The following is a 56,819-nucleotide window of genomic DNA, read 5'->3' as shown; positions in this document are numbered from 1 at the left end:
CGCCAACAGCAGCGAGGCCGACGGCGCCACCGTGTACGCGGCACCTGCCCGCAGACCACCGCCGGGCAGCAGGGATGCGAGACTCGGCAGCGTGGGCAGCACCGCGGCGCCGAGCCGGCGGCCCTGCACCCGCTCGAGTTGCGCGCGCAGGAGCGAGATCTCCTGCGCTGTCGCAGCACCTGCCGACATGATCGCCCCCACTTCCTCATCCTAGAACGCATGTTCTATCTGGTCAATGTAGGAACGACGATAGACACCTCCTCCGACATCCGAAATCTCGCTATCCGTGGGCTATGTTCGACAGTCGGGCGCTCTTCGCGGCATCCCGCTACACGCTGCCGCCCCGCACGTACCACCCCGCATTCGCCCGCACGCACCGCCCGCACGAGAACACCTGACCTCGCGAGATCAGGACGATTCGCCCCCCGATCCACCTGATCTCGCGAAAACACCTGATTCCGCGCGACTGAGATGAGGACGCGACAGTTACGACCACGCGACAGATACGACCACGCGACAGATACGACCACGCGACAGATATGACCACGCGACAGATGTGCGGAGCGGGGATGCCACAAGCTCAGCGACACCGCGACACCGTGACCTCAGCGACCTCAGCGCAGAGCTCGACGCGCGCCCCTCAGCGCGCGGCGCGGGCCGCGGCATCCCCCGCCCGCAGGCCTTCCTCGAAGGCGGCCACCGCGTTCAGGCCCGAGGTGTTCCGCGCGCCGCCGACGACCGTGTGCGGAATGCCGCGGGCCGAGAGCTCCGCGGCGAGCGCGGAGCGCGGCGTCTGCCCCGCCGCAACGATGACCGTGTCGGCTTCAACCAGCTCTTCGACGCCGTCCACCGCGATGCGCACGCCACCGGCTTCCACCGCCCGATACTCGACCCCCGTGAGCGTGCGCACCCCGCGCCGCCGGATCGCCTGCACAGCCGCCCACCGCGTCGTCAGCCCCATGCCGGCGCCGATCGGCCCGTGCCGACGCATGATCGTGACCTGGCGGCGCGGCGGCGGCAGCATCCCGTCCCGCAGACCATGCTCGACCAAGAACGACGAAGCATCCTCACCCTCCACGAGCAGGTGTGCGAGGTCCACGGCGATCCCGCCCGCGCCGATCACCACGACCCGCTCCCCCACGCGCGACAGGTCGGCGAAGGCCTGCGCATAATCGAGCGCCCGCTCGACGCCCGGCAGCTCGACCCGGCGCGGCACGACGCCGGTGGCCACGATCACATGGTCGAACCCCACGACGTCCTCCGGCCCCGCCGCACACCCCGTGCGCACCCCGACGCCCGTCTCGTCGAGCACGTGCGTGAACGATCGGGCGAGGGCGGCGAAATCCCCCTTGCCGGGAACGGCACCCGCCAGCAGGAACTGACCGCCGATCTCGGCAGCCTCTTCGAACAGCGTCACCTGCGCACCGGCGAACGTGGCGGCGCGAGCCGCTTCCATGCCCGCGGGGCCCGCACCGACGACCGCGACGCGACGTGCAGAGGGGCGGGATGCCGCCACCAACGGAAACTCCAGCTCCCGCCCCGCCCGCGGGTTGACCGTGCACGAAACGGGCTCGGTGCCCAGCGACCGGTCGATGCAGGCCTCGTTGCACCCGATGCACAGCGTCACGGCCGCCTCACGGCCGGCGAACGATGCCGCGACGATGTGCGGATCGGCCAGGAACGGCCGCGCCATCGACACGATGTCGGCCTCACCCGCCGTGAGCACCTGCTCGGCCTGCGCGAGCGTGTTGATGCGGTTCGAGGCGATGACGGGCACCGGCGCCGAAGCCAACGCCGCCCGGATCCGCCCCGCAACCGGCGTGAACGCCCCATGCGGCACCATCGACTGCACGGTAGGCACTCGGGCCTCGTGCCAGCCGATGCCCACGTCGATAGCATCGGCACCGGCCCGCACGAGAGCGACCGCCAGCGCGTCGACCTCGTCGGGCGTCGACGACCCCTCGACCAGGTCGGCGCCCGACATGCGCACGATCACCGGCGCATCGCCGACCGCGTCGCGCACGGCGCGGGTCACCGCGACCGGAAAAGCCCGACGCCGCGCGGCATCCCCTCCCCACGCGTCATCGCGCAGGTTCGTCACCGGCGACGCGAACTGGTTGAGAAGGTAGCCCTCCGACGCCATGATCTCGACGCCGTCGAACCCCAGCTCGCGCGCCACGACGGCAGCCCGCGCGAAGTCATCGATCGTCGCGGCGATCCCCCCTTCGTCGAGCGCCGCAGGAGTCGCATCCGAGAACCGGCTGTACACGGCCGACGGCGCCACCGGCGTGAGCCCGAACGCCGCGGGGGACGCGTAGCGCCCCGCATGGAACAGCTGCAGCGCGATGCGTCCGCCGGCGCTGTGCACGGCATCCACCACCGTCCGCCAGGGAGCAGCATGCGCCGGCTCGGTGATGATCCCGTAGCCCGCACCACCGGCGCCCACCCGGCTGACCGCGGCGCCGCCCGTGACGATGAGGGCGGCCCCGCCGGCCGCGCGCTCCGCATAGAACGCGGCGAGCGCGTCGGGGTCGCCGGTCTCACGGTTCAGGTGCATCGACCCCATCACGATGCGGTGCGGCAGCGTCAACGTGCCGATGCGCACCGGCCTGCGCACCGACGGATAGCGCGGCGCCTCCGCCCGCGACGTGGACGGAAGAGGGGTGGATGCCACGGCCCGGTCAGTCCCGCACGGGACGCGGCGGCAGCCCGAGCGGCTCCGTCGTGTCGTGCCAGTACGGGGGCGCGGCCACCGTCATCCCGCCGTCCACGACGATCGTGTGGCCGGTGATGTAGCCGGCGCGATCGGAGAGGAGGAAGTCGATCGCGTTCGCCATGTCTTCGACGGTTCCGGGCCGGCCCAGCGGGATAGCGTCGATGACCTTCTGCATCGGCGCCATTCCCGGCATCGAATAGAAGTAGTCGAGCGAGTCGGAGTCGATCAGGCCTCCGTTCACACCGTTCACCGTGATGCCGTACCCGGCGAACTCGACGGCCATGAACCGGATGAACGACTCGACTGCTGCCTTGTACGAGCCCAGCGCCGCATAGGTTGCGAACGCCCGCATGCTGCCGTAGCTGGAGACGGCGACGATTCGGCCGCCGCGATCCATGAGCTTGACGGCCTCCTGCGCGCCGAGCACGAACGGCCGCACGTTCATCGCGTACGAGCGGTCGAGATGGTGCGTCTTCAGGTCGGCGACCCGCTTGAACGCCGCGGCGGCCGCGTTGTTGACGAAGAAGTCGAGCCGGCCGTACTTCTCGGCCGTCGCGTCGAAGAGGCGCACGATGTCTTCGGGGCTCTCCATGTCGGCCTGCACGGCGATGCCGTCGCCGCCGCGACGCCGCGCCTCGGTCACGACCTGCTCGGCGAGATCGGCGTTCGTGCGGTAGTTGACCACCACCGACGCTCCCTTGCCCGCCAGGTCGAGGGCGAGGGTACGGCCGATGCCGCGCGACGACCCGGTGATCAGCGCGATGCGCCCCTCGTACTCCCCCGCATCTTCGGTCTCGGGCGTGCTCATGCGTTCTCCTTCTGCGCCGCGCGCGTGAACACGTCACGGGCGACCACCGTCTTCTGGATCTCGTTGGTGCCCTCCTCGAAGCGCTGGGCCCGGGCGTCGCGGTACACCCGCTCGATCGGCGACGTCTTCCAGTACCCGATGCCCCCGTGCACCTGCAGCGCCTTGTCGGTCACCCGCGTGAGCATGTCGACCGCGGTCATCTTAGCCATCGACGACAGGGCGGGCGCGTCATCCGCCCCCTCCTCCCACCGTCGCGCCGCGTGCAGGGTGAGCTGCTTGGCGGCCTGGATGTCGGCCTCGTTCTCGGCGATCATGAACGCGACGGCCTGCCGCGACGCGATGGGCTTGCCGAAGGTCACTCGGCCGGTGGCGTAGTCGACGGCAAGCTCCTGCGCCCGCTCGGCCAGGCCCACGCAGCTCATCGCCACCGAGATGCGGCTCGGAGTGAGGAATCCGCCCAGGGCGATGGCGAGCCCGTCGCCCTCTTCTCCCAGGCGCTGCGCGACCGGCACCGGGGTGTCGGTGAAGGTCAGGCTCGCATGGTCGGTGCCGTGCACCCCCATGGTCTGCGAGGTGTCTTCGACCTCGACGCCCGGCGCGTGCCGGTCGACGAGCAGCGCCACGGTGCCCTCCTTGCCGGAGGTGCCTTCGAGCCGCGCGAACAGCAGCCAGTAGTCGCAGTTCACACCGAACGTGATGAGATGCTTGCGGCCGTTCAGCAGATAGGTGTCGCCCTCGCGCCGCACGGTGCTGGTGATGTCGGCGCCGGTGCCGTTGCCCGGCTCGGTGAGGGTGAAAGCGACGAGCAGCTCGCCGGCGATCATCGGCTTCACGAACTTCTCGCGCTGCGCCTCGGTCACGTGCGGGTTGATAGCACGCCAGGTGCCGTTGAGAACGTGCACCAGCATCCGGATCGAGGCGTGCGAGCGTGAGAAGACCTCCATGAGGCCCATCCACTGGCTGAACGCCAGCCCGCGCCCACCGAGGTCGCGGGGCGCCGCCATACTCAGGTAGCCGCGCTGCTTCAGCTCGTCGAACAGCTCACGCGGTACAGTCCCGGTCTCTTCGATCCGCTCCGCCCACTCCTCGCCGGGGTCCTGCACCCACCGGGTGACCTCGTCGAGGACGGCGTCGTATTCAGGCTGTTCTATTCGGCTTCCACGTCCGTCGGTCGTGACCGGGATGCTGGTCATCGAGGGGGCCCTCCTTGTCGGTGTCTGTCAGGGTCTTCAAGCGCTGGGGCTTGAGAGTCGCCGCCTGCTCGCGCAGCAGGAACTTCTGTACCTTGCCGACGGCATTGCGGGGCAGCTCGTCGACGACCTCGAGACGCTCGGGCCAGTAGCTCTTGGAGACCCTGTTCTCATCGAGGTACTGCTGCATCCGGGTGAACGAGAGCCGGTGCCCGGCGGCGAGCACGACGAACGCGCACGCCCGCTCGCCCAGCCGCTCGTCGGGCATCGCCACGATCGCAACATCGTCGACGGCTTCGTGCCGGTAGAGAAGCTGCTCGATCTCCGAGACCGGCACCTTCTCACCGCCGCGGTTGATGACGTCGCGCACACGGCCGGTGATGCGCAGATACCCGTCGTCGTCGATACGGGCGAGGTCGCCCGTGCGGTACCAACCGTCGGCGGCGAACGCCTCGGCGCTCAGATCGGGCCGGTCGAGGTAACCGCGGAACACGGTCGGCCCCGACAGTTCGAAGTTGCCCTCGGCACCGGGCGAGACCGGGCGCCCCTCGTCGTCGACGATCCGCAGCTGCACATCGCGAAGCGCCCGGCCGTCGGTGCCCCAGGCCTTGCCGGCCGGGTCGCCCGGCGTCGACAGCGCGGCAAGCCCCGTCTCGGTGGTGCCGAATGCTCCGCATACCGCGGCGCCCAGCACCCGAGTCGCACGCTCGGCGAGCGCTCGTGGCACCGCCGCGCCGGTGGCGACGAAGATCCGCAGCGCGCGAGGCCGGGGCGCTCCCGCCTCCACCTCGCGAACCAGATCGGTGAGGAACGGCGTGGCGGCCTGCACGAAGGTGCCCTCCCACTCCTCGAGCACTTCGAGTGCGCGGCGTCCGTTCCAGGCCCGCTGCACGATGGCCGGGACTCCGAGCGCCCACGCCAGCCACATACCGTAGAGGAACCCGGTCTGGTGGGCGAGCGGCGACGGGATGTACACGCTGTCGGTCGAGTTCAGCGGCAGCTGCTCGATCTCCATCCACGCCGCTCGGCTCAGGCTCGCATGCGTGTGCAGCACTCCCTTCGGCTCGCCGGAGGTGCCCGAGGTGAACAGCAGCTGTGCGTCGTCGTCCGGCCGCGGCGTGCGCGCGTCGAGCACCGCGCGGTCGGCCTTCGCCCAGGCCGAGGCCCGATGCCACGCGTACCAGCGCACGTCGGGGTTCTCGCACGGCGGCAGCACATGCGCGACCCCGGGGGTCAGATGCATCACCAGCACATCGGTGACGGAGAGGTCGGATGCCGCGGGCCCGGCGAGGATGTCGGCCAGCTCGTGATCGTGCTGCCGTCCGCGGAAGTTGTCGGCGACCACGACGAGCTTCGCCCGCGAGCGCTTCAGCGCGAAGGCGACCTCGCGCTCGCGGAAGATCGGCATGATCGGGCAGATCACCGCCCCGATGCGCGCCGCCGCGGCGGCGATCACGACGAAACCCGCGCAGTTCGGCAGCTGAACGGCGACCCGGTCGCCCGGCTCAACGCCGAGCTCGAGGAAGAGCGCGGCGGCCTTGTCGACGGACTGGTCGAGCTCCGACCAGGTCATCCGTCCGGTGCGGTCGGGCGCGGCATCCACCAGTGCCAGCCCGTACGGACGCTCTTGTGCCCACCGCCGGATCCATTCGGCACCGGTCACCTGCGCGGCCTGGTCCGCCGTGCCCGCGGGCGGACGCCGCCGCGCCGTCGGGCGGGCCGGCCCCTTCTCGATCTGCATGTCGGCGTGCAGCTCGGTCATCGCGTCGAGGAACTGCGGGTACGAGATGCGATAGGCATTCGGAAAGGTGAGCGTCGAGCGCCCGGAGGCGGCCGAGGCCGCCACCGCCAGCGACATGAGCACCCGGTGGTCGTTGAAGGACGACAGGTGCTCCCCCCGCAGACGCGACACGCCGCGCACACGCAGGTCGGTGCCGTCGAAGTCGACGTCGCCGCCCATGGCGTTCAGCTGCAGCATCGAGGTGACCCGGTCCGACTCCTTCAGCCGCACGTGCTCGACGTCGTGGAAGACGCTCTCGCCGTCGGCGACGGCCGCCATCGCCGACAGGATCGGCAGCATGTCGGGCACCAGGCGGCAGTCCACCTCCACCGGCTGCAGCCGCAGGCCGTCATGCTGCACGCGGACGCCGCCGGCCGCGGCATCCACCACCATCGGCAGCCCCATCTCGCGGGCGATCCGCAGGAATTCCGCCTCGGGGTGGTCGACCACCACCGGGTCGATGCTGTCGAGACCGGTCAGCAGCACGTCGGCCGGACGCAGCGCCGCCACCGCCAGACCGAACGCCGCCGAGCCGATGTCGGGCGGCAGCGTCAGGTCGACAGGGTGCGGCGACTGGTCGGGCGCGATGTCGAATCGCCGCCCGTCGGGAGACACCGTCACGTCGAGTCCGAACGTCGTCATCATGCGCACGGTCAGGTCCACGTAGCTGCGCTCGTTGAACGGCCCGTCGACGATCACGGTGGTGTGCGCACGCGCGAACGGCGCGACCAGCAGCAGCGCCGAGATCCACTGCGACAGGGTGCCGGCGATGTGCACGACGCCGCCCGCCGGGCGGCCGTGCCGAATGCGCAGCGGGGGGCAATCGGTGGGGGATGCGGCATCCACCCCCATCTCGCTCAGCGCGCGCAGCAGCGGACCGATCGGACGGCGCTGAAAGTACTTCTGCCCCGTGAGCACGACGTCACGGTCAGCGAGGGCTGCCAGCCCCGTCATGAAGTAGAGCGTCGAGCCGGAGCTGCCCACGCTCACCCGCTCGCGGCGCGGCCGGTATCGCCCGCCGTGGACCACGAAGGTGTCGCCGTCGACCTCGACGTCCACGCCCAGCGCCCGCAGCACCCCGACCGTGTACTGCACGTGCCGGGCGTCGCTGAGCCCGCTGATCCGGCTCGTGCCGGGAGCCAGCGACGCCAGGATCAGAGCGCGATGCGCGTGGTATTTGGAATTCGGAACCTGCACGGCACCGTGCACGCGCGCCGTGCTTCCGACCACTGTCAGATGCATCCCTGCCTCCCTCCGGCCGTGAGCGACCTGGGGGTGGCAACTCACGTCATCGATCCGCCACGTGCGACCCTACTCCCGAGACGGGCCGGCCGCAGGTCGGCGGCAGCCTCACGCGGCGAGCGCCAGATACGGCTCCCAGCGCGGGTCTGCACGGTCGGCGCCGCGGATCGCCCATGAGGGTCCGTGCGGCGGCCGGGGCGCGAAGCGCAGCCGCCACGACATCTCCTGCGGTGTGCGGTCGCCCTTGACGTTGTTGCAGCGCTGACAGCACGCGACGAGGTTCTCCCAGCTGTCGGCCCCACCGCGCGAGCGCGGCTGCACGTGGTCGATCGTCGCCGCGTGCCCGCCGCAGTACGCACAGCGGAAGGCGTCACGGCGCAGCACGCCGCGCCGGGTGACCGGCACGTGGCCGGGGTGGGGCAGGTGCACGTAGCGGGTCAGGATGATCACCGCGGGTCTGTCGAACGCGCCGCCGGCGGCGAGCACGGGGCTCTCCTCGACGCGCTCGATGATCGTGGCCTTGTCGTTCATCACCAGGACCAGGGCCCGGCGAAACGACACGACAGCCAGCGGTTCGTATCCTGCGTTCAGCACCAGTGTGCGCATCCGTCATCCTCACGATCGGTCCGAAACGGCTTTCCGGACGGTCGGTTGCAAAGACGCGTCGCCCCTGTGCAGGGATGAAAAAAGCGCCGTCTACAGACGGCGCCCGTGCGCCGCACACAGGGTGCGGCATCCGTTCTCATGATGCCGGAGAACGAAGAGCCCGAGCGCATCCATGGTGCGGATGCGGGGTGTGCTCACGTCCATCGGCGTCCCTTTCACGTGGATCTCGGCGTCTGCGAACAGGGTAGTCCCGACACAGCGCCGCCGGACCCGTTTGGATCCGGCGGCGTGTCGATGAGGGGTGGGATGCCTCAGCTGGCGTTCGCCTTGAGCCAGGCCAGGGGGTCGACCTTGGTGCCGTTGATGGCCACCTCGAAGTGGAGGTGATTGGCCGTCGAGCGCCCCGTGCTGCCCACGAGGCCGATGACCTGACCGACCTTGACCTTCTGTCCGGCGACGACCTGACGGCTGCCGTAGCGCATGTGACCGTAGAGCGTGTTGACCTTCTTGCCGCCGATCACCGAGTCGATCGAGATCGCGACGCCGTAACCGTAGTAGCCCTCGCTGGAGACCTTCACGGTTCCGGACGCTGCCGCGAAGATCGGGGTGCCGCCCGCGGTGAGCAGGTCGACGCCCTGGTGTTCGCCGCCGCGCGCCATGAAGCCGTCGCCGATGTGGTCGATCTTGGCCAGCGGCCAGCGGACGTCGCCGCTGCCCGGGCCGGTGACGCTCAGATCGACGCTCTGCGAGGTGTACGAGGCGGTGCGGGCTGCTTCTTTGGCACGGGCGGCGGCGGCTTCGGCCGCCTGCTTCTTCTCGATCTCAGCCTCGGTCGTGGCCGAATAGCTGCTGCGATCGAGCTCGGAGGCCCCGTGCTCATGCTCGGAGGCCACCACGAGCGACTGGGCGTCGGCGTTGGCGAGCTGCTGCACCGTACGGGTCTCGGGCGTGGACTGAGCGGCCGCGAATGCGGGGATGGCGACCGAGCCGACGAGCGCGGCGATCACGCCGACGACCGCGACGCGACGACCGGGCGATCGGCGATTCTTCACCGCCGCGGCGCGACGAGTCGCGCGATTGTCTGGTGCTGCAGGGGCGGCGACGCGCAGGCTGCGTCGTGAGCGCGCGACCGCCGTGGTCTTCTCGTGCTGATTCTCGTCCGCTGACGAGTCGTGCTGCTGGGCCAAGAACTGTCCTCCGTGCCTCTGCACACGGTCGGGACCGCAGGCAGGCTCGTCTGGGTGGGCACGTCTGTCGGGACTTCCGTGCAATGTGACCGCCGAGACGACGAGCCGGTGAGGCTGATCTCTGCGGACATCCGTCGACCGGCTTCTTGCCGACGGACCGTTCGAGGCTATCGGAAGATAACGAATAAGTCACGCACGACGACTGGCAAGGTGCCCACAATCACGCGGCGTCGTCGACGAGGAAGATGTGCGACGCCACCTCGACGGGCAGTTCGAGCCCGTCGTCGTTGCCGTCCATCTGTACGAGGACGTAGCCCTCGCTGTACTGGTACTCCCCCGTGGCGCCAGGCACCACACCGGCCTCACGCAGCTGGTCGAGCAGCTCGGGGTCGACCTGCGCCGGCTCGGCAAGGCGCCGCACGGTGCCGCGCAGCGGACCGCCGTCGGCATCCAGCTTGCGCACAAGACCCACCACACCCTGCTCGAACTCGATCGATGGCACGCCGCCGATCTGGTCGAGTCCGGGGATCGGGTTGCCGTATGGCGATTCCGTCGGATGACCGAGAAGGTCGACGAGGCGTCGCTCGACCTGCTCGCTCATCACGTGCTCCCAGCGGCAGGCCTCTTCGTGCACGTACGCCCAGTCGAGGCCGATCACGTCCGACAGCAGGCGCTCGGCAAGGCGGTGCTTGCGCATCACGTCGACGGCCTTCGAACGGCCGGAGTCGGTCAGCTCGAGATGACGGTCATCGGCGACGACCACGAGGCCGTCGCGCTCCATACGCCCCACGGTCTGCGACACAGTCGGGCCGGAGTGCCCCAGGCGCTCGGAGATGCGCGCACGCAGCGGCACGATGTTCTCTTCCTCGAGCTCGAGGATCGTACGCAGATACATCTCCGTGGTGTCGATGAGGTCTACCATCGTCTCCCCTCCGCGTGGACGTCGAAACACCAGCCTACCGGGCAGGCGAGTGCCGTCGCGCTGCGTCACACGGCCGGGGAGCGCACACCCGCCGCCGTAGACTCGGTGCATGGCCCACGTCTCTCTTCCCGCTGAACTCCTGCCCACCGACGGCCGCTTCGGATGCGGTCCTTCGAAGGTGCGGCCTGAGCAGGTGCTGGCGCTCGCCGGCCCGGGCGCGACGATTCTGGGCACCTCGCACCGCCAGGCGCCGGTGAAGAACCTCGTGGGCAGTGTGCGCGAGGGGCTCGCCGAGCTGTTCCGCCTGCCCGACGGGTACGAGATCATCCTCGCCAACGGCGGGTCGACCGCCTTCTGGGACGCCGCCGCGTTCGGCCTCATCGAGCGCCGCGCGCAGAACCTGCAGTTCGGTGAGTTCGGCGGCAAGTTCGCGAAGGCGGCCGCCGCCCCCTGGCTCGAGGCGCCCGACGTGCGCAAGGCCGAGCCGGGCACCCGCGCCGCGTTCGAGCCGATTGCGGGTGTCGACGTGTACGGCGGCCCGCACAACGAGACCTCGACCGGTGTGGCCGCTCCCATCGAGCGCGTGCACGGCGACGAGGGCGCACTGACGGTCATCGACGCGACGAGCGCGGCCGGCGGCATCGACTTCGACGTGACCCAGACCGATGTGTACTACTTCGCGCCGCAGAAGAACTTCGCGTCGGACGGCGGCCTGTGGTTCGCGGCCGTCTCCCCCGCTGCGATCGAGCGCATCGAGCGGATCGCGGCGTCCGACCGGTACATCCCCGCGTTCCTCGATCTGAAGACCGCCGTCGATCAGTCGCGATTGAACCAGACCCTGAACACTCCCGCCGTCTCGACGCTGCTGCTGATGGACGAGCAGGTGCGCTGGATCAACGGCAACGGCGGGCTCGCCTGGGCCGGCGCCCGCACCAAGGAGTCGTCCGACATCCTGTACACGTGGGCCGAGGCGACGTCGTACACGACGCCGTTCGCCACCGATCCGGCCGACCGCTCCCCCGTGGTCGTCACGATCGACTTCGACGACACGGTCGACGCCGCTGCGGTCGCGTCCTCGTTGCGCGCCAACGGTGTGGTCGACACCGAGCCGTATCGCAAGCTGGGCCGCAACCAGCTGCGCATCGCCACGTTCGTGGCCATCGAGCCCGACGATGTGCGCAAGCTGACGCAGTGCATCGACTACACGGTGGAGCACCTGGCGCAGTAGCGCCGGGGCTTCCCGCCCTCGTCGGTTCCCCGGCCCGCCGGGCTGCGCCGCCCCGTCGGGCTCTCCGGCCCGTTGGGCTGCGCGACAGCGTGGCGTCGGCGCGCTCACACCCCTTCGCCCACGCCGAATTCATATGAATTTGTCCTGTGCACATCAACCCGCCGCCAGTTCGATGTGCATGGGACGGATTCATATGATTCCGCCGGAATGGGCGAGAGGTCAGTCCTCGTCGGACTCGCGCGCGTCGTCGGTGGGTTCCTCGGACTCCTCGGAGTCGTCGAGCTCGTCGTCTGCGTCATCGTCGGACTCGTCGAACTCATCATCTTCGTCATCGTCGAGCTCGTCGTCGGCCGACTCGTCGAGCTCATCGATGTCGACGCCGTCCACGTCGCCCGCGTGCAGAATCGGCGAGCCGTCCTCGTCGAAGTCGGCCGCGTCGAGGTCGTCGACATCGTCGAGGTCGTCCTCGTCGTCGAGGTCTTGGTCGTCGAGATCGTCCTGGTCGAGCTCGTCGTCATCGCCCTCGTCGTCGACATCGTGGTCGGATGCCTCGTCCGCCGCCTCCGCGGCAGCCAGCTGCTGCGCCTGGTACTCGGCCAGACGCACCGCCCACGGCACCCATTCGGGCGCCAGCAACGCGTCATCGCCCGGCAGCAGTTCCACCTCGAGCACGGTGGGCTCGGCGCCTTCGACCACGGCGACGCTGACGGTCCAGAACCAGCCCGGGTAGCCGAGCATCAGGTTCGCGAAGCGCAGTGACACCACGCCGTCGGCCTCGACGGTGTATCCCGCCGGGTCTCCGACGGTCGCCGGGCTCGTCACCTCATGCAGCGCGGCCCGCGCGATGTCGTGCGCGGCCAGCAACCGCTCGTCGGGAACGTCCACCGCAGACGTCGTCTCCTCCGCCGCAGGCGCAGCCTCCTTGGCGGGCGCCGTCGCCTCCTCGGCAGGCACAGCGGCGGGCGCAGCAGCGCCCTCGACGACCGGCTGGTCGGCTGCCACGGGCGTCTCCGGATTCTCAGGCGTCGAAGTCATCAGCCACCTTGCGCAGCAGCGCAGCGATCTTGCGGGACTGTCCGCTCGAGGGGTACCGCCCGCGGCGCAGGTCGCCGCCGATCCCGTCGAGCAGCTTGACGAGGTCCTCCACGATGACCGCCATGTCGTCGGCGGGCTTGCGCGAGCGCTTCGCCAGGCTCACCGGCGCTTCGAGCACACGCACCGACAGTGCCTGCGGTCCGCGACGCCCGTCGGCGATGCCGAACTCGACACGGCTGCCCGTCTTCACGACGGCCTCCGCGGGCAGGGCGGTGGCGTGCAGGAAGACATCCTGACCGTCGTCGGAGGAGATGAAGCCGAAGCCCTTCTCCTCGTCGTAGAACCTGACCTTGCCGGTGGGCATGAGTACCTCGCACGAACACGTGTGCGCCGACGGGCGGCGCACGAACTCAGTGGAATGAAAAAGACCCGCAGGTCCTGCCTCCAAGACTACGGCACGGCGGGCGGCGAGTAGGCTGAAACGGATGAGCGCGCCCACACCGACCGGCGATGTCCCGGTCCGCCGGCTCGACCGGATCCTGTCCTTCACCGCCCTTGGCCTGCTGGTGCTGTCCGTGCTGTGCTTCTTGGCCATCATCATCGGGTCGGCGATGCACGCGCAGTTCGACCAGGGCGCCTGGCCGGTGATCGGCATCGCCGTCTACGTCGGCCCGATCGTGGCGTTCCTGCTGATCATCGCCGTCGTCATCATGAGCTTCGTGCGAAGGGCGCGGGCGAACAAGGCGCGCTGAGCACGTGGCCGACACCTCCGACGAACGCGCGCTCGCGACGCAGCTGGCCGAGCTCGGGCCTGGCCGGCTCGCGCGGCTGCTGTACGCGCGCGGCGTTTCGGCGTCGGTGAGCTGGAAGGACTGCTTCGACGCGGCAGAAGGACTGCTGGATGCCGCATCCATCGATCGTGCACTCACCCGTCTCGACCGCGCGGCCGTGCAGACGCTGGATGCCGCTGCCGACGCCTCGGTCGCAGAGGAGGCTCGTGCACCCCTGGATGCCTTCGCGCTGCTGCGGCCCGACGGCCGCCCCTACGGCATCGTGACCGCGCGACTGCGCGAGCTCCTGCCCGACGCGATGGCGGTGCAGCCAGCGGCGGCCGACCCGGCGGTGGCCGACGCGCGTGCCGCAGCAACGGTCGCCGAACGGGCGGCCGCCGCCGTCCGCACCCTGACCGACATCGTCGCGCTGAACCGCGACCAGCCGCTGACCGTGACCGGCGCCGGCGCCATCACGGCGGTCGATCGCCGACGGCTCATCGACGCACACATCGTTCCGACCGCGACCGAGCTCGACGATCTGCTCGCCCTCGCCGCCGATGCCGGGCTGCTCGTGCTGGTCGGCCGCGAGTGGCTCGTCACCGACGCGGGCGATGCGTGGCTGCCGGGGGACCTCGTCACGCGCTGGGCGCACGTGGCGACGGCGTGGCGCGACACCCTCCCGGCCGCGCTGCGCACCGACGACGGCGGATACCACGCGCCCGAGACATGGGCCGCGCAGGTGCCGCTCGATACAGATTGGCCGAACAGGGCCGAGCACCTTCTGCGCCGCGCGGAACGCTGGGGGCTCTACGACCGCGGCGGCGCCGAGCCCGGCTGGACGACCCCACTGCGGGCGGGTGGATTTCCCGAGACCGCGGTACTGGCCCCCCTGGTTCCCGGGGAGATCGACAAGATCTACCTGCAGGCCGATCTCAGCGCCATCGCGCCCGGTCCGCTCCGCTCCGGGCTCGACCTGCGGCTGCGCACCATGGCCGTGCGCGAATCGGTCGCCCAGGCGTCCACGTACCGCTTCAGCGCCGACTCGCTCGCCGCCGCGATCGCGGGCGGCGAAGACGCGGCATCCATCCGCGTCTTCCTGTCCGAGCTGTCGCTGACCGGCATTCCGCAGCCGCTGGAGTACCTCATCGATCAAGCCGAGGCCCGCCACGGGCTGATCCGAGTGGGGATGGATGCCGCGGGTCGCACGCGCGTCACCGGCGCCGAACCGCGGCTCGTGCAGACTCTGGCCGTCGACCAGGCGCTGCGATCGATCGGGCTGGTCCCGGACGGGCCCGACGCTCTCACCTCGCGGGTCTCGCGCGACGCCGTGTTCTGGACGCTCGCCGACGCACGTTACCCGGTGATCGCCGTCGATGAGAACGGGATGCCGCAGCCGCTGCGTCGCCGCAGGGCGCCGGTGGCGGCATCCACCCGCCCCGACCCCGCGGCGGCGCTGCTGCCCGTCGCCGAAGATCTCATCGCGCACTCCGGCGGTGACGCCGACCGCGCGTGGCTGCAGCGCGAGCTCGACCACGCCGTGCGCTCGCGCAGCGAGATCGTCGTGACCGTGCGCCTGCCCGACGGCGCCGAACGCGCCTTCACGATCGAAGCCAGCGGTCTGGGCGGCGGGCGCCTGCGCGGCCGCGACCGGGGTGCCGACGTCGAGCGCACACTGCCGGTGTCGAGCATCGTGGCGGTGCGACCGCGCTGAGTCTCGGTCGCTGCACGAGCGCGCGCAAGAATCGGGCGGCCTGCCCTCGCCACGCCGACCCACAAGCGTGCGCGGTAGACTTGTCCCTTATGTCTGACGGCCCCCTCATCGTCCAAAGCGACCGCACGGTGCTGCTCGAGGTGGCGCATCCCGACGCCGAGACCGCCCGCCACGAGCTCGCGATCTTCGCCGAGCTCGAGCGCGCGCCCGAGCACATCCACACGTACCGCATCACGCGGCTCGGCCTGTGGAACGCACGCGCGGCCGGTCACGAGGCCGACGACATGCTTGCCACCCTCGACCGCTGGTCGAAGTTCCCGGTGCCGCCGTCGGTGTCGATCGACATACGCGAGACGGTGGGCCGCTACGGACGCCTGGTGATCGAACGCGACGACGAGGGCACGCTGGTGCTGCGGTCGACGGATGCCGCGGTCCTGGCCGAGGTCACCAAGAACAAGCGCATCCAGCCGTTGCTGATCGGCCATCCCTCCCCCGAGACGTATGTCATCGACGCGTGGGCGCGGGGTCAGATCAAGCAGGAGCTGCTGAAGATCGGCTGGCCCGCCGAAGACCTCGCCGGCTACACGCCGGGCACGCCGCACGCCATCGACCTCGTCGAGAGCGGCTGGAGCCTGCGCGCGTACCAGCACACCGCGGTGGACAAGTTCACCGAGGGCGGCTCGGGCGTCGTCGTGCTCCCCTGCGGGGCCGGAAAGACGCTCGTCGGGGCCGGCGCCATGGCCGAGACGAAGACCACGACGCTCATCCTCGTGACGAACACGGTCAGCGCCCGGCAGTGGCGCGACGAGCTGCTCAAGCGCACGACGCTGACCGAGGAGGAGATCGGCGAGTACTCCGGCCAGGTCAAGGAGGTCAAGCCGGTCACCATTGCGACCTACCAGATCCTCACTGCGAAGCGGAAGGGCCAGTACGCCCACCTCGCCCTGCTCGATGCACTGGACTGGGGGCTCATCGTCTACGACGAGGTCCACCTGCTGCCCGCACCGGTGTTCAAGCTCACCGCCGATCTGCAGGCCCGGCGCCGGCTGGGTCTGACCGCGACGCTCGTGCGCGAGGACGGCCGCGAGGGCGACGTGTTCAGCCTCATCGGCCCCAAGCGGTTCGATGCGCCGTGGAAGGAGATCGAATCGCAGGGCTTCATCTCCCCCGCCGTCTGCTACGAAGTGCGCGTAGATCTGCCCGAGGGCGACCGGCTCGAATACGCGGCATCCGCGGATGAGGACCGCTACCGGCTGGCGGCGACGGCGCCGGCCAAGATCGGCGTGGTGCGCGACCTCGTCGCCAAGCACCGCGGCGAGCGCATCCTCGTCATCGGCCAGTACCTCGACCAGATCGACACCCTCGCCGAGGCGCTGGAGGCACCCAAGATCACCGGGCAGACTCCGGTCGACGAGCGGGAAGAGCTGTATCAGGCGTTCCGCGAGGGCACGATCGATCTGCTCGTGGTGTCGAAGGTCGCGAACTTCTCGATCGACCTGCCCGAGGCATCCGTCGCCATCCAGGTGTCGGGCTCGTTCGGTTCACGGCAAGAAGAGGCGCAGCGCCTCGGTCGCCTGCTGCGCCCCAAGGAGTCGGGTCACACGGCGAGCTTCTACACGCTCATCGCACGCGACACCGTGGACCAGGACTTCGCGCAGAACCGCCAGCGGTTCCTCGCCGAGCAGGGCTACAGCTACACGATCCTCGACGCCGACGCCCTCGAGGCCGCCTGACCGCGCCCGCCTCGCCCCCTCTTCCCGCGAGGTCGTACCGGATCTCCCGAGGTCGTACCTGATCTCGCGAGGTCGTACCTGATCTCGCGAGGTCGTACCTGCTCGCGGCATCCCTCGCCCGGATCGTGCGGGGATGTCTCTGAGGGCTCACCGCGCGTAGCGCAGGAGCACGTACCCCTCGTCGTCATGCAGCACGCTGCGCAGACCGAAGTGCCGATCAGCCTCTTCTGCGCCTTGCGCAATGCGGCCGGCGTCCCCGCCCACGAGGCGCGGCGAGAGCGTCAGGCACAGTTCGTCGACGACGTCTGCATCCAGCAGCGAGCCGAACAGGTGCGGTCCGCCCTCGCAGAGGATCTGCGGCATGCCCCGAGCAGCGAGTTCGCGCACCACCGCGCGCAGGTCGACGGATACCGTGCCGCAGACGATCACGTCGGCAACGGCATCCAACTCCTCACGGCGTGAGGCCGGCGCGGCCTGAGATGTGATCACGATCGGGCGCACCGCCGCCTCGGCGAGGGCCGGATCGTCGGGCGACAACAGCAGACGCGCGCTGACGATGGCCAGCCGCGGCGTCACGCCGGCGTACCCCTCGGCACGCACGGTGCCGGCACCCACCAGCACCACATCGCACATCGAGCGCAGCACCTGCATGAGCCGTCGGTCGGTGTCGCCGCCCAGGGTGCCGCTACGTCCCCCGAGGGTAACCGATCCGTCGGCGCTGGCGACGAAGTTCATCCGCACGTGCGGCTCGGTGCGGTCTGCGACCCCATAGGCACTGCGCAGTTCGTCGTCGGTGATCATCGATCCTCCTGGATCAGTCGTTTCCTTCGGGCCGGGTGTTGTGCAGCAGATACGCCGGCTCGCGCCACCCGAGGATGGCCTCGACCATGCGCAGCGCGTCGACGGTCTCGGCGACATTGTGCACACGCACGATGCGGGCGCCCTGCGTGGCACAGAACACGGCCGCAGCCAGCGACCCGGCCAGCCGCCCGTCGCGTGGGCGGTCGAGTGTCTCGCCGACGAAGTCCTTGTTCGACAGCGCGACCAGGAGCGGCAGCCCGAACGCGGTGAACTCGCCCAGCCGGCGCGTCAGTTCGAGCGAGTGCCGCGTGTTCTTGTTCAGATCGTGACCGGGGTCGATGACGATCCGCTCGGGCGGCACACCGTGCGCGATGGCCAAATCGACGCGCTCGCGCAAGAAGGCCACCACTTCGCCGACGACATCGTCGTACTGCGGCTGCGGCAGCTGCGTGCGCGGGGCTGCGAGGCTGTGGGCGATCACCAGAGTCGCAGATGAGTCGGCGACGACCTCGGCCATCGCGGGATCGTGCACGCCGGTGGTGTCGTTGATGACCGCCGCTCCCGCCTCGATCGCCGCGGCAGCCACCGCGGGCTGAAAGGTGTCGACGCTCACGGGCCCCGCCGATGCCAGTGCGCGCACGACCGGAACGACCCGGTCGATCTCCTCCTCGACCGGCAGCGCCGGCCCCGGCGCGAACTTCACGCCGCCCACGTCGACGAGGTCGGCGCCCGCGGCGAACGCGGCCGCTCCCGACTCGACGGCGGCGTCGAGTCCGTAGGTGGCACCCAGGTCGTAGAACGAGTCGGGCGTGCGGTTCACGATCGCCATGGCGGCGAGTCGCCGGGAGAAGTCGATCTCGCGGTCGCCGATCCGTCGGACCGGCCCCTGCAGCCGCGGGTCGACGATCACGCGGTGGCCAGGCCGTCGAGGTCGACGGTGGTGTCGGCGAGCGCACGCGGGTCGACGCCGGCACCCGAGCGCACCAGCTTCTGCACGGTCTCGTTCACATCCCAGACGTTGACGTTCATGCCGCCCACGACCCGTGCCCCCTGCATCCAGAAGGCGATGAACTCCCGCTTCTCGAGGTCGCCGCGGATCACGAGCTCGGCATCCTTCATCAGCGGCGGGAAGCCGCTGAGCTCCATACCGAGGTCGAACTGGTCGGTGTAGAAGTACGGGATCATGTCGTGCTCGGCCTGCTGCCCCAGCATGACCTTCGCCGCGACGGGACCCGCGTTCAGCGCGTTGGCCCAGTGCTCACTGCGCAACCGCTGGCCGAGCACCGGGTGCATCGCGTTCGCGACGTCGCCGGCGGCGAGCACATCGGGTGCGCTGGTGCGCAGCGAAGCGTCGGTGAGGATGCCGTGGTCGACGTCGATGCCGGCGTCTTCGGCCAGCTCCGTGCGAGGGATCGCGCCGACGCCGATGAGCACCAGATCGGCCGGGACCGTCTCACCATCGACGACCACCCCGGTCGCACGGTCGGTGCCCTCGATGCGCTCGACGTTCACCGAGGTGCGCAGGTCGACGCCGTTCTCCTCGTGCAGCTTCCGGAACACTGTTCCCATGTCGTCGCCGAGCGCCACGGCGAGCGGAATGGGGTCGCGCTCGAGGATGACGACGTCGTTGCCGAGCTGGCGCGCCGTGGCGGCCACCTCCATGCCGATCCAGCCCGAGCCGATCAGCACGAGCTTCTTGCCGCCGCCCGACAGCTGCGCCTTCAGCGCTTCGGAATCGTCGAGACGGCGCAGCATGTGCACGCCCGGCAGATCGTGCCCGGCGATCGGCAGGACGCGCGGCGACGATCCCGTCGCCAGCAGCAGCTTGTCGTAGCCGAGGGACGTGCCGTCGGAGAGGTCGACGGTGTGCGCGTCGGGGTGGATCGCGGTGGCGCTCGTCGCGGTGCGGACGTCGATGCTCTGTTCGCGGTACCAGTCGTCGGAGTGGAGGATGACGGCATCCAGCCCCTCATCTCCCTTGAGGAAGCCCTTCGACAGCGGCGGACGCTGGTACGGGGTGTGGGCCTCGTCGGCGATCACAGTGATGTCGCCCTCGTATCCCTCGCTGCGCAGCGTCTCGGCGGCGGTGCCTGCGGCCAGCCCTCCGCCGATGATGACCATGCCTGCCATGATGGGCTCCTCTCGTCCTCCGTCTGCTCTGACGGTATGACCGGGAAATTCTTTTGTCAAGATCCAGCTTTTTAGAGTATTCTGACGGGATGAGCGCTCTTGCCGCCAACCGGGCTGCGGCCCTCGCGGCGCTGGCCGATCCCGTGCGGCGCGCCGTGTACGACATCGTCGCACGTGCGCAGGATGCGGTGGGTCGGGATGCCGCGGCCACCGCCGCAGGCGTGCCCCGATCGACGGCGGCCTTCCACCTGGACCGGCTCGTCGACGCGGGCCTGCTGACGGTCGAGTACCGGCGCCTGTCGGGACGGAGCGGCCCCGGTGCCGGCCGCCCGGCGAAGCTGTATCGCACCGTCAGCGGCGAGTTGATCGGCTCGGTGCCCGAGCGCCACTACGAACTTGCCGCCGACATCCTCGCGGCCGGAGCGGAGCGTGCCGACCGCGACGGGGTCAGCGTGGCGGCCGCCGCGGCGGCTCGATCCCGCGGGCACGAGATCGCCAGCGGCGCGGGCGGGATCGATGCCGCCCTCGACGCCTGCGGCTACGCGCCCGAGAGCGACGCGCAGGGCACGGTGGTCATGCGCAACTGCCCGTTCCACGCCCTGGCCAGGCGGCATTCCGAGCTCGTCTGCGCCGTGAATCTCGCCCTCGTCGAGGGTCTGCTCGAGGGAGCCGGCGACACCCGTACGGCGTATCCCATGCCGCGTGACGGCGCCTGCTGCGTCGAGATCCGGGAAGCGACCTCACGCGCTCTGGGCGAACCTCCCACACAGACAGAGACTCCGTCGCCATAATGGGCACATGACCGCACCGCGCATCCTTGTCGTCGATGACGAACCCAACATCCGCGATCTGCTGATCACGAGCCTGCGATTCGCGGGCTTCCAGGTGCGTGCCGTCGCCAACGGTGCGCAGACCATCTCTGCCGTCCTCGAAGAGGAACCCGACCTCATCATCCTCGATGTGATGCTGCCCGATATGAACGGGTTCAGCGTCACCAAACGGTTGCGCGGCGCCGGGTACACGGCCCCCATCCTGTTCCTCACCGCCAAGGACGAGACTGAAGACAAGATCGAGGGCCTGAACGCCGGCGGCGACGACTACGTCACCAAGCCGTTCAGCCTCGACGAGATCGTTGCGCGCATCCAGGCGATCCTGCGCCGCACGATGCAGACCGACGAGGAGTCGGTGATCCGCGCCGGCGAGCTGACGATGGATCAGGACACGCACGACGTCTTCGTCGGCGACGCGCAGATCGACCTCAGCCCGACGGAGTTCAAGCTGCTGCGCTACCTCATGCTCAACCCGAACCGGGTGCTCAGCAAGGCGCAGATCCTCGATCATGTCTGGGAGTACGACTTCAACGGCGACGCGGGCATCGTCGAGAGCTACATCTCCTATCTGCGGCGCAAGATCGATCCGCACTCGAGCGAACCGCTCATCCAGACCAAGCGTGGCTTCGGATACATGCTCAAGGCCGGCAAATCGTCGTGACCGGCGCCGACGCGGGGGGTGCGCACTGACCACCGGCAAGCCCGACGCCATCACACGGGGCTGGCGCAGCCTCAGCCTGCGCGCCAAGGTCACGGGCGTGACCGTGGCGGTGCTGGCGATCGGGCTCTTCGTCGCGGGACTGGGCACGCTGGTGTTCCTGCGCAACGCGCTCGACGGCAATCTCGACGCGCAGGTGCAGCAGCTGGCCGGCGCCGATCTCGCCAAGAGCGTCTTCGACATCGCGGCGACCGACGACGGGGTGACGTTCACGCCGAACGCGTCGGCACCGGTCGACTACTCCGGATACTTCATCGCGGTGTACGACGCCGACGGAAAGCTCGTCGCCTCGGCGGGGCCGCATGTGGCGAACACACCGGTCCTGCCGGACGAGCTCACGCTGCAGCAGGTCAGCATCCGTGGGCTGAGCCCGTTCACGATCGACGGCACGACCGGCGCCTCCTTCCGCGCCGCTGCCGCCTCGTTCCTCATCGACACGCGCCCCGAGCTGTTCACCCAGCTGGTCGCACTGCCCACCTCATCGGTGAACCGCATCATCGGCACGTACGTGGGCATCTACAGCGTCTTCGCGCTGATCACGATCATCGCCGGCGCGCTGGTCACCCGATGGCTCGTCACACTGGCGTTCCGCAGTCTCGGCCAGGTCGAGGCCACCGCCATGTCGATCGCGGCCGGCGACTTCAGCCAGCGCATGTCGAACATCGAGCCGGAGAACACCGAGGTCGGGCGTCTGAAACGCGCGATCAATGCGATGCTCGGCCAGCTCGACGCCGCCATGAAGCGCAGCGACGGCGCCGTGCGGCAGATGCGTCGCTTCATCGGCGACGCGAGCCACGAGCTGCGCACGCCGCTGGTGACGGTCCGCGGCTACGCCGAGCTGTACCGGATGGGCGCGATCCGCAGCGACGAGGACGTCACCCAGGCCATGGAGCGCATCGAGAAGGAAGCCACGCGCATGGGCGCGCTCGTCGAGGACCTGCTGGCGCTCACCCGGCTCGACGAGCGCCGCGAGGAGGTGCCGATCACCCCGGTCGATCTGCGCCCGATCGCCCGTGACGCGGCTCTCGACCTGGGGGCGACCGCGCCGCAGCGCCCGGTGACGGTCACCGACACGACCGTGGCTGCGACGGCCGCGGCATCCACATCCGACGACCCGGCGCCCGAACCGCCCACCACGACGGCGCGGCATCGGCTCCGGCCGACCTCGGCGCTCTCGCTGCTGCGGCGCCGTCCGCGCCCCACCGAGCCCGAGCTCGACGACGACCTGCCGCCCACGGTGCCGATCCGCGTGACGCCCGAAGAGCCCGCCGCACCGGCCCCGGTCGTCCCCGTCGTGATGGGCGAAGAGAACCGCATCCGCCAGGTCGTCACGAACCTGCTCACCAATGCCCGCCGCTACACGCCCGACGCCTCGCCCATCGACCTCATCGTGGGGGTGGATGCCGCGGCCGGCACCGGCTGGATCGCCGTGGCCGACCACGGCGACGGGATCCCGCCGCAGATCCGCGACCAGATCTTCCAGCGATTCTGGCGTGCTGACACCTCGCGCACACGCGAAACGGGCGGGTCGGGCCTCGGCCTGTCGATCGTCGCGTCGATCGTCGACGCGCTGAACGGGGCGGTGGCCGTCGAGGAGACGCGGGGCGGCGGCGCCACATTCCGCGTCTCCTTCCCGCTCGCCGTCCCGGTATCCGACTAGCGGTTCCTCCCCCGCCGGGCGCGGCCGATGAGTTGTCCACAGATCGTCGGAACCACCCTCAGCGAGCGAAGTGCTGACCCTAGCGTGGAGGCATCCACTCGATGAAGGGAAGCATCCCATGGCCGTCTATTCCGTCGACAGCGACGCCGTCTTCGCCGCCACCACCGCCGTCCGTGGCACGGTCGACCGGCTGCAGGGCGAAACGCAGGCGATGCTCGCCCAGCTGACCCAGCTGCAGGCCAGCTGGACCGGGGCCGCCTCAGCCGCGTTCGGCGGCGTGGTCGATCAGTGGCGTGCGACGCAGCTGCAGGTCGAAGACGCACTGTCGGCCATCAACCACGCCCTGACCGCCGCGGGTCACCAGTACGCCGAGGCCGAGCAGTACACGACCAGCCTGTTCCGGTGAGCGGACCCGATTCGTCAGCTACGACGCGCGCCAGGCCGAGGCCGCGGCGTCCCGTGGACTTTCGCACCGTACTGACAGGTGCCGTAAACGGCGAAGCGCCCCTCCCGGAGGAGGGGCGCTTCGTGCGTTGTTGCTGGATCAGAAGTCCATGCCACCGGTCGGGTCGCCCGCCGGAACGGCCGGAGCCTTCTCCGGCTTGTCGGCGACGACGGCCTCCGTGGTCAGGAACAGGCCCGCGATCGACGCGGCGTTCTGCAGCGCCGAACGGGTGACCTTGGTCGGGTCGATGATGCCCTGCGCGAACAGGTCACCGTACTCACCGGTGGCCGCGTTCAGACCGTGACCGGCCTCCAGGCCCGACACCTTGTGCGCGACGACACCCGGCTCGAGACCCGCGTTCTGCGCGATCTGCTTCAGCGGGGCCTCGATGGCGACCTTGACGATGTTCGCGCCGGTCGCCTCGTCACCCGAGAGCTGCAGCTTCTCGAAGGCCTTCGCACCCGCCTGGATGAGGGCCACGCCACCACCGGCGACGACACCCTCCTCGACGGCGGCCTTCGCGTTGCGAACGGCGTCCTCGATGCGGTGCTTGCGCTCCTTGAGCTCGACCTCGGTGGCCGCGCCCGCCTTGATGACGGCGACGCCGCCGGCGAGCTTGGCGAGGCGCTCCTGCAGCTTCTCGCGGTCGTAGTCGCTGTCGGTGTTCTCGATCTCGCGACGGATCTGGGTCACGCGACCCTCGATCTGGTCCTGCTCGCCGGCGCCCTCGACGATGGTCGTCTCGTCCTTGGTGACGATGACCTTGCGGGCACGACCGAGCAGGTCGAGCGTCACGTTCTCGAGCTTCAGCCCCACCTCTTCGGTGATGACCTGACCACCGGTGAGGATCGCGATGTCCTGCAGCATGGCCTTGCGGCGGTCGCCGAAGCCGGGGGCCTTGACGGCGACCGACTTGAAGATGCCGCGGATCTTGTTCAGCACCAGCGTCGCCAGCGCCTCGCCCTCGACGTCCTCGGCGATGATGACGAGCTCCTTGCCGTCCTGGATCACCTTGTCGACGACGGGCAGCAGGTCCTTGATGTTGCCGACCTTCTGGTTCGCGATGAGGATGTACGGGTCCTCGAACACGGCCTCCTGGCGGTCGGGGTCCGTGACGAAGTAGGGGTTGATGAAGCCCTTGTCGAAGCGCATGCCCTCGGTGAGCTCGAGCTCGGTGCCGAAGGTCTGCGACTCCTCGACGGTAACGACGCCTTCCTTGCCGACCTTGTCGATGGCCTCGGCGATCAGCTCGCCGATGGTCGGGTCAGCGGCCGAGATCGACGCGGTGGCAGCAATCTGCTCCTTCGACTCGACCTCCTTGGCTCCGCCGTGAAGCTCCTCGATGACGGCCGCGACGGCCTTCTCGATGCCCTTCTTCAGGCTGATGGGGTCGGCGCCGGCCGCGACGTTGCGCAGGCCCTCGCGCACGAGCGCCTGGGCGAGAACGGTGGCGGTGGTGGTGCCGTCACCGGCGACGTCGTCGGTCTTCTTCGCGACCTCCTTGACGAGCTCCGCACCGATCTTCTCGTACGGGTCGTCGAGCTCGATCTCCTTGGCGATCGACACGCCGTCGTTCGTGATGGTGGGTGCGCCCCACTTCTTCTCGAGCACGACGTTGCGACCGCGGGGTCCCAGGGTCACCTTGACGGCGTCGGCCAGCGTGTTCAGGCCACGCTCGAGGCCACGGCGGGCTTCCTCGTCGAAAGCGATGATCTTTGCCATGTGTGTGTCGTCCCTCCCGGACGTTGGGTGACGGGTCTATTAGCACTCGCTCAACACGAGTGCTAATCCCATTCTGGCACTCGCCCCTACCGAGTGCAAGACGACCGGAACGGTCAGGAGGAGGGCGACGGCGATGAGGAGTCGACCAGGTCGGTGCCCAGCACGACCGTGAGCTGCTTGCCCTTGGCATCGGTCGCCGTCTGGTACTGGTCGTCGAGCACTATCGACGTCGCCCCGACGATCTGGGCGAGGCCCGCGGCTGCGGCCTGATCCGCGGCGTCGGCGTAATAGACGGTGGTCGTGGGGTAGGTCGATCCCGCCTCACCGGGCGAGACCGCATCGGAGTGCCAGCCCGCCTTCACGACGGCATCCTTCGCCCGCGTCGCCTGGCCGGACTGGCCCGTCGCGTTCAGGATCAGCACGTTGAACGAGGTGTCGATGATGGGCGTGACGCCCGGAGTGGGGGCTGCTGTGGTGGGCCCCGCCTCGGGGGCGCCGAACCGTCCCGTCACGGCGAGCGTGCCGACGATCCCCACGATGATGACCACCGCGGCGGCCACGGCAGACCACAGGATCACCAGCCCCGGCCGCAGTCGCGGGTTCTCGGCGCGGTGCACGCCGACCCGGTCGGCATCAGCGGACACGTCGTCGAAACGGTCGCGCGGATACGTGGACTTCGGCACTCCCCGATCGTACCCGTCAGCCCTCGGGCGGCCCGTCAGCGTGCGCCCAGCTTCGCCTCGCCCACCACTCGCGCGCGACGGGCCCGCGAACGCTCGTCGCGCACGCGCTGCAACCGCTTGACGAGCATCGGGTCGTGCGCGAGCGCATCCTCGGTGTCGATCAGTCGCCCCAGCAGCTGGTAGTAACGAGCGGGAGTCAGGCCGAGCTGCGAGCGGATCGCCTCTTCCTTCTCGCCGCCGTGTCGGTGCCATCCCCCCTCGAAGTCGAGCAGGGCGCGGTCGCGATCATCCAGTGGCACGGGTCCACGCTATCCGCGGTCGGCGGAGGGGGCGGGATGCCACTCCCACCCGCCTCCGATCGGTGCGACGATTCCCCCGAGCGGGTCGACAGCGGCCGACACCTCGCCGTCGAGTGCGAGCACGAACGTGCCGTTCGGCCACGCGTGCGGATCGGGCGCGGGATGCCACGCCCCGTCCGTCGCGGAGTGCAGGCCCGCGGCATCCATCGTCACCCAGTGGTCGGCACGACGGGCGGCCGCGATGATCCGCTCGCGTCCCGCGCGGGGCACGTGCGCGAGGACCCCCGGGGTGGTCACCACCAGCGTCGCCTCGCGTGGCGCGCCCGCCACGACATCCGCGAGCGTGTCGCCCGCGTCCCCGGCCACCAGTCGCGGCGGGTCAGCCGCGACGATGTCGAGCGCCGCGTTCACGCGTCGGGCCCGTTCGGTCTCGCCGGGCCACACCAGCCCGGTCAGCCACGCGCGATCCGCGGGGTCTGCGGCATCCCGTGGCTGCAGGTCGATACCGGCGCGCCATACGACCTCGGGCGGGCGCAGCGGCTGCCATGGCCCGCGCCACTCGGCCTCGAGCACGACGGTGCTCACACCTGCCGCGGGGTCGATCGCGACGGTGCCCTCCGCGGTGCGGTATCGGTACGAATACCGATCCGGGTACAGGCACAGCCCGGCGCTGGCACCGACCTCGACCAGCGCGATCGGCCCGTCGATACGCGCGAGCGCCGGCAGCAGAGCCGCGCATCGGAGCGGCTCGTTCGTCTGGACGCCGCGCAGGGACGTCTCGGCGACCACAGCCGCGGCGTTCTCCTTCAGCCACGAGGCCCAAGCAGCCGCCGGGATGAGCCCGACACCCAGCATCCTCGTCACGGCGAACACGAGCGCGGGCTGACGCTGGAGCGGCGCGAGACGGGCGATGATCTCGGCCACGGTCTCGTCATCGGCCACGCACGCCGCCCATTGCGCATACAACGGGGAGCGATGCGAGGCCTCATCGCGAGCGAATCGCGCGTAGCGCTCGCGAACGGCGGCGATGTCGGAGTCGGTCGGCACCGTTCCATTGTGGATGTTCAGGAACAGGATGCCGCGAAGTCGGGTTGAATGGTGGTGCAGGAGGTTTCCGTGACGTACACCGTGAACAAGACCGACGAGCAGTGGCGCGAAGAGCTCGATGACACGCAGTATGCGGTACTGCGCACAGCGGCGACCGAGCGCCCGTGGACGGGCGAGCTGCTCGACGAGCACCGTGCCGGGCTCTACACGTGTGCCGCGTGCGGCGCGGAGCTGTTCCAGAGCGGCACGAAGTTCGACTCGCACTGCGGGTGGCCGAGCTTCTACGAGTCGGTGCGCCCCGATGCCGTCCAGCTTCTCGAGGACCACACGCTGGGTATGGAGCGCACGGAGGTGCGGTGTGCGGCCTGCGGGTCGCACCTGGGCCACGTGTTCCCCGACGGTTTCGGCACGCCGACCGGCGATCGCTACTGCATGAACTCGATCTCTCTGGCGTTCACGCCCGAAGAGGACGTGTGAGCGCGATCGAAGCGGTGCAGTCGCGCCGCTCGTGGTCGAAGGTGACGGACGTCGCACCCTCGCACGACGAGCTCGCCGAGCTCGTGACGGCGGCGGGGCGCGTGGCCGACCACTCGTCACTGCGGCCGTGGCGCCTGATCGAGTTGCGTGACGACGATCGCGAGGTGCTGGGGCAGGCCATCGCCAGGGCGAACGGAGACAAGGGCATCTCGTCCAAGCCGTTGCGTGCGCCACTGCTGGTCGCGATCGTCGTCAGCTACCGTCCGAGCGAGAAGGTGCCGCGGTGGGAGCAGGCGGCAACGGCGGCCGGCGTCGCACACACGCTGAGCCTGCTGCTCGATGAGGCGGGTTGGGGCGTCTTCTGGCGCACCGGGCACTACACGCGCGATGAGAACGTCGCCAAGGTGCACGGCCTGCGCGACAACGAGAAGCTGCTCGGATGGTTGTATGTGGGCGGCAAGCCCACCGGCAAAGACAAGGGCCATCACAAGAAGCTCGACCCCGAGCGCTTCCTGTCGCGCATGCCGCAGGCGCGCTGATCGACGCGCCGCGCGCGGCTCTCACCGCTTCACCGTCACGACCGATGGGCGCGGGATACCGCGTCTCCAAGCCCGCTCAACGTGCTGCCCGCACCATCCGAACCTCGCGTACCCCGTCGTCGACCTTCGTCGCGCCGTCGGCCACGAAACCGTTCTTGCGGTAGAACGACTGCGCGCGAGGGTTCGGGTCGGCCACCCACAGCGACGCCGGTTCATCCGGTAGGAGCACCGCGTCGATCAGCCGGCTGCCCGCTCCCGTGCCGTGATGCGCCGCGTACACGTAGATGAGGTAGAGCTGTGCGGTCCACGCGGGGTCGGCGTCGGCATCCATTGGCGGTCCTGACATCGCAATGCCGATGATCTCGCCGTCGAGCTCGGCGACCGCGGCACGATTGCGCGCGAAGTGCGGATCGGTGAGCGCAGCCGTCCAGAATCGGGTGCGGGATGCCACGAACCCCGGGTGGTCGAGGACCTCGTCGCGCATGATCCCGCGGTACGTCTCACGCCAGGTCTCCACGTGCACGCGCGCCATGGCCGCGGCGTCCTGCGCCTGTGCAGAGCGGATGCGGATCGCGGCGGTCATCCCCCGAGACTAGTGGCGCGGTACGCCCGCCCAGTCACGGACGGAGCACGGAGACGAGTCCGGAACGGTGCCGGCTACAGGACTTGAACCTGCAACCCCCGTATTACAAGTACGGTGCGCTACCAATTGCGCCAAGCCGGCGGAGCGTCCAGTCTAGCCGGACCGACCTCACTTGCCGGTCGTCGAGGGGCTGGGCGACGAAGACACGTCGAGCGTGGCCGTCGGCGTCGGCTCAACCGGGTGGTAGTACGCGTCGGACGAGTTCGTCAATACGAACTGCGCGAATTCCTTCGGGTCGTCGAGCGCCCCGGCATACGGGTGGCCGTTCACGAGGATCATCGGCGTACCGGTGAGTGCGACCCCGTCCGTGTCGGGGATGTTCACCAGCGCGCGCTCGGTCGCATCCTTCACCCAGGTGACGTAGTTCTCGTCTTCGATGCACGCGCGCACGGTCTTCGGGTCGTCGGCGCCCGAGGCGATCGCCAGGTCAGCGAGCTCGACGTCGGTGAAGCCGTCGTCGCCCTGCTCGGGCTGCTTCGACAGCAACGCGTTGTTGAACGCGAAGAACGAGTCGGGCGAGTGGGTGGCCACACAGGCCGAGGCGCTGGCGGCGCGCTGCGAGTACTTGGTGCCGTTCGACTTGGCCGACAGCATCGCCACCGGGTAATAGCTCAGGGTCGCAGCATCCTGATCCACCCACCGGGTGAGCTGCTGGACGTTCGCCACCTGGAACTGCTTGGCCCCCGGCGCGTAGTAGTCGACGTACACGCGAATGTCGACGACGCCCGTGCCGGTCGCCGCAGGGTCGGGCGTCGCGGTGGCCGAGCCCGCGCCCTTCGCGGACTTCGTCGGAGTGGGGGTGGGCGTGGCATCCACGTTCTGCGCTCCCGTGTCGACGGCGACGCCGTTCACACTCGTGACGGCGAACCCGTCATCGACGACGTTCGCCGGCGACATGTCGGGGCGCGACGTCTGCGAGGTGACAGCCATCGTGACACCGGTCGCGACGATCGCCACGACCGCGACAGCACCCACCGTGAGCGCGGTGGTGCGGATCGCCCGAGCGCGCCTCTGCCGCGCATGCACCAGCTGCGCCTTCTCACGCACGGCGCTTCGGCGGTCGTTGGGCTCGGGAACGTTCGATGACTCGTCGTTCGACATGTGACCTCTTGACAGACTGATGCTCCCGTCGGACCGGGATGCCGCGCGGGTGCCGCGGCCGGATTCGATGCTAACCAGGCAGCCTGTGAAATCCCCAGAGAGCGCGTGCTCGGCAGGTGTGAGATCACCACAGGCGGAGCACTCCCGAACGTCTGGCATACTGAGGGAGCGCCCGATGATGAGCGCACGGGCCTCCGGTCCGTCATCCATTCACTACGGATCGTCCGGCACGTACCTGCCGGTGAAGGAGAAGAAGACATGGCGTCCGTCACGTTCGACAACGCAACCCGTCTCTACCCCGGAGGCACTCGCCCCGCGGTCGACAAGATCAATCTCGAGGTCGCCGACGGCGAATTCCTCGTTCTGGTCGGCCCCTCCGGTTGCGGTAAGTCCACCACCCTGCGCATGCTGGCCGGCCTCGAAGAGGTCAACGAGGGCCGCATCCTCATCGGCGACCGCGACGTCACCGACGTGCCGCCCAAGGACCGCGACATCGCCATGGTGTTCCAGAACTACGCCCTGTACCCGCACATGACGGTCGCGGAGAACATGGGCTTCGCCCTGAAGATCGCCGGTGTGAAGAAGGAAGAGCGCGCCGCCCGCGTGCTCGAGGCCGCGAAGCTGCTGGACCTCGAGGAGTACCTCAGCCGCAAGCCGAAGGCCCTGTCGGGTGGTCAGCGTCAGCGCGTCGCCATGGGCCGCGCCATCGTGCGCCAGCCGCAGGTGTTCCTCATGGACGAGCCGCTGTCGAACCTCGACGCCAAGCTGCGCGTGCAGACCCGTACCCAGATCGCGTCGCTGCAGCGCCGCCTGGGCGTCACCACTGTCTACGTCACGCACGACCAGACCGAGGCTCTGACCATGGGCGACCGCATCGCGGTCCTCAAGGACGGCGTCCTGCAGCAGGTCGGTTCGCCGCGTGACCTGTACGAGCAGCCGAACAACGTGTTCGTCGCCGGCTTCATCGGCTCGCCTGCCATGAACCTGTTCCCGGTCAACGTCACCGAGGGCGGCGTGCACTTCGGCAGCCAGGTCGTGCCCGTCGAGTCGTCCACTCTCGCCAAGGTCAACGGACAGCAGGTCACCGTGGGCGTGCGCCCCGAAGACATCCAGGTGGGCGCCGCAGGCGGCCAGGGTCTGTCCGTCACCGTCGACCTGGTCGAAGAGCTCGGTGCCGACGGCTACCTGTACGGCCACTCCGACATCGACGGCAAGCGCACCGACGTGGTCGCCCGCGTCGACGGCCGCAACCACCCCAACGCCGGCGAGACCGTCGTGCTCACCCCGATCACCGGCCGCGTGCACGTGTTCGACATGGAGAGCGGCGAGCGCCTCACCGACAAGGCGATCGCTTCGGCGTAGTCTCCATCACGATGCGACGGCGCGGGCTCGGATCTCCGAGTTCGCGCCGTCGCCGTTTCGCCGCAGATCCAGAGGGAGGGATGCCGTGACCGAGGCCTTGAGCATCACCGCGAGCGCCATCGACCCGGGGCTGCTGGCGCTGCCGTGGTCGACGCCCCTGGGCGACTGGACCAGCGACGACATCGTCTACCTGCCCAAGGGCATCTCGCGGCACCTCGTGCGCTTCGCCAACCTCTCCGGCCGCGTGGTGGCGATCAAAGAGACCACGCCCGAAATGGCCCGGCGCGAGTACGACATGCTCGGCAGCCTCGACAGGCTGGATGTGCCCTGCGTCGAACGGGTCGCCGTCATCGACGGGAGGGCGGATGCCGCGGGCAAGACGCTGCCGTCGGCGCTGGTCACCGCGCACCTGCGCTTTTCCCTCCCCTACCGCGCGCTGTTCACCCAGGTGCTGCGCCCCGACACCGCGAATCGGCTCGTCGACGCACTGGCCGTCCTGCTCGTGCGGCTGCACAATGTCGGGTTCTTCTGGGGCGACGTCTCGTTGTCGAACACGCTGTTCCGGCGCGACGCGGGTGCCTTCGCCGCGTACCTCGTCGACGCCGAGACCGGCGAACTGCACGAGTCGGGGTTGACCCGCGGGCAGCGCGAACACGACCTCGAGGTCGCGCACACCAACATCGCCGGTGAGATCCTCGACCTGGCGGCCGGCGGCCGACTGGAACGCGGCATGGATGCCGTCGCGATCGCCGACGGCATCATCTCGTCGTACCGATCCCTCTGGGACGCCCTGACCGGAGCCGAGACCTTCACGGCCGGCGAATCGTGGCGCATCACCGAGCGCGTGCAGCGATTGAACGCGCTCGGCTTCGACATCGGCGAGATGTCGATCCGCGCGACTCCCGACGGCACGAAGGTGTCCATCCAGCCCAAGGTCGTGGACGCCGGGCACCACCAGCGGCGCCTCATCCGGCTGACCGGGCTCGATGTCGAAGAGAACCAGGCCCGCCGGCTGCTGAACGACCTCGACGAGTACCGCGCTCGCACCGGTGCGAGCGCGGACGACGAGGAGATGGTCGCGCACGAGTGGCTCACCCGGGTCTTCGAGCCGGTCGTGCGGGCGATCCCATTCGAGCTGCGCGCGAAACTCGAACCGGCCGAGGTCTTCCATCAGGTGCTCGAACACCGGTGGTACATGTCCCAGGCGCGTGGGGTCTCCGTACCCCTCGCCGAGACCGTGACCAGTTACATCGACGATGTGCTCCGGCACCGCCGCGACGAGGCCACGGTCATGGGCCCGGGCACGGAGACGTTCACCATGCCGATCGCGCTGGACGCGGCATCCACCGACGATGACGACGAGCCCACCGGAGACTGGCGCGACCTGGTGTGAGGGCGCGACCTGGCGTGAGCGTCAGTATCCGACCGTGAAGCGCTCGCGGCGGTGGTTTCCCTGCTCGATCTCGTCGACCACGGCGATGGCGAAGTCTTCGCCCGAGATGGTGGAGTTGCCCTCGGCGTCCTCGACGATGACCTCGCCACCGTCGCGGTAGTGGCCGGTGCGCTCGCCCGGCGCCCACGCACCGAACAGCTTCGGCGGGTGAACGAAGAACCAGTCGAGGTCGTCGCCGGCGTTCTGCACGAGCTCGAGTGAGTCGATGCCGACCCCGGCCTCGTGCTTGAGCTCATCGGCGACGCCCAGGTCCCACAGGCGGGGGCCGCCGGGGGCAGACAGGCTGCCCATGGCGCCGCCGACGATGCCCAGACGGGTCTTCGTGCCGCGCAGCTTCGCCACGAGGCCCTGCAGCACATCGAGCACCTTGTCGGTCATGTCTCCACGCGGCGAGATCGCCGACACCGCGGCATCCGCCCCCTCGAACACATCGCCCATGGCGTCGATGTCGGCCGCGTCGGCCTGCACGTATGTGACGCCCGCGATCGGGGTCTCGGGCTTGGTGCGCGAGATCGCGACTGTTTCGTGTCCGCGCGCCGCCGCCTCCGCGACGATGTGCCCTCCGGCGTACCCGGTTCCTCCGATGACGACGATGCGTGCCATGACGTTCCCTTCACATGAATGGATGTTCCGGGGAGTGCAATTCGCGCAGGGTCGAGTTCATTCCCCCTGCAGCGCTGCGCGGGTCGTGGCGACCTGGTACAGAGCGACGGAGGTGGCGATGCCGGCGTTCAGCGACTCGGTAGCGGCCGAGATCGGGATCGAGACGATCTGGTCGCACGTCTCGGTCACCAGTCGCGAGAGGCCCTTGCCTTCGGACCCGCACACGATGACCACCGGACGGTCGGCCAGCTCGAGGTGCGGCAGCGACACGTCGCCGTCACCGTCCAGGCCGAGTACGAACACGCCCTGCTTCTTGAATTCCTTGAGCGTGGTCGTCAGGTTCGGGGCCATGGCGACCGGAATGCGGGCGGCCGCGCCGGCGCTCGTCTTCCATGCCGCCGACGTCACACCGGCCGAGCGGCGCTGCGGCACGATCACGCCCTGCCCGCCGAAGGCGGCCGCCGAGCGGATGATCGCGCCGAGGTTGCGCGGATCGGTCACGCCGTCGAGCGCGACCAGAAGCGGGGTCTGACCCGACTCGAAGATGTTCTCGAGGAGGTCCTGCGGGTGCGCGTAGCTGTACGGCGGCACCTTGAGCGCAACGCCCTGGTGCACCCCGTCGATGCCCGACATGCGGTCGAGCTCGGGGCGTGTGACCTCCAGCACCGGAATCTCGCGGTGCGTGGCGATGGCGAGCATCTCTTTGACGCGATCGTCCATCTCGACGCGCTGCGCGATATACAGCGCGATGGCCGGGATCTTCGCCCGCAGCGCCTCGAGCACGCTGTTGCGGCCGGTGACGGTCTCGGTGTCGTCGTTCTTCTTCGCACGCGCGGCGCGGTTCATGTCGACGGGTTTGGCCTTGGGCTTGCCGCCGGCGGCGGTGTAGCGCTCCTGGGCCGCCTTGCGCTTGCCGGCGGCGTGCCAGCTGCGGTCTTCGGCCTTCGGGGTCGGGCCCTTGCCCTCGAGCGCTTTGCGCCCGTGCCCGCCGGTGCCCTTGGTGGGGCCCTTCTTCTTGCTGTTGCCGGTGTTGCCGGCGCGCTTCGGCTTAGCCATTCTGCACACTCCAATGAGTCCCGGTGGGACCGTCTTCGAGAGCGATCCCTGCCGCACCGAGTGCATCGCGCACCCGATCGGCGGTCGCCCAATCCTTGTCTTGCCGCGCCTGGGCGCGCTGGTCGATCATCGCCTGCACGAGGGCGTCGAGGGCGGATGCCTCGGGCCCGACATACACGGAGCCGACTGCGCCGCCCGAGAGCCCGAGCACATCGAGCATTGCGGCCACAGCCCGTGCTGCACGGACCGCGGCATCCGCATCACCGGCATCCAGCGCGGAGTTCCCCGCGCGTACCGTCTCGTGCACTTCGGCGAGTGCCTGCGGCACCCCGAGATCGTCGTCCATCGCCGCCGCGAACGCCTCAGGGATCTCGCCCGGGACGAGCACGAGGGGGTCGGCATCCACCGCGCGAAGGACGCGCTGCCGGAAGGTCTCGATGCGGTCGAGAGCGGCCTCGGCCTCATCGAGAGCCTTGTCGGAGACGTCGAGGTTCGACCGGTAGTGCGCTGCGGCCAGCGCGTAGCGCACGGTGAGCGGGTCGCGCTCGGCGAGCAAGTCGTGGGCGAGCACGAAGTTGCCGAGCGACTTCGACATCTTCTGCCCATCGACGGTGACCAGGCCGTTGTGCACCCAGTACCGGGCGAAGCCGTCGCCCGCGGCCGTCGACTGCGCCAGCTCGTTCTCGTGGTGCGGAAAGCGCAGGTCGAGCCCGCCACCGTGGATGTCGAACTGCGCGCCGAGGTAGCGCCGCGACATGGCCGAGCACTCGATGTGCCAACCGGGGCGTCCCGGCCCCCACGGCGAGTCCCACACGGCCGTCGCCGGCTCGTCGGGCTTGGCGCCCTTCCACAGCGCGAAGTCGTGCGGATCGCGCTTGCCGCGCGGGTCGGCGTCGTCAGCCGATTCCATCGCGTCGAGGGCCTGATGCGTGAGCGCGCCGTACTCCGACCACGAGCGCACGTCGAAGTACACGTCGCCGGCCGCGGCGTACGCGTGGCCGCGCTCGATGAGCTCGCCGATGAGCTCAAGCATCTCCGGGATGTGCCCCGTCGCCCGCGGCTCGTACGTCGGCGGCCGGATGCCGATCGCGGCATATGCCGCCGCGAACTCGCGCTCCATGCGGTACGCGAGGGCCCACCACGGCTCGGTGTCGGTCGCGCCCACGAGCACCTTGTCGTCGATGTCGGTGACGTTGCGCACCGAGGTGACGCGGCCGAAGCGGCGCTCGAGCCAGCGCGTGAGGATGTCGAAGCTCAGCGCCCCGCGCAAGTGGCCGACGTGCGGACCCGACTGAACCGTCGGCCCGCACACGTAGATCGTGACGTTCTCGGGGTCGCCGGGCACGAAGTCGCGCAGCGTCTGCGCCTTGGTGTCATAGAGCCGGAGAGTCACCCACCCAGCCTACCGGCGCCGCCCCCTCCGCCGAGGTCGCACCCGTTCCCGCGAGGTCGTAGCGAATCCCGCGAGGTCGTAGCCGATCCCGCGAGGTCGTAGCGCCGATCTCCCGCTCCTTCAGCGATATGACTTCGAAATGTGTCTGTCACATCGTTCGCATATCGTCGGGCTGCACGCAAGGAGTTCCCATGGCAGTGACCATCCGCACCGATGACCCGACAGCATCCCCCACTCTGGCACTCGTCACCGCCCATCTCACCGACATGCACGCGCAGACCCCGGTCGAGAGCGTCCACGCCCTCGGCATCCACGAGCTATGCGATCCGTCCATCGTGTTCTGGTCGGCGTGGGCCGGCGACCGCATCGCCGGTATCGGTGCGCTCAAGCAGCTCGAGACGGGCGACGGCGAGATCAAGTCCATGCGTGTCGATGATGCCTTCCGCGGCACCGGAGTCGGACGCGCGGTGCTGCGCCACATCATCTCGCACGCGAAAATCGAGGGGATGCCGCGGCTGTGGCTCGAGACGGGCTCGACGGCATCCTTCTTGCCGGCCCGAAGCCTGTACGCGAGCGAGGGTTTCATGCGGTGCGAGCCGTTCGGCGACTACCGACGCGACCCGCGGTCGGTGTTCATGACCCGCGGCCTCTGAAGAGGAGAGGTACGACCTCGCGAAAACACCTACGACCTCGCGAAAACACGTACGACCTCGCGAAAACACGTACGACCTCGCGAAAGGCCGGCCGGGGTCAGCGCGTGAGCGGCAGCGGCAGGAGCAGCGCCACGGCGTGGGCCGCGACGCCCTCGCCGCGGCCGGTGAAGCCCAGGCCGTCGGTGGTCGTCGCCGACACCGACACGGGTGCACCGCCGAGCGCCGCCGACAGCACAGCCTCAGCCTCGGCCCGGCGCGGCGTCAGCCGCGGCCTGTTCGCCTGCACCTGCACGGCGACGTTGCCGACGGCGAAGCCTGCCTTGGCCACGAGCTCAAGGCTGCGCGCGAGAAACGCCGCAGCATGGGCGCCCGACGCTTCCGGCTGGTCGACACCGAAGTGCGTGCCGATATCGCCGAGGCCCGCTGCGGACAGCAGAGCGTCCACGATGGCGTGGGCCACGGCATCCCCGTCGGAATGCCCCTCAAGAGCCGGTTCGCCCGGCCATTCCAGCCCGGCCAACCACAGCACTCCCGCACCGCCGAAGCGGTGCACGTCTGTGCCGATGCCGACCCGGGGAATCGCGCTCAGGAGGCGAGCACCTCGTCGAGCAGGCCGCTGGCCTTCTCTTCATCGGTCTTCTCAGCAAGCGCGAGCTCGGAGACGAGGATCTGACGCGCCTTGGCGAGCATCCGCTTCTCGCCCGCGGACAAGCCGCGGTCCTGATCACGGCGCCACAGGTCGCGCACGACCTCGCTCACCTTGATGACGTCACCGGAGGCGAGCTTCTCGAGGTTCGCCTTGTACCGGCGCGACCAGTTCGTGGGCTCTTCCGTGAACGGCGCGCGCAGGACCTCGAAGACCTTCTCGAGCCCCTCCTTGCCGATGACGTCGCGGACGCCGACCAGGTCGACGTTCTCAGCCGGCACCTCGATGGTCAGATCGCCTTGGGTGACGCGGAGCTTCAGATAGACCTTCTCTTCGCCCTTGATGACTCGGGTCTTCACTTCCGCGATCGTCGCCGCCCCGTGGTGCGGATAAACGACCGTCTCGCCAACCTCAAAAAGCATGCAGTTATATCCTTTCGGCAACTACCAGGATACCACAGCGCGTATGCACTAAGGTTCGCTCTGCGTCGCTGCAGAAGCGATGTCTCGCGGTTCCCGAGGACCCCGTAGAATGCAAGAGCTTATCGTCTTGCCCTGGGAGGAACCGTGAAATCGCGCCTGCTCGCGTCCATCGCCGTCTGCGCCGCCGTCGTCATGGGCGCCACTGGTTGCTCCATGATCTCCGCGCAGGACACGACGATCCCCTACTCACCCAGTGACGGCATCAACGTCGCCGACACCGAAGGCGCCCCGCTGCAGGTGCGCAACGCGCTGATCGTCGCGACCGACGACGGCAGCACCGGCAACCTCATCGCCACGATCGTCAACACCACGGCCGATGATCAGACCCTCAACGTCCAGGTCGAGGCTTCCGCCGGCAAGATCAGCGAGACCGTGCGCGTGGCCGCGCACAGCGTGTCGAGCCTCGGCGAGAACGTCGACCCGCTGCGCCTCGACAACCTGGGCGTCAAGCCCGGCCTCACCGTGAAGGTGTACTTCCAGTCCGGCACGGCCGCCGGTGCCCAGGCCAACGTGCCTGTGCTGGACGGCGGCGAGGAATACCTCACCGGCTTCGTCCCGACGCCGACGCCGACGCCCATGGCGACCGAGACCCCGGCGTCCTGACCCTCACGCCTCTTCGAAGCGATAGCCGAGCCCGCGCACGGTGACGAGCATCACCGGGTTGCGCGGGTCGGCCTCGATGCGCGACCGGATGCGCTTGACGTGCACGTCGAGCGTCTTGGTGTCGCCGAAGTAGTCGCTCCCCCATACGCGGTCGATGAGCTGCCCGCGGGTCAGCACGCGGCCCGCGTTGCGCATCAGCACCTCGAGCAACTCGAATTCCTTCAGCGGCATGTTCACTGCCTCACCGCCCACCGTGACGATGTGCCGATCGGCATCGAGCCGCACGCGCCCGGCCTCGAGCACGCCGTCATCGAGGTCCGCGTCGGCCTCCGCGGTGCGGCGCAGCACCGCCCGCATGCGCGCCAGCAGCTCACGTGCCGAGTACGGCTTGGTGATGTAGTCGTCGGCGCCCAGCTCGAGCCCGACGACGATGTCGATCTCGGTGTCTTTGGCCGTCACCATGATGATGGGCACCGCACTGGTCGTGCGGATCTGCCGGCACACCTCGGTGCCGGGCATCCCGGGCAGCATCAGGTCGAGCAGCACGATGTCGGCCCCGTGCGCTTGGAACGTGGCCAGGGCCGCGTTGCCGTCCCCGGCGATCTCGACCTCGAACCCCTCTCGACGAAGCAGGTAGGCGAGGGGGTCGGCGAGATCGGGTTCGTCCTCGACGATCAATACACGGGTCATGCGGCGCTGTCCTTCCGTCGCTTGCGCTTCTTCTTGTCGGATGAGCGGGTGGGATGCCGCAGGGCGGCCTCGTCCGCGGCATCGCGAACCGCCTGCGGCAGACGGATCGTGAACGTCGAACCCTGCCCAGGCCTCGACCACAGACGCACCTCGCCGCCGTGCCGCTGCACGGCATGCTTGACGATGGCCAGGCCCAAGCCGGTGCCGCCCGTGCGGCGAGAGCGCGCGCGATCTGCGCGGTAGAAGCGCTCGAAGATGCGCTCCTGGTCGTCTTCGGCGATGCCGATGCCCTGATCGGTGACGGAGATCTCGACGACGCCCCCGACCGTCTTCACGCCCACGCCGACATGGGTCGCGGGCGAGGAGTACGCGATCGCGTTCGCGATGAGATTGCCGAGCGCCTCCGAGAGCAGCCGCGGGTCGCCGTAAAGCTGTGCACCGGTCTCGCCGCCGCGCACGATCTGGACCCGCGCGGCGTCGGCCTGCGCGGCGTGCGCCTCGATGGCGCCCGTGACCAATTCGTCGACCGGCACCTCGCGCATCGCAAGGGGTTCGTCGGCCTCCAGCTGCGAGAGCGTCATGATGCGGGTCGTGAGAGCCCCCAGGCGCTCGGCCTCCGCCCGCAAACGCCGCGCGAAGCCGCGCACCTCGGCCGGATCGTCGGCCGCCGACTCGATCGCCTCACCCAGCAGGCTCACCGCACCCGCGGGCGTCTTCAGCTCATGGCTCGTGTTGGCGATGAAGTCGCGGCGCATCTTCGCCAGGCGCTCCTGCTCGGTCACGTCGTGGAGCACGAGCAGCACCAGGCGCGGCGCGATGGCGCGCGCGTGGACGGCGACCGATCGCACCTCCCCGGCACTGCGCAGCGGCACCACGACCGGGTCCGAGGCGGTGCCTGCGCGTGCGGCGCGGGCGAGCAGCGCAAGCTGCGCCTCCGGGAGGGTGCGGCCCTCCACGAGCCCCGCCTCGGCGGCGGGGGTGGATGCCACAACCACCGTGCCCGACGGATCCACCACGACGGCCGCATCATCCATGCCGGCAAGGACGGTCCCGATGCCCTCCGGAACGGTGATAGCTCCACGCCGCACGGCGCGGTCGCGCGCCCGGTACGCCGCCGCGACCACGAGCGCGACCGACACCCCCAGCACCGCCCCGATGAGCAGCGCGAACAGAGCGAGCTCCGCGGCATCCATACGAACAGGGTATGGGCCCGCGACATCCCTCGTTCACCAGCCGTGCACCGTGGCCGAAGAGTTCGCCGCCGCGACACCGTCCGTTAACCTTCGATGGCGAAGATCGCATCGACCGACTTTCCGATCAGAACGGGTATCCGCATGCGCGAGGTGTTCCATCAGTCCCTCGAAGAGCTCCAGAACGGACTCGTCGAGATCGCCGAGCTCGTTGCCACGGCCATGGAGAAGGCCACGACGGCGTTCGGCACGAGCGATGTGACGCTGGCCGAGGAGGTCATCGACGCCGACAGCGTCATCGACGAGCGGGCACTCGCGCTCGACGAGCTGGCGATCGAGATCCTCGCCCGGCAGCAGCCGGTCGCGCGCGACCTGCGGATCGTGGTGATGAGCCTGAGGGTCTCGGCCTCCCTGGAGCGCATGGGCGACATCGCCGAGCACATCGCACAGCTGACGCGCATGCGCTTTCCGGAACGGGCGATCCCGAAGGGCCTGAAGGCCACCTTCACGAAGATGGGCGAGCTCGATGTGGACGTCGCACGCACGCTCGCCGAACTGCTGCGCACCGAGAACCTCGATCTGGCGGAGCGCATCCGCAATGCCGACGACGACGTGGACGAACTGCACATCGCCGTGTTCGAGAAGGTGCTCAGCGACAGCTGGCAGGGTGAGGCCTCGGCCACCGTCGATGCGACCCTTGCCAGCCGCTATCACGAGCGGTTCGCCGATCACGCCGTATCGGTGGCCAAGAAGGTCGTCTACCTCGCCACCGGCGACTGGGCCGGAGACGACTGAGTTCGAGGGTACGGAGCGGATGCCGCGCCTTACCCGCGCGAACCCCGTCACGAAATCAGGTGTTTTCGCGAGATCAGGACATTGTGGAGCCGAATCGGCCTGATCTCGCGAGAACACCTGATTCGGGGCGGGCGATCCCGGCATGACGTGAACCGGGCCGCCGGGAATTCCCCCGGCGGCCCGTCGCGCGTCTCGCGGCGCTACTTGCCCTGGTTCGCGACGGCCGCGGCACCCGCGGCGGCGGCCTCGGGGTCGAGGTACTCCCCCGGCCCCAGCGGCTGCAGGTCTTCGCCGAGGTGATAGACGAGCGGGATGCCGGTCGGAATGTTCAGCGCTGCGATGTCGTCGTCGCTGATCCCATCGAGGTGCTTGACGAGGGCGCGCAGCGAGTTGCCGTGCGCAGCCACGAGCACTGTCTTGCCGGCCTGCAGATCGGGCACGATCTCGCCGTGCCAGTACGGCAGCAGCCGGTCGATGACCAGCTTGAGCGACTCGGTGCGCGGGATGTCGCCGTCGATGTCGGCGTAGCGCGGATCGTGCGCCTGGCTGTACTCGGCGTCATCAGCGAGCTCGGGCGGCGGCACGTCGAACGAGCGGCGCCAGAGCATGAACTGCTCCTCGCCGAACTCGGCGAGGGTCTGCGCCTTGTCTTTGCCCTGCAGTGCACCGTAGTGGCGCTCGTTCAGCCGCCACGAGCGCTTCACCGGGATCCAGAGCCGGTCTGCCGCGTCGAGCGCGATATCTGCGGTCTGGATGGCGCGAGAGAGCACCGAGGTGTGCACGATGTCGGGGTGCAGACCCTTCTCGGCCAGCAACTCGCCGCCGCGCTGGGCCTCAGCCTTGCCCTGGTCGGTGAGACGGACATCCACCCATCCGGTGAACTGGTTGGACTTGTTCCACTCGCTCTGCCCGTGGCGGAGCAGGATCAGTGTGTACGGCGCGGTCATGGAGCCAGCTTACAGACGGCCCGGTGAGATCATAGAGGTGATGACATCCTCCCCCGTCGGCCGTCCGACGCGCGGCACGACGGGGACCAATCGGTTGCGCCGTGTCGATCGCTGGATCGCCCGCCACCCCACCCTGCGTCGTGCCGCCGACCCGCTGGTCGTCGACCTCGGATACGGCGCCAGCGGCGTGACGGCACTCGAACTCGAAGCGCGGTTGCGTCCGGTGCGCCGCGACGTCCACGTGCTGGGCCTCGAGCTGGACCCCGACCGCGTCGCGCGGGCGCGGGCGCAGCTCGACGAAGTGCGGGCGCGACGCACGCCGTTCGCGCCCGATGCCCGGGTCTCGTTCGCACGGGGCGGGTTCGAGGTGCCGACCCCGCACGCGCGACGACCTGCGGTGATCCGCGCGTTCAATGTGCTGCGCCAGTACGACGAGAACGACGTGCGGGATGCCTGGGGTCGAATGTCCGCGCGGCTCGCGCCCGCGGGACTCGTGGTGGAGGGCACCTGCGACGAGATCGGGCGCGTCTCCAGTTGGATCGCCGTCGACGACCGCGGCGTGCCCCGGTCGCTGACGATCTCGCTGCGCTTGGCGACCCTGGAGCGTCCCTCGATCGCTGCGGAGCGGCTGCCGAAGGCGCTCATCCATCGCAATGTGCCCGGCGAGCGCATCCACGACTTCATCTCGGCGCTTGATCGCGAGTGGAACCGCGCGGCGGCCATGTCGCCGTTCGGGCCGGTGCAGCGCTGGCGCGCGGCGATGCAGGCGCTCGTCGACGCCGGCTGGCCGCTGCGGAACCGCTCGCGTTGGCGCCTGGGCGAGGTCACCGTGCCGTGGGAGGCCGTCGCGCCGCGCGCGTAGCCGTCAGGGCGCGACCCACGCCGAGTACTCGACCACCGAGCCGGGCGCGGCATCGATCGTGTCGACGCCGCCGGCGTAGACGGTGTCGGCCGCGATGATGCGGCGGGTCGCGGCATCCAGCACCACCGTCACGGTGAACTGCGGGCGCTTCGCCGAGTGGATCGAGAAGGCGACACCGTCTCGTCCGAGTCTGTCGGTGACTCGGCCCAGCACCCGCAGATCGCCTGTCTGTTCGAGCAGCTGCAGCGCGTCGGCATGCTGCTGCGGGGTCAGCGTCCACTCCCCCAGCAGGATGCTGAGCGCGCCGAAGTAGTTCATGGCGTCGGGGGATGCCGGCAGCGGCACGTGCGCACGCAGGTATGCGGCCAGCGCATCCGGCCCGTCGGACGGCGGTGCCTCGGGGAACAGCCCCCGACCGTTCGCCCACCGCTGCGGCGCGACGGTCGTCCCCGGCGTGGGGACGTCGCCCGTGGGGGCTGCGACCTTGCCGTCCACCACGGAGTAGGCCGGGTCGGTCACGACCTTCAGATGCCCGGTCCCGTCGCCGTCGGGAACCCACTTGTAACGCTCGGGCACGATGGGCCCGCGGTCTTCGCCGTCGGGCATCTGCCACGTCACGACCTGGCCGTTGCGGGCGAGGGTCCCCGCGGGTTCGGTGTCGAGCGTGCGGACCGACTCCGCCATCAGCTGCGGCAGGGTCGCCGCGATCGGGGTGGGCTCGAGCGGCGGCGGCGTGACCGCCACCGCGGGCGCCGGCACCGCGGTGGTCACCACGACCGCGACGGTGACGGCCGCGGCGAGGCCGGCGACCACGCCGCCGATGCTCCAACCGGCGACCCGTGCACGTCCACGGCGCGGCGGCGCGGCCGGCGCCGACACCGCTTCGGCCATGATGGCCTGCAGCCGCGCGCGGGCCGTGGCCGACGGCTCGGCCCCCGCGGGCGCCACGGCCGGGTCGGCCGCCCGGATCGCGGCATCCAATTCTTCCTCAGTCCAGCGCAAGGTCACTCACCCCCTTCTCCGGAAACCGTGCGGGCGACGCCGCCTCCGGTTCCAGGCGCTTCCGCAGCGCCGAGCGCGCGCGGCTGAGCCTCTTCCACACGGCGGCGGTGCGGCATCCCAGGACCTCCGCCGCCTCGTCGGCCGACAGCCCATCCCAATAGACCAGTTGCAGCACCTCGCAGTCGGCGGGGCGCAGCGCCTCCATCGCCAGCCGGACCTCCAGCCGCTCGAGGTCATCGGCACCGCCGCGGTCACGCACGGCACCGGCGAGATCTTCGAGGCCCGCGCGTTCGCGGTCGCGACGTCGATACGACGTGCCGACGAGGTTGCGCGCGGTCTGCAGCAGCCACGGCAACTCGAAGGGCGCGGCAGGATCGAACCGCCGCCACGCTATCTCGAAGCAGTCCATCGCCAGCTCCTCTGCACGCTCCCGATCGTCGACGCGTCGCTGCACGAAGCGCAGCACGGCGGCGTGATGCCGGATGAACACGGCTTCGAACGCGGTTCGTCTGGCGTCCACATGCCTCCTCGCCGCGTCGTCGTGCGTCTTCTGACTGTAAGGTCGCCGCAGCGACGGAATCCTGACATCGGGATGTCGCATTCATTGTCTCAACGCGTCGGCCGGCCGCACGCGGGCCGCCCGCACCGCCCCGACGACCGCCGAGGCGCACCCGATCACGCACCCCGCGAGCACCGCGAGCGGCGCGAGCCGCAGATCGAACACCGGCATCCAGCGGTGCAGGACGGTGAACACGAGGATGGCCGCGAACCCGGCGAACAGCCCCACGACACCACCGGCCGCGCCGAGCAGGCCGGTCTCGGTGATGACGAGTCCCGCGAGATGTCCTGCCCGAGCGCCGAGTGCGCGCCGCAGACCGAGCTCGGCGCGTCGCGCCCCCACGGCCGCCGCGACGGAGTTGGCCAGTGACAGCACGGCGACCAGGGCCGCCAGGCCGGTGAAGCCGATCAAGGCGACGCGCACACCCTCCTGCACCTCGGCCCGCAGCGTGCGCGGATCGGCCGGGCGCTCGACGCTGTACTGCTCGGGCTGGAACGCGTCGAGCACGCGCGCGACGCGTGTGCCCACCTGCTGCGCGGCACCGGGTGTCGTCATGATGAGCGCACGGTTGCGATTCGGCTCATGGTCGGGTGCGTCGTCGGGCGAAACGATCACCTGCCCTGCCAGCTCAGGCAGCCGCGCGGAGGATTCGAGGATGCCGGTGACCACGAGCTCGCGCCCGGCCACCTCGATCACCGGGGCATCGGCCAGCGGTGCGAGCTGGAGACGTGCGGCCAGCGCGGCACCGACGAGCACTTCGCCTTTGCCGACGGTGTGGTCGGCGTGCGGCGCCCAGCGCATTTCTGCGTCGGTTGCCACGGCGAGCCGGCCGACGGCGGCGTGCACCGCGACCGCATAGGGGCCGGCGACCGTCTGGCCACCGAGCATGCTGCCGACCGACAGCTCGCCGTAGTCGCGCACGACGGCCACCGCCGACACGCCGGGCATGGCATCCAGCGCCTCCACGGCCCGCGCGGGTTCCGGCGCGTGCGGCGGAGCGTCTGAGCCCGCGGTCCACGAGACGGTGACCTCGCGGTTCGCGTGCGCGTCGAACGTGGCGTCGACCTGCGCGCGGGCGGAGGCCTCGAACCCCAGCGTCGTCACGAGCAGCCCGACCGTGAGGGCGACGGTGAGGCCGAGCGCGAGGCTCTGGCGCATCCGCGAGCGCAGCGAGGCGGCGGCATCCCTCACCACGTCTCCGGTGCGCAGCCGATGAGCGCGCGGCGCAGTGCCCTCGGCGACCGGCGGGTTCTGCCGCGCGGGCGGCGCGGAGACCCGCCCGTCGGCGATCTGCACAACCCGGTCGGCAAGCGCCGCGACCTCGGCCGAGTGCGTGACGACGACCACCGCCGTCCCCTCGCGATGCAGCCGCTGCAGTTCGGCCATGACGCGCGCGCCGCTGGCCGAGTCGAGGTTGCCGGTCGGCTCGTCGGCGAGCACCACCGGCGCCCCGGTCGCCGTGGCGCGGGCGATCGCCAGGCGCTGACGTTGCCCGCCCGACAGGAGCGCTGCCGTCGTCGTCAGCCGATCGGCCATACCCACCGTCTCGGCGGCGCGTGCGGCCCGCCGGGCGCGCTCGGCACGCGGCACGCCGAGGTACAGCAGCCCGAGCTCGACGCTGTCACGGGCGGCCCGCTGTTCGAGCAGGTGGAAGCCCTGGAAGATGAACCCGAACGTGCGCGCGCGCAGCGCGGTGAGCGCGGCGCCCTCGCGAGCGGGAACACCCTCGCCGTCGATGCGGTAGGTGCCGCCGGTCGGCGCATCGAGGCAGCCGAGGATCGACAGCAGCGTCGTCTTGCCTCCCCCGGACGGCCCGACGATCGCCACGAACTCGCCCAGCTCGATGTCGAGGTCGACATCACGCAGCGCGTGCACGGGCGCGCCGGCACCGCCGTAGACGCGCGAGACCCCGCGCAGCTCGAGCAGGGCCATCAGCCCACCCGGACGGTATCGCCCGCGTCAAGGTCGCCGCGGACCGCGACCTCTCCCCCGGTCGCGCCGATCACCGTGACACGCACCTCATGGAAGGCGCCGTCGTCGCCGCGGCGCAGCACGGCGCCGGCGCTGCCGCCGCGATCGGCGACGGCCGTGGCGGGAAGGAGCAGGGCATCGGTGGCGATCGTCCGGACGGTGACGACGGCCGTGGCGGGCACGTCCGCGGCGGTCTGCGGGATCGCCGAGCCGTCGGCGGGCACGAGATCGGCGGAGCGCGTGGTGATGTCGGTTGCCGCATCCCCTGCCGCCCCGCCGGTGTCGGCGGACTTCTCGTCGGCGACCGCCGCGACCCGGCACCGGGTGATGTCGGTGCCGCCGATCGCGCAATCGACCCGTGCGCCGCGGGTGACGGCATCCCGCGCATCATCCGTGACGCTGACGCGGGCGACGAGCGACGCCGACGAGACGGTGATCTGGGCGGATGCCGCGTCCGCCCCGACCGCGGGTGTCGAGGCGACCCGCGCGGGAAGGCTCGGCAGCGCCGCGACCGCCGCGTACGGCAGATAGGGCGAGGCGTGGGCCACGACCGGCGGGGCGTCGTCGGCGTCGGCGTCGACCGCCGGTGCGGTGGTGGATGCCGGATCATCGCGTGTCGGCGCGACGTCACCGTGTGCGGCGTACAGCGCGGCGACTGCACGGGCGGTCGCCGCGCCGAATCTGCCGTCTACGGTCGACAGATATCCCGCGCCGACGAGGGCCTTCTGCAGCTGTGTCACATCGGGCCCGTGGTCGCCGACGCCGAGATCGCGGTAGAACGCGAACGGCGAGGCGAGGGCGAACACCGGCGATCCGTTGATCCGGACGACGACGTCGCCGGCCTTCACCGTGGCGTCCACGCGTAGCGGGCTGGCCGTCACGACGCTGCGCGGCGCGTCGGGCACGGCGACCAGCGACACCGTGGACGCTGCCTGCGGCTGCACCTGCCCGGGCAGCGTCCGCTGTTCGATGAGATCACCGCGCGACACCTCGGCGACGATCGGCTGCTCCTCCGGCGCGGCCGCAGCTGCGGCGCGCTGCGCGGGCGAGGTGAAGGCCGCGGCGGCGAACCATCCGCCCGCAACCAGCGCGATCGCGCCGACCGCTGCCGCCCCGATCGCGACGACGCGGCTCATTGCTCGTCCGGATGCGCGGCGAGCACGGCGAGGTCCTTCTTCAGGGTCGCAAGATCCGCGTCATGGTCGCGGACGATCCGGTCGGCGTTCTTGTTCAGGATCTTCACTTCCTGATCCCACTCCGCCGCGTACTGCGCCTTTGCCCAGCCGCTCGAGTCGCGGCAGGCCACATCGGCGAGCGCGAGGGTGATCTCCTGGGGCGTGGCGGCGGCGATGGGGCCACCATCCTGCTTCCCGAAGGCCGGAATTCCCACCTGGGCACGCAACGCGTCGGTCGGCATCGCGTCGACGGGGCTGTTCGGCAGCCCCGAGTAGCCGGCTTTCTGCAAGCAGGCGCGCCACCGGGCAGCGGCATCCCGCACGTCTTTCTCGTTCGCCGCGGCGTCTCGGGCATCCCACACGTATGCCACGAGCTGGTTCAGGCTGTCCGACAAAGGAGGCAGCTGCTTGCGAGCGGCCGTGAGGCACGGGCGGAACAGCGCCTCAAAGCCCGGCGTGGCGTCGGCGATGGCATTGAGCTTCTTGGCCCGAGCCTGCTTCTTCGCTTGTGCGGCTGCGCCTCCCGCGGGTTCAAAGCCGTACCCCCACTTCTGGGCCGATTCCTTGGTCATGAGCGGGATGTTCGACCACGTCTGCGACGAGCTCTTCCACGTCAGCTGCCCCTCGATGTCGTCGTGGGTGGCCGGCCAGTCGACGCCGGACTTCGCGAGGCACTCGGCGATGAGCCCGTCCTCGGCGGCGGTCACCACCTGCTCGAGCCCCGCGACGTGGAACTGGTCGAGCGGCATCACCCACGCGGCTTGGTCCTTCGCCGGCAGATCGAGACTCGCCTGCGGCTGCGGTGTGGCGCTGCAGGCGGTCGCGGTCAGTATGAGTGCCGCGATCGTCGCGGCCACCAGCATCCCTCTTCGCACACGTCCTCCTTGATCGGTCGTCACCAGGAGGGTTGCCGCCCGCGCCGGTTCCTGACACCCCGCCCGGTGCGACCGTGAGAGTGCAACTGGTCGCCGAGAGATAGGGAACCACCCGCATCCTCGTCCACCAGCTGCACTCTCACCGAATCGGTGAGGGCGGTCAGCGCCGGCGGCCGAGCCGCGGGATGCGGGGCACTGACGCCGTGGCCCCTGCCTCGGGCGGCACGATGACCTCTTGCGCGGCGGCGACCGGCCCGTCGGCGGTGTCGACGATGAGGTCCGCATCGACGGGGGCGTTGCGGCGCACGAGCGCGAGGGCGATCGGCCCCTGCTCGTAGTGCTGCGCGGCCGCGACGACCGCGCCGACCTCATTCTCGCCCGCGCGCACGACGTCGCCCCGGGCGGCGGCCTCGCCGTCGAGCTGCAACGCCACGAGCCGCCGGGGCGGATGCCCGAGATTGTGCACCTTCGCGACGGTCTCCTGCCCGCGGTAGCAGCCCTTGTTCAGGTGCACGGCGCTGCGCAGCCAATCGGCCTCGTGCGGCAGCATCCGCTCGTCGGCATCGGTGATGCGCGGTCGCCACGCGGCGATCCGCAGGGCGTCGGCCGCCAGCGAGCCGGCGAGGCGAACAGAGCTGGATGCCACAGCCGCCGTCAGCCGCGCGATACCGTCCGCGTCGATCAGTGCCTCCGCCCAGTCCCGCTCGGCGCCCGGGTGCGGGTCGACGGCGGAGTACGCCCAGCCGCCCTCTGCGACACCGGGCCACGGGTCGTGCCACACGAGCGCCGCGCCGAGGGCTGCCACCGCCAGCGGCGTGCCGCCGACGACGACGTACTCCTCCCGCGCGTCGCGCGGGTCGACGCGCAGGCGGAAGCGCATCTTCTTCAAGAAGTCGAGCAGCCCATCCGCGTCGGCACGGTCGACGATGAGCCACGAGGTCGTGCCGTCGTCGACGAAGGATGCCGCATGCTCGACGTGGCCCGCGGGGTCGAGGATGAGCAGTTCGGCGCTCTCGCCCGGCAGCAAAGCGGTGACCTTCTGCGTCGAGAACGACTCGATCCAGCTCAGGCGGTCTTCCCCCGGCACGCCCAAGACGACGCGGTCGCCGAGCGGAGCCACGGCCGTCCCTGACGTCAGCGCGCGCTGCTCGCTGAGCGGATTGCCGGTGTGCAGGAGCACACCGTCGTCGACGATCGCGCCGTCGGCCGCGTGCAGAAGAGCCCCGAACGCGTCCATCACTCCACCTTCGCCAGGCGCGCGGACGCATGCGAGGCCATCGGAGCGCCGAGCGCTGCGATGTCCCACGCCCACAGCAGGTGGCCCTCGACCAGCCCGTACATGCGGGATGCGGCGGTGTACGGCTTCGCGGTGGCCGGACGCACGACAGCGTCGCTCGCCAGGTCGATGCGCGGCCCGCGCACCTCGCCGAGCAGCAGCTCGCTGGTGCCGTCGGCGCGCACGAGCGCCACCTCGAGGGGGAACGCGTCGTCGTCGCCGCGGAGCTTCTCGACGTCGTCGGCCGTCAGCGGGGCGGCCGCGGCACGGGCCGGCAGCAGGGCCGGGCCCGGGTCTGCCGAAGTCTGGGCGCGCCCGAGACGCCAGTAGCCGATCTCGGCCAGCAGCGGCGCACGGTCGTCGCCGTCGCCGGTCCAGCCGTCGGCGGAGTAGCTCAGGTACGGGCCCTCGCCGGTGCTGAAGCTGACCCGGTGCGTGAACTCCGTGGAGTAGTGATGACCGTCGGCCTCGTAATCGATGACGCCGGTTCCCTCCCACACCCCGCGCAACCACGCGAGGGGGACGAGTTCGGCAGGCAGGCCTGTCGGGATCTCGATCACGACGCGCTCACGTTCAGCGCTGGCCGCGGTACAGGTTCTTGATCACCACGACCGAGCAGAAGAGGATCGCGAGCGAGGCGAGGCCCAGCAGTCCGACGAAGAAGAGTTCCAGCGCCATCGTGTCCATGTCTCTACTCTATCCCGCCCCGCCGTCAGGCCAGCGCGGCCAGGCCGAAGCTGAGACCGAACAGGCCCAGGACGATGAACGATCCGAGCATGCTGAGCGCGACCCGCGAGATGAACCCCTCGGCCCGTCCTGACCACAGCTGCACCGCGAACGAGAGCACGAGGCATCCCGCCACCCCCACCGTCAGCCATGCCGCGCGCTGGCCGACGGGGGTCAGCAGAGCGATCAGCAGACCGATGACGACAGAGCCCACCCAGGCGACGATCACTCCGCCGATCCGCCCGCGAGCGGCGTGTTCGGATTCGCTCGACATGCGCCCATTGTCGCACGGCCCTAAAATGTCCCCACACAACGACCGGCCGCCGTCGCCCGGCATGGTCCCAGGAGGTCGCGTGGCACAGATACTGCTTCTCAGTTCGGTACGGGATGCCGCGCTGCCCACGCTCGAGCTGCTGAGTCACCACGTGCAGACGATCCCGGCGGAGCCCGCGCAGCTGGTGCGCGCTCCGCAGGCCGATGTCATCCTGCTCGATGCCCGCACCGACCTGGTCGCCGCCAAATCGCTGTGCCGGGTGCTGAACACGACCGGCCTGGAGGCCCCGTTGATCCTCGTGGTCACCGAGGGCGGCATGGCCGCGGTCGCCGCCGACTGGGGGGTCGCCGACGTGATCCTGTGCACCGCGGGCCCCGCCGAGACCGACGCGCGACTGCGACTGGCGCTCGGGCGATCTGAGGCGGAGAGCTCGGAGCCGGCGCGCGTGCAGACGTCGGGTCTGACCATCGACGAGGCCTCGTACTCGGCGAAGCTGCACGGCAAGCCGCTGGACCTCACATACAAGGAGTTCCAGCTGCTCTATTTCCTCGCGATGCACCCCTCTCGGGTCTTCACGCGTGAGCAGCTGCTCAGCGAGGTCTGGGGCTACGACTACTTCGGCGGGACGCGCACGGTCGACGTGCACGTGCGGCGCCTGCGGGCCAAGCTCGGCGAGTTCGAGCAGCTCATCGGCACGGTGCGCAATGTGGGCTACCGCTTCAATGTGACCGAAGATGACGAGGCCGCCGCCGAACCCTCGGCAACCCGTTAACACTCCGCTCACGTCATCCTGCAATGATGTGAAGATGATCGAACACGGGGCTCTGGACACGGGACTGGACGACGGCGAGGACGACGACTTCGACCTGGAAGAGGTCTACGACTCCGAGCTGCCGGAGGGCCGCTATCTCGACCGCGAGCTGAGCTGGCTCGCTTTCAATCGGCGCGTGCTCGAGCTGGCCGAAGATCCCTCCCTCCCCGTGCTCGAGCGCGCGAACTTCCTCGCGATCTTCGCCAGCAACCTCGACGAGTTCTTCATGGTCCGGGTCGCGGGGCTGCGTCGCCGCATCGTGACCGGTCTCGCCGTGCCGACCAATGTCGGACGCGCCCCGCAGGAGGTGCTCACCGACATCTCGGAGGAGGCCCACCGGCTGCAGCTGCGACACGCCGCGGCCTGGACCGACCTCGTCAAGCCGGCATTGGCCGACGCGGGCATCGACTTCCTCTGCTGGGACGACCTCACCGACGCCGAGCGCGACCGGCTGTACCGGTACTTCCAGGAGAACGTGTTCCCTGTCCTCACCCCACTCGCGGTCGACCCCGCGCACCCCTTCCCCTACATCTCCGGTCTGTCCCTGAATCTGGCCATCCGCATCCGCAACGCGCGCACCGGGCGCCAGGACTTCGCCCGGCTCAAGGTGCCGCCGATGCTGCCCCGGTTCGTGCGCGTGGAGGACGAGACCGACCGCATCCGCTTCCTGCCCCTGGAAGATCTGATCGCTAACAACCTGGCCGACCTCTTTCCCGGCATGGAGGTGCTCGACCACCACGCTTTCCGCCTCACCCGCAACGAAGACGTCGAAGTCGAGGAGGACGAGACCGAGAACCTCATCCAAGCTCTGGAGGCAGAGCTGTTGCGCCGCCGGTTCGGTCCGCCGATCCGACTCGAGGTCACCGACGACATCGACGCGCTGACCCTCGACCTGCTCATCGACGAGCTCGCCATCACCGAGAACCAGGTGCATCGCCTGCCGGGTCCGCTCGATCTCGGCGGGCTGTTCAGCCTCGGCCGGCTCGACCGGCCCGAGCTGCGTTACCCGGCGCACGTTCCGGTCACCGCGGCCGCGTTCCAACCGGCCGAGCAGAACGGCCGCGCCGATCTGTTCGCCGCGATCCGCAAGGGCGACGTGCTCGTGCACCACCCGTACGAGCCGTTCGCGACCAGCGTGCAGGCCTTCCTCGAGCAGGCGGCCAAAGATCCGTACGTGCTCGCCATCAAGCAGACGCTGTATCGCACCTCGGGCGACAGCCCCATCGTGCAGGCGCTCATCGACGCGGCCGAGGCCGGCAAGCAGGTGCTCGCGCTCGTTGAGGTGAAGGCCCGTTTCGATGAGGCCGCGAACATCACCTGGGCCCGCAAACTCGAAAAGGCCGGCGTCCATGTGGTGTACGGGCTCGTCGGACTGAAGACCCACGCCAAGCTCGCCCTGGTCATCCGCGAGGAGGAAGGCCAGCTGCGCAGCTACGCGCACATCGGCACCGGCAACTACAACCCGAAGACCAGCCGCATCTACGAGGACTTCGGACTCTTCACGATCGACGAGCAGGTCGGTCGCGAGCTCATCCGCCTGTTCAACGAGCTGAGCGGCTACGCGATCGAGAAGAAGTTCAAGCGGCTGCTGGTGGCCCCGCGCTACCTGCGCAAGGGGCTGCTGCGGCTCATCGAGAAGGAACGCCACAATGCGCTCGCCGGCAAGCCCGCACGCATCCGCATCAAGGTCAACTCGATGGTCGACGAGCAGATCATCGACGCCCTGTACCGCGCCAGCCAGGCCGGGGTTCCGGTGGAGATCTGGGTGCGTGGCATCTGCAGCCTCAAGCCGGGCGTGCCGGGTATGAGCGAGACGATCACCGTGCGCAGCATCCTCGGCCGTTATCTGGAGCACTCGCGGATCTTCTCGTTCGCGAACGACGGCGACCCGCAGGTGTACATCGGCAGTGCCGACATGATGCACCGCAACCTCGATCGGCGTATCGAGGCGCTGGTACGGGTGGTCGCACCCGCGCAGATCAAGTCGTTGGAAGACCTCTTCACCCTCGCGATGAGCGACGGCACGAGTTCGTGGCATCTGCAGCCCGAAGGTGATTGGATCAGACACAGTGTCGGCGAGAACGGGAAGAGGCTCGTGGATCTCCAGGACAAGACGATGACCAATGTGCAGCGGCGGCGCCGGGCACGGGCGGTGCGATGAGCGAGACGGCCGTCTACGCCGCCGGAGGCGTCGTGTGGCGCCTCGTCGAGGGCAAGCTGCGCATCCTCGTCATCCACCGCACCGCGTATGCCGACGTCACACTGCCCAAGGGCAAGGTCGACGCCGGCGAGATGCTGGCGGCCACCGCGGTGCGCGAGATCCTCGAAGAGACCGGCATCGCCGTGTGCCTGGGGGCGCCGATCGGCGTCTCGCGCTACGCCCTGCCGAGCGGTCGCACCAAGATCGTCCACTACTGGTCGACGTTCGCCTCCGACGAGGCGATCCGCGCGTCGCGGTTCGTGCCGAACAAGGAGATCGCCGCGCTCGAGTGGATCTCGCCCAAGAAGGCGCTCGGCCGCCTGAGCTACCCGGTCGACGTCGAGATCCTGGAGAACTTCCTGGCCCTCGTCGACGACGGCGTGCGCCACACCTTCCCCATCGTGGTGCAGCGGCACGCCAAGGCCGCACCGCGCGAGGACTGGAGCGGAGAGGACGCGCTGCGCCCGCTCACCGGTCGGGGCACGAAGCAGGCCAAGGCCATAGTGGCGCCCCTGCAGGCGTTCGGCGTGCGCAAGGTCTACTCATCCGACGCGGTGCGGTGTGTGAACACCGTCACACCATTCGCCGCCGCCACCGGGCGCCGGGTGCACCGCGTTCCCGAGATCAGCCAGGACGCCTGGGAAGACGGCACCTCCGACGTGCGCGCCGCCGTGGGCGCCCGGGTGCGCGCCGGCAAGCCGGCCGTCCTGTGCAGCCACGGGCCGGTGCTGCCCGACATCCTGCGCGAGCTGGCGCTGGCCACCGGCACGCTGCGCGGCTCATACCTCGATGACGCCGCAGCCCTCCCGGTCGGCGCGTTCTCCGTTGTGCACCTTTCGGCGACGAACCCCGGTTCGGGCATCGTCGCCATCGAGACCCACGAGCCGAAGATCGCAGACTCGAAGAGCTGAGACGCTTCTCGTTCACCTTCCGTTCACCCGTACAGCGCAGTCTGGTCACCGACGCCGCCTACGGTCGAGCCGAGCCCCGCAGAGCGGGGCCGACATCCCGAACAACGTGAAGGGTTCACACAGTGAAGCTCACCCGCATCGCCCCGCTCGGCGCCCTCGTGGCGGCATCCGCCCTCATCCTGGCGGGCTGCGCCTCGAACGAGGCGGCCGCCGACGGCAACACCCCCTCCGGCGACTCGTCGGCCGCGGCCCTGTCCGGCACGATCAACGGCATCGGCTCGTCGGCGCAGGGCACCGCCCAGCAGACGTGGATCGCCGGCATCCAGACCGCCAATCCCGACCTGAACATCAATTACGACCCGCAGGGTTCGGGCGCCGGCCGCAAGAGCTTCATCTCGGGCGCCGCCGACTTCGCGGGCTCGGACGCGGCACTGAGCGACGACGAGCTCGCCGGCTCGTTCGCGATGTGCGCCGACGGCACGAAGGCGATCGACCTGCCGGTCTACATCTCGCCGATCGCTATCGCGTACAACCTCGAGGGCGTGGATGACCTGAAGCTGGATGCCGCGACCATCGCCGGCATCTTCTCGGGCAAGATCACGACCTGGAACGACCCGCAGATCGCGGCACTGAACGAGGGGGCGGACCTGCCGGACGCGTCGATCACCGTCGTGCACCGCTCGGACGACTCGGGCACCACCCAGAACTTCACCGAGTACCTCGCGGCCAACGCCGCCGACGCATGGGGACAGGAGCCGTCGCAGACGTTCCCGTTCCAGGTCGGCGACGCGGCCAAGGGCACCTCGGGCGTCGCCGAGGCCACCAAGAGCGCCAAGAACTCGATCACCTACATCGACGAGTCGGGCGCTGCCGGCCTGTCGATCGCGCAGCTGAAGGTCGGCGACACGTTCGTGAAGATCTCCGCCGACGGCGCCGCCGCGGTGGTCGCCGACTCGCCGCTGGTGGAGGGCCGCGCCGACGGCGACCTCGCGATCGACATCGACCGCACCGACACGCAGGACGGCGCCTGGCCGCTCGTGCTGGTGTCATACCTGATCGCCTGCCAGCAGTACCAGGACGCCGACACCGCCTCGCTCGTCAGCTCGTACATCCAGTACGTCGCAAGCTCCGAGGCGCAGCAGGCGGCGGCTGCCCAGGCCGGCTCCGCCCCGCTCTCGGCTGAGCTTTCGGCCCAGGTCATCGCCGCGGCGCAGACCATCAAGTAGCGGCTCAGGCCCTCACGTAGGAATCGAATGACGACGAAATCCACCGTCCGCGTCGGCGACCGGGTGTTCTCCACGACCACCGTGGTCGCCGGCGCGGCGATCCTCGCGACACTCGCCGCCGTCGCGATCTTCCTGGTCATCCAGAGCATCCCGGCGCTGGTGGCGGGCCCTGGCAAACTGCCGAACGACGCGGCGAACTTCTGGCAGTACGTCGGCCCCCTGGTGTTCGGCACCATCTGGGCCGCTTTCCTCGCCCTGGTGTTCGCCACGCCGCTGTCGATCGGCATCGCGCTGTTCATCTCGCACTATGCACCACGGCGCGTGGCGCAGACGCTCGGCTACGTCATCGACCTGCTGGCCGCCGTCCCGTCGGTCGTGTTCGGACTCTGGGGCATCGTCGTGCTCGCGCCGCTCGTGCAGCCGCTGTACCGGTGGCTGGGCGACAACTTCGGCTGGATCCCGCTGTTCGCGGGCCCCGTCTCCGGCACCGGGCGCACGATCCTCACGGCCGCGATCGTGCTGGCGGTCATGGTCATCCCGATCATGACCGCCATCTGCCGCGAGGTCTTCCTGCAGGCACCGCGCCTGCACGAGGAGGCCGCGCTCGCGCTGGGTGCGACCAAGTGGGAGATGATCCGGATGTCGGTGCTGCCGTTCGCGCGCAGCGGCATCGTCTCCGCGATCATGCTGGGGCTGGGCAGGGCGCTGGGCGAGACCTTCGCCGTGGCCATGGTGCTCTCCCCCGCGTTCATCGTCAATTTCGCGCTGCTGCAGGCACAGAACCCCAACACCATCGCCGCGAACATCGCGCTGCAGTTCCCTGAAGCCACGGGGGTCTCGGTGAATGCACTGGTCGCTTCCGGTCTTGTGCTGTTCGTGGTGACCCTGCTGGTGAACGTCCTGGCCCGGTGGATCATCAGCCGCCGCGCCGCCTTCTCAGGAGCCGACGCATGACCACCATCGTCCCCGAGTCCACCGCGGTCAGCGAGGCCTCCGGCATCCACGCCCCGCATCTGTCTCTGACCGGTGGCACCCTCCCCCGCGGCACGACC

The 56,819-nt window shown here is 69.8% G+C and carries 55 protein-coding genes, 1 tRNA gene and 1 pseudogene (1 of these 57 only partly in view); 21 read left to right on the top strand and 36 right to left on the bottom strand.

Features of this window, described 5'->3' with window-relative positions; all coding sequences use genetic code 11:
• From PU630_RS04790 to PU630_RS04755, 8 genes are all read right to left on the bottom strand, one after another.
• Positions 1-189: the 5' end (the start) of a hypothetical protein gene (locus PU630_RS04790; protein WP_275279224.1), read on the bottom strand. The gene continues 489 nt to the left of window position 1, outside the view; 189 of the gene's 678 nt are visible here — the first part of the coding sequence; it begins with the start codon at positions 187-189; its stop codon lies beyond the left edge, outside the window.
• Positions 190-640: 451 nt separating this feature from the next.
• Positions 641-2,674 carry an oxidoreductase gene (locus tag PU630_RS04785; protein WP_275279222.1) on the bottom strand — a complete coding sequence of 678 codons (2,034 nt, stop codon included), beginning with the start codon at positions 2,672-2,674 and terminating at the stop codon, positions 641-643.
• Between the two features lie 7 nt (positions 2,675-2,681).
• Positions 2,682-3,524, bottom strand: coding sequence for an SDR family oxidoreductase (locus PU630_RS04780; protein ID WP_275279221.1), 843 nt, complete (start codon positions 3,522-3,524; stop codon positions 2,682-2,684).
• Positions 3,521-4,717 carry an acyl-CoA dehydrogenase family protein gene (locus PU630_RS04775; protein WP_275279220.1) on the bottom strand — a complete coding sequence of 399 codons (1,197 nt, stop codon included), beginning with the start codon at positions 4,715-4,717 and terminating at the stop codon, positions 3,521-3,523. Before PU630_RS04775 ends, PU630_RS04780 begins: the two co-directional genes overlap by 4 nt.
• Positions 4,662-7,736, bottom strand: coding sequence for a 3-phosphoshikimate 1-carboxyvinyltransferase (gene aroA / locus PU630_RS04770; protein WP_275279219.1), 3,075 nt, complete (start codon positions 7,734-7,736; stop codon positions 4,662-4,664). The genes PU630_RS04775 and aroA overlap by 56 nt, the downstream gene beginning before the upstream one ends.
• Before the next feature lie 108 nt (positions 7,737-7,844).
• Positions 7,845-8,342, bottom strand: a complete 498-nt coding sequence (locus PU630_RS04765; protein WP_275279218.1) for an HNH endonuclease — start codon at positions 8,340-8,342, stop codon at positions 7,845-7,847.
• Between the two features lie 311 nt (positions 8,343-8,653).
• Complete coding sequence (locus PU630_RS04760; protein ID WP_275279217.1) at positions 8,654-9,529, bottom strand: M23 family metallopeptidase; 876 nt, start codon at positions 9,527-9,529, stop codon at positions 8,654-8,656.
• Between the two features lie 220 nt (positions 9,530-9,749).
• Positions 9,750-10,451, bottom strand: coding sequence for an iron-dependent transcriptional repressor DtxR (locus PU630_RS04755; protein ID WP_275279216.1), 702 nt, complete (start codon positions 10,449-10,451; stop codon positions 9,750-9,752).
• Between the two features lie 109 nt (positions 10,452-10,560).
• Here PU630_RS04755 and serC point away from each other — a divergent pair, with 109 nt between their 5' ends.
• Positions 10,561-11,679 carry a phosphoserine transaminase gene (gene serC / locus PU630_RS04750; protein WP_275279215.1) on the top strand — a complete coding sequence of 373 codons (1,119 nt, stop codon included), beginning with the start codon at positions 10,561-10,563 and terminating at the stop codon, positions 11,677-11,679.
• Between the two features lie 219 nt (positions 11,680-11,898).
• On the opposite strand, the gene PU630_RS04745 is transcribed toward serC, so the two are convergent.
• Together PU630_RS04745 and PU630_RS04740 are read right to left on the bottom strand one after the other, a co-directional pair.
• Positions 11,899-12,714: a DUF3027 domain-containing protein gene (locus PU630_RS04745; RefSeq protein WP_343075854.1), complete on the bottom strand. Its 816-nt coding sequence runs from the start codon at positions 12,712-12,714 to the stop codon at positions 11,899-11,901.
• Complete coding sequence (locus tag PU630_RS04740) at positions 12,698-13,078, bottom strand: cold-shock protein (RefSeq protein WP_275279214.1); 381 nt, start codon at positions 13,076-13,078, stop codon at positions 12,698-12,700. The genes PU630_RS04745 and PU630_RS04740 overlap by 17 nt, the downstream gene beginning before the upstream one ends.
• 121 nt (positions 13,079-13,199) lie before the next feature.
• Between PU630_RS04740 and PU630_RS04735 the strand changes: the two genes are divergently transcribed.
• From PU630_RS04735 to PU630_RS04725, 3 genes are all read left to right on the top strand, one after another.
• Complete coding sequence (locus tag PU630_RS04735; RefSeq protein WP_275279213.1) at positions 13,200-13,466, top strand: multidrug ABC transporter ATPase; 267 nt, start codon at positions 13,200-13,202, stop codon at positions 13,464-13,466.
• A 4-nt stretch (positions 13,467-13,470) separates the two neighbouring features.
• Entirely contained in the window at positions 13,471-15,198 is a 1,728-nt protein-coding gene (locus PU630_RS04730) for a helicase-associated domain-containing protein (RefSeq protein ID WP_275279212.1), read from the top strand.
• 89 nt (positions 15,199-15,287) lie between these two features.
• Complete coding sequence (locus tag PU630_RS04725; RefSeq protein WP_275279211.1) at positions 15,288-16,931, top strand: DNA repair helicase XPB; 1,644 nt, start codon at positions 15,288-15,290, stop codon at positions 16,929-16,931.
• Positions 16,932-17,078: 147 nt separating this feature from the next.
• On the opposite strand, the gene PU630_RS04720 is transcribed toward PU630_RS04725, so the two are convergent.
• The 3 genes from PU630_RS04720 to PU630_RS04710 are packed head-to-tail and all read right to left on the bottom strand — an operon-like array spanning position 17,079 to position 19,862.
• Positions 17,079-17,732 (bottom strand): pyrimidine reductase family protein, encoded by a 654-nt coding sequence (locus PU630_RS04720; RefSeq protein ID WP_275279209.1) that lies wholly within the window; start codon positions 17,730-17,732, stop codon positions 17,079-17,081.
• A gap of 13 nt (positions 17,733-17,745) precedes the next feature.
• Entirely contained in the window at positions 17,746-18,639 is an 894-nt protein-coding gene (folP, locus tag PU630_RS04715) for a dihydropteroate synthase (protein WP_275280027.1), read from the bottom strand.
• Positions 18,639-19,862 (bottom strand): NAD(P)/FAD-dependent oxidoreductase, encoded by a 1,224-nt coding sequence (locus PU630_RS04710; protein ID WP_275279208.1) that lies wholly within the window; start codon positions 19,860-19,862, stop codon positions 18,639-18,641. Before PU630_RS04710 ends, folP begins: the two co-directional genes overlap by 1 nt.
• Before the next feature lie 89 nt (positions 19,863-19,951).
• On the opposite strand from PU630_RS04710, the gene PU630_RS04705 reads away from it, so the two are divergent.
• The 4 genes from PU630_RS04705 (at position 19,952) to PU630_RS04690 (ending at position 23,476) form a co-directional block, all read left to right on the top strand.
• The gene (locus PU630_RS04705; protein ID WP_275279207.1) at positions 19,952-20,653 is read left to right on the top strand and encodes a helix-turn-helix transcriptional regulator; all 702 of its coding nucleotides are present in this window, start codon (positions 19,952-19,954) and stop codon (positions 20,651-20,653) included.
• Between the two features lie 7 nt (positions 20,654-20,660).
• Positions 20,661-21,353 (top strand): response regulator transcription factor, encoded by a 693-nt coding sequence (locus PU630_RS04700; RefSeq protein ID WP_275279206.1) that lies wholly within the window; start codon positions 20,661-20,663, stop codon positions 21,351-21,353.
• Between the two features lie 97 nt (positions 21,354-21,450).
• A complete protein-coding gene (locus tag PU630_RS04695) occupies positions 21,451-23,070 on the top strand; it encodes a sensor histidine kinase (protein ID WP_275279205.1) in 1,620 nt (539 codons plus the stop codon).
• Positions 23,071-23,188: 118 nt separating this feature from the next.
• Positions 23,189-23,476 carry a WXG100 family type VII secretion target gene (locus tag PU630_RS04690; RefSeq protein ID WP_275279204.1) on the top strand — a complete coding sequence of 96 codons (288 nt, stop codon included), beginning with the start codon at positions 23,189-23,191 and terminating at the stop codon, positions 23,474-23,476.
• A 138-nt stretch (positions 23,477-23,614) separates the two neighbouring features.
• Here the strand turns inward: PU630_RS04690 and groL are convergent, their stop codons facing one another.
• The 4 genes from groL to PU630_RS04670 form a co-directional block, all read right to left on the bottom strand.
• Positions 23,615-25,237, bottom strand: coding sequence for a chaperonin GroEL (gene groL / locus PU630_RS04685; RefSeq protein WP_275279203.1), 1,623 nt, complete (start codon positions 25,235-25,237; stop codon positions 23,615-23,617).
• A gap of 113 nt (positions 25,238-25,350) precedes the next feature.
• A complete protein-coding gene (locus tag PU630_RS04680) occupies positions 25,351-25,920 on the bottom strand; it encodes a LytR C-terminal domain-containing protein (protein ID WP_275279202.1) in 570 nt (189 codons plus the stop codon).
• Positions 25,921-25,955: 35 nt separating this feature from the next.
• Positions 25,956-26,219 carry a DUF3263 domain-containing protein gene (locus PU630_RS04675; protein WP_275279201.1) on the bottom strand — a complete coding sequence of 88 codons (264 nt, stop codon included), beginning with the start codon at positions 26,217-26,219 and terminating at the stop codon, positions 25,956-25,958.
• Between the two features lie 9 nt (positions 26,220-26,228).
• Entirely contained in the window at positions 26,229-27,266 is a 1,038-nt protein-coding gene (locus PU630_RS04670) for a DUF2332 domain-containing protein (RefSeq protein ID WP_275279200.1), read from the bottom strand.
• 69 nt (positions 27,267-27,335) lie between these two features.
• Between PU630_RS04670 and msrB the strand changes: the two genes are divergently transcribed.
• Positions 27,336-27,743, top strand: coding sequence for a peptide-methionine (R)-S-oxide reductase MsrB (gene msrB / locus PU630_RS04665; RefSeq protein ID WP_275279199.1), 408 nt, complete (start codon positions 27,336-27,338; stop codon positions 27,741-27,743).
• Entirely contained in the window at positions 27,740-28,282 is a 543-nt protein-coding gene (locus tag PU630_RS04660; protein WP_275279198.1) for a nitroreductase family protein, read from the top strand. Before msrB ends, PU630_RS04660 begins: the two co-directional genes overlap by 4 nt.
• 76 nt (positions 28,283-28,358) lie before the next feature.
• Here PU630_RS04660 and PU630_RS04655 read toward each other — a convergent pair whose 3' ends face one another.
• The 3 genes from PU630_RS04655 to PU630_RS04645 all read right to left on the bottom strand — a co-directional run bounded on the left by PU630_RS04655 (position 28,359) and on the right by PU630_RS04645 (position 30,026).
• Positions 28,359-28,865 (bottom strand): GNAT family N-acetyltransferase, encoded by a 507-nt coding sequence (locus tag PU630_RS04655; protein WP_275279197.1) that lies wholly within the window; start codon positions 28,863-28,865, stop codon positions 28,359-28,361.
• A 68-nt stretch (positions 28,866-28,933) separates the two neighbouring features.
• Positions 28,934-29,006, bottom strand: a tRNA-Thr gene (locus PU630_RS04650).
• Positions 29,007-29,033: 27 nt separating this feature from the next.
• Positions 29,034-30,026: a DsbA family protein gene (locus PU630_RS04645; protein WP_275279196.1), complete on the bottom strand. Its 993-nt coding sequence runs from the start codon at positions 30,024-30,026 to the stop codon at positions 29,034-29,036.
• A 258-nt stretch (positions 30,027-30,284) separates the two neighbouring features.
• On the opposite strand from PU630_RS04645, the gene PU630_RS04640 reads away from it, so the two are divergent.
• Together PU630_RS04640 and PU630_RS04635 are read left to right on the top strand one after the other, a co-directional pair.
• Positions 30,285-31,388, top strand: coding sequence for an ABC transporter ATP-binding protein (locus PU630_RS04640; RefSeq protein WP_275279195.1), 1,104 nt, complete (start codon positions 30,285-30,287; stop codon positions 31,386-31,388).
• Positions 31,389-31,473: 85 nt separating this feature from the next.
• Positions 31,474-32,781 (top strand): DUF4032 domain-containing protein, encoded by a 1,308-nt coding sequence (locus PU630_RS04635; RefSeq protein ID WP_275279193.1) that lies wholly within the window; start codon positions 31,474-31,476, stop codon positions 32,779-32,781.
• A 21-nt stretch (positions 32,782-32,802) separates the two neighbouring features.
• On the opposite strand, the gene PU630_RS04630 is transcribed toward PU630_RS04635, so the two are convergent.
• Genes PU630_RS04630 through cysS form a run of 3 tightly spaced genes read right to left on the bottom strand, consistent with a single transcriptional unit; the run spans position 32,803 to position 35,893 of the window.
• Positions 32,803-33,444, bottom strand: coding sequence for an NAD(P)-dependent oxidoreductase (locus tag PU630_RS04630; RefSeq protein WP_275279192.1), 642 nt, complete (start codon positions 33,442-33,444; stop codon positions 32,803-32,805).
• A gap of 57 nt (positions 33,445-33,501) precedes the next feature.
• Complete coding sequence (gene rlmB, locus PU630_RS04625) at positions 33,502-34,500, bottom strand: 23S rRNA (guanosine(2251)-2'-O)-methyltransferase RlmB (protein ID WP_275279191.1); 999 nt, start codon at positions 34,498-34,500, stop codon at positions 33,502-33,504.
• On the bottom strand, positions 34,493-35,893 hold the full coding sequence (cysS, locus tag PU630_RS04620) for a cysteine--tRNA ligase (protein ID WP_275279190.1): 1,401 nt from the start codon (positions 35,891-35,893) through the stop codon (positions 34,493-34,495). The genes rlmB and cysS overlap by 8 nt, the downstream gene beginning before the upstream one ends.
• 191 nt (positions 35,894-36,084) lie before the next feature.
• Here cysS and PU630_RS04615 point away from each other — a divergent pair, with 191 nt between their 5' ends.
• Positions 36,085-36,546: a GNAT family N-acetyltransferase gene (locus PU630_RS04615; protein ID WP_275279189.1), complete on the top strand. Its 462-nt coding sequence runs from the start codon at positions 36,085-36,087 to the stop codon at positions 36,544-36,546.
• Between the two features lie 97 nt (positions 36,547-36,643).
• Here the strand turns inward: PU630_RS04615 and ispF are convergent.
• Positions 36,644-37,147: pseudogene (ispF, locus tag PU630_RS04610) on the bottom strand (2-C-methyl-D-erythritol 2,4-cyclodiphosphate synthase); the annotation flags it as partial.
• Positions 37,132-37,614, bottom strand: coding sequence for a CarD family transcriptional regulator (locus tag PU630_RS04605; protein WP_275279188.1), 483 nt, complete (start codon positions 37,612-37,614; stop codon positions 37,132-37,134). The pseudogene ispF and the gene PU630_RS04605, both read right to left, overlap by 16 nt.
• Before the next feature lie 144 nt (positions 37,615-37,758).
• On the opposite strand from PU630_RS04605, the gene PU630_RS04600 reads away from it, so the two are divergent.
• Entirely contained in the window at positions 37,759-38,277 is a 519-nt protein-coding gene (locus tag PU630_RS04600; RefSeq protein ID WP_275279187.1) for a DNA modification methylase, read from the top strand.
• Positions 38,278-38,280: 3 nt separating this feature from the next.
• Here the strand turns inward: PU630_RS04600 and PU630_RS04595 are convergent, their stop codons facing one another.
• Positions 38,281-38,967, bottom strand: coding sequence for a response regulator transcription factor (locus PU630_RS04595; RefSeq protein ID WP_275279185.1), 687 nt, complete (start codon positions 38,965-38,967; stop codon positions 38,281-38,283).
• Positions 38,964-40,160: a sensor histidine kinase gene (locus tag PU630_RS04590; protein WP_275279184.1), complete on the bottom strand. Its 1,197-nt coding sequence runs from the start codon at positions 40,158-40,160 to the stop codon at positions 38,964-38,966. Before PU630_RS04590 ends, PU630_RS04595 begins: the two co-directional genes overlap by 4 nt.
• Positions 40,161-40,301: 141 nt before the next feature.
• Here PU630_RS04590 and phoU point away from each other — a divergent pair, with 141 nt between their 5' ends.
• Positions 40,302-40,952, top strand: a complete 651-nt coding sequence (gene phoU, locus PU630_RS04585; protein WP_275280026.1) for a phosphate signaling complex protein PhoU — start codon at positions 40,302-40,304, stop codon at positions 40,950-40,952.
• 200 nt (positions 40,953-41,152) lie between these two features.
• On the opposite strand, the gene PU630_RS04580 is transcribed toward phoU, so the two are convergent.
• Entirely contained in the window at positions 41,153-41,899 is a 747-nt protein-coding gene (locus PU630_RS04580) for a phosphoglyceromutase (RefSeq protein ID WP_275279183.1), read from the bottom strand.
• 40 nt (positions 41,900-41,939) lie between these two features.
• Here PU630_RS04580 and PU630_RS04575 point away from each other — a divergent pair, with 40 nt between their 5' ends.
• Positions 41,940-42,761 carry a class I SAM-dependent methyltransferase gene (locus PU630_RS04575; protein WP_275279182.1) on the top strand — a complete coding sequence of 274 codons (822 nt, stop codon included), beginning with the start codon at positions 41,940-41,942 and terminating at the stop codon, positions 42,759-42,761.
• 3 nt (positions 42,762-42,764) lie between these two features.
• Here PU630_RS04575 and PU630_RS04570 read toward each other — a convergent pair whose 3' ends face one another.
• The 8 genes from PU630_RS04570 to PU630_RS04535 all read right to left on the bottom strand — a co-directional run bounded on the left by PU630_RS04570 (position 42,765) and on the right by PU630_RS04535 (position 50,619).
• The gene (locus tag PU630_RS04570) at positions 42,765-43,769 is read right to left on the bottom strand and encodes a hypothetical protein (protein ID WP_275279180.1); all 1,005 of its coding nucleotides are present in this window, start codon (positions 43,767-43,769) and stop codon (positions 42,765-42,767) included.
• Positions 43,750-44,364 carry an RNA polymerase sigma factor gene (locus PU630_RS04565; RefSeq protein WP_275279179.1) on the bottom strand — a complete coding sequence of 205 codons (615 nt, stop codon included), beginning with the start codon at positions 44,362-44,364 and terminating at the stop codon, positions 43,750-43,752. Before PU630_RS04565 ends, PU630_RS04570 begins: the two co-directional genes overlap by 20 nt.
• Entirely contained in the window at positions 44,365-46,254 is a 1,890-nt protein-coding gene (locus PU630_RS04560; RefSeq protein ID WP_275279177.1) for an ABC transporter ATP-binding protein/permease, read from the bottom strand. It abuts the gene before it with no gap.
• On the bottom strand, positions 46,254-47,429 hold the full coding sequence (locus tag PU630_RS04555) for a peptidoglycan-binding protein (protein WP_275279176.1): 1,176 nt from the start codon (positions 47,427-47,429) through the stop codon (positions 46,254-46,256). The genes PU630_RS04560 and PU630_RS04555 overlap by 1 nt, the downstream gene beginning before the upstream one ends.
• Positions 47,426-48,343: a hypothetical protein gene (locus PU630_RS04550; protein WP_275279175.1), complete on the bottom strand. Its 918-nt coding sequence runs from the start codon at positions 48,341-48,343 to the stop codon at positions 47,426-47,428. Before PU630_RS04550 ends, PU630_RS04555 begins: the two co-directional genes overlap by 4 nt.
• A gap of 160 nt (positions 48,344-48,503) precedes the next feature.
• Positions 48,504-49,580 carry a CAF17-like 4Fe-4S cluster assembly/insertion protein YgfZ gene (ygfZ, locus tag PU630_RS04545; RefSeq protein WP_275279173.1) on the bottom strand — a complete coding sequence of 359 codons (1,077 nt, stop codon included), beginning with the start codon at positions 49,578-49,580 and terminating at the stop codon, positions 48,504-48,506.
• On the bottom strand, positions 49,580-50,179 hold the full coding sequence (locus PU630_RS04540) for a heme-binding beta-barrel domain-containing protein (RefSeq protein ID WP_275279172.1): 600 nt from the start codon (positions 50,177-50,179) through the stop codon (positions 49,580-49,582). The genes ygfZ and PU630_RS04540 overlap by 1 nt, the downstream gene beginning before the upstream one ends.
• A gap of 152 nt (positions 50,180-50,331) precedes the next feature.
• Complete coding sequence (locus tag PU630_RS04535) at positions 50,332-50,619, bottom strand: hypothetical protein (RefSeq protein WP_275279171.1); 288 nt, start codon at positions 50,617-50,619, stop codon at positions 50,332-50,334.
• 79 nt (positions 50,620-50,698) lie between these two features.
• On the opposite strand from PU630_RS04535, the gene PU630_RS04530 reads away from it, so the two are divergent.
• The 5 genes from PU630_RS04530 to pstC all read left to right on the top strand — a co-directional run bounded on the left by PU630_RS04530 (position 50,699) and on the right by pstC (position 56,721).
• On the top strand, positions 50,699-51,391 hold the full coding sequence (locus tag PU630_RS04530) for a response regulator transcription factor (RefSeq protein WP_275279170.1): 693 nt from the start codon (positions 50,699-50,701) through the stop codon (positions 51,389-51,391).
• 34 nt (positions 51,392-51,425) lie between these two features.
• Positions 51,426-53,591, top strand: a complete 2,166-nt coding sequence (locus PU630_RS04525) for an RNA degradosome polyphosphate kinase (RefSeq protein ID WP_275279169.1) — start codon at positions 51,426-51,428, stop codon at positions 53,589-53,591.
• Positions 53,588-54,541 carry an NUDIX hydrolase gene (locus PU630_RS04520; RefSeq protein ID WP_275279167.1) on the top strand — a complete coding sequence of 318 codons (954 nt, stop codon included), beginning with the start codon at positions 53,588-53,590 and terminating at the stop codon, positions 54,539-54,541. The genes PU630_RS04525 and PU630_RS04520 overlap by 4 nt, the downstream gene beginning before the upstream one ends.
• A 122-nt stretch (positions 54,542-54,663) precedes the next feature.
• A complete protein-coding gene (gene pstS, locus PU630_RS04515) occupies positions 54,664-55,767 on the top strand; it encodes a phosphate ABC transporter substrate-binding protein PstS (protein WP_275279166.1) in 1,104 nt (367 codons plus the stop codon).
• Between the two features lie 27 nt (positions 55,768-55,794).
• Complete coding sequence (gene pstC / locus PU630_RS04510) at positions 55,795-56,721, top strand: phosphate ABC transporter permease subunit PstC (RefSeq protein WP_275279165.1); 927 nt, start codon at positions 55,795-55,797, stop codon at positions 56,719-56,721.
• Positions 56,722-56,819: the final 98 nt, after the last annotated feature.

The sequence above is a fragment of the Microbacterium horticulturae genome, from assembly GCF_029094505.1.
GTDB lineage: Bacteria > Actinomycetota > Actinomycetes > Actinomycetales > Microbacteriaceae > Microbacterium > Microbacterium horticulturae.
Note: the sequence above shows the minus strand (reverse complement) of the source record. Positions and strands in the feature narration are given on the sequence as shown.

Bases quoted from the DNA above. Each gene is read 5' to 3' on its own strand.
- PU630_RS04780 (WP_275279221.1), bottom strand. From the start codon at position 3,524: ATGAGCACGCCCGAGACCGAAGATGCGGGGGAGTACGAGGGGCGCATC.
- PU630_RS04775 (WP_275279220.1), bottom strand. From the start codon at position 4,717: ATGACCAGCATCCCGGTCACGACCGACGGACGTGGAAGCCGAATAGAA.
- aroA (WP_275279219.1), bottom strand. From the start codon at position 7,736: ATGCATCTGACAGTGGTCGGAAGCACGGCGCGCGTGCACGGTGCCGTG.
- PU630_RS04765 (WP_275279218.1), bottom strand. From the start codon at position 8,342: ATGCGCACACTGGTGCTGAACGCAGGATACGAACCGCTGGCTGTCGTG.
- PU630_RS04755 (WP_275279216.1), bottom strand. From the start codon at position 10,451: ATGGTAGACCTCATCGACACCACGGAGATGTATCTGCGTACGATCCTC.
- serC (WP_275279215.1), top strand. From the start codon at position 10,561: ATGGCCCACGTCTCTCTTCCCGCTGAACTCCTGCCCACCGACGGCCGC.
- PU630_RS04745 (WP_343075854.1), bottom strand. From the start codon at position 12,714: ATGACTTCGACGCCTGAGAATCCGGAGACGCCCGTGGCAGCCGACCAG.
- PU630_RS04740 (WP_275279214.1), bottom strand. From the start codon at position 13,078: ATGCCCACCGGCAAGGTCAGGTTCTACGACGAGGAGAAGGGCTTCGGC.
- PU630_RS04735 (WP_275279213.1), top strand. From the start codon at position 13,200: ATGAGCGCGCCCACACCGACCGGCGATGTCCCGGTCCGCCGGCTCGAC.
- PU630_RS04725 (WP_275279211.1), top strand. From the start codon at position 15,288: ATGTCTGACGGCCCCCTCATCGTCCAAAGCGACCGCACGGTGCTGCTC.
- PU630_RS04720 (WP_275279209.1), bottom strand. From the start codon at position 17,732: ATGATCACCGACGACGAACTGCGCAGTGCCTATGGGGTCGCAGACCGC.
- PU630_RS04710 (WP_275279208.1), bottom strand. From the start codon at position 19,862: ATGGCAGGCATGGTCATCATCGGCGGAGGGCTGGCCGCAGGCACCGCC.
- PU630_RS04705 (WP_275279207.1), top strand. From the start codon at position 19,952: ATGAGCGCTCTTGCCGCCAACCGGGCTGCGGCCCTCGCGGCGCTGGCC.
- PU630_RS04700 (WP_275279206.1), top strand. From the start codon at position 20,661: ATGACCGCACCGCGCATCCTTGTCGTCGATGACGAACCCAACATCCGC.
- PU630_RS04690 (WP_275279204.1), top strand. From the start codon at position 23,189: ATGGCCGTCTATTCCGTCGACAGCGACGCCGTCTTCGCCGCCACCACC.
- groL (WP_275279203.1), bottom strand. From the start codon at position 25,237: ATGGCAAAGATCATCGCTTTCGACGAGGAAGCCCGCCGTGGCCTCGAG.
- PU630_RS04655 (WP_275279197.1), bottom strand. From the start codon at position 28,865: ATGACCGCCGCGATCCGCATCCGCTCTGCACAGGCGCAGGACGCCGCG.
- PU630_RS04645 (WP_275279196.1), bottom strand. From the start codon at position 30,026: ATGTCGAACGACGAGTCATCGAACGTTCCCGAGCCCAACGACCGCCGA.
- PU630_RS04640 (WP_275279195.1), top strand. From the start codon at position 30,285: ATGGCGTCCGTCACGTTCGACAACGCAACCCGTCTCTACCCCGGAGGC.
- PU630_RS04630 (WP_275279192.1), bottom strand. From the start codon at position 33,444: ATGGCACGCATCGTCGTCATCGGAGGAACCGGGTACGCCGGAGGGCAC.
- rlmB (WP_275279191.1), bottom strand. From the start codon at position 34,500: ATGGCTAAGCCGAAGCGCGCCGGCAACACCGGCAACAGCAAGAAGAAG.
- PU630_RS04615 (WP_275279189.1), top strand. From the start codon at position 36,085: ATGGCAGTGACCATCCGCACCGATGACCCGACAGCATCCCCCACTCTG.
- PU630_RS04605 (WP_275279188.1), bottom strand. From the start codon at position 37,614: ATGCTTTTTGAGGTTGGCGAGACGGTCGTTTATCCGCACCACGGGGCG.
- PU630_RS04595 (WP_275279185.1), bottom strand. From the start codon at position 38,967: ATGACCCGTGTATTGATCGTCGAGGACGAACCCGATCTCGCCGACCCC.
- PU630_RS04590 (WP_275279184.1), bottom strand. From the start codon at position 40,160: ATGGATGCCGCGGAGCTCGCTCTGTTCGCGCTGCTCATCGGGGCGGTG.
- phoU (WP_275280026.1), top strand. From the start codon at position 40,302: ATGCGCGAGGTGTTCCATCAGTCCCTCGAAGAGCTCCAGAACGGACTC.
- PU630_RS04580 (WP_275279183.1), bottom strand. From the start codon at position 41,899: ATGACCGCGCCGTACACACTGATCCTGCTCCGCCACGGGCAGAGCGAG.
- PU630_RS04575 (WP_275279182.1), top strand. From the start codon at position 41,940: ATGACATCCTCCCCCGTCGGCCGTCCGACGCGCGGCACGACGGGGACC.
- PU630_RS04565 (WP_275279179.1), bottom strand. From the start codon at position 44,364: ATGCGACATCCCGATGTCAGGATTCCGTCGCTGCGGCGACCTTACAGT.
- PU630_RS04560 (WP_275279177.1), bottom strand. From the start codon at position 46,254: ATGGCCCTGCTCGAGCTGCGCGGGGTCTCGCGCGTCTACGGCGGTGCC.
- PU630_RS04555 (WP_275279176.1), bottom strand. From the start codon at position 47,429: ATGAGCCGCGTCGTCGCGATCGGGGCGGCAGCGGTCGGCGCGATCGCG.
- ygfZ (WP_275279173.1), bottom strand. From the start codon at position 49,580: ATGGACGCGTTCGGGGCTCTTCTGCACGCGGCCGACGGCGCGATCGTC.
- PU630_RS04535 (WP_275279171.1), bottom strand. From the start codon at position 50,619: ATGTCGAGCGAATCCGAACACGCCGCTCGCGGGCGGATCGGCGGAGTG.
- PU630_RS04525 (WP_275279169.1), top strand. From the start codon at position 51,426: ATGATCGAACACGGGGCTCTGGACACGGGACTGGACGACGGCGAGGAC.
- PU630_RS04520 (WP_275279167.1), top strand. From the start codon at position 53,588: ATGAGCGAGACGGCCGTCTACGCCGCCGGAGGCGTCGTGTGGCGCCTC.
- pstC (WP_275279165.1), top strand. From the start codon at position 55,795: ATGACGACGAAATCCACCGTCCGCGTCGGCGACCGGGTGTTCTCCACG.